Raw genomic sequence first — 56,359 nt, 5'->3', positions numbered from 1 at the left:
CAACCAGCCGGCCCAGGCGTGCCGCGCCGCTTCGCCGCCGAGAGCCTGGTCGCCGCTGGCGCGGATGGTCTCGGCGTCCGGCTGGGGGAAGCCCAGCAGCGCCGGCAAGGCGCCGAGGGCCTGGGTCAGGCCGATGAAGGTGTCGCTGTCGAGCAGGGTGGTTTCCCAGACGAAGCCGTAGCGCCGGGTGGCAAGCAGGCCCAGCAGCACGGCCAGGGCCGCCAGCAGCGCCAGGGACCACAGGCCGTGCACCAGCGACCCCAGCGCCCAGCGGGTCAGTCGCGCCCGCCCGAGCAGCACCAGCAGGGCCGGGGCCAGGTGGGCGGCGCGGGCGTCCCGCGCCAGGCGGCCGCTCAGCCACAGCCAAAGGCGGCCGAGGGCACCGGCGGCGTCGCCCCCGGCGACGAACGCCAGCGCCCAGCCCGACAGGCTCAACAGATGCAGGCCGAGCAGCCCGGCCAGGGCCCAGAACACGTTGACCGGGCGGCTGCCGTCGCCGAGCGCGGCGACGGCCAGGCCGGCGCCGCTGAACGCCGCCAGCAGGGCCAGCAGGATCAGCGCCAGGGTAGCGCCCTGGCGCCAGAGGCGTTGTGCGTCCAGCAGGCCCTCGCGGCGCCCGAGCCAGTGGGCGCGGGCGAGGATCCGGGTTTCCAGGTCGCCGCCGCCGGCGATGGCCTGGCGGCGGGCTTCGCTGTCTTCCAGGGGGCCGCCCTGCTCTTCGCGCAGGCGTACCGCTTCGGCCAGCCAGTAGGCATCCAGGCCGGGGTCGGTCGAACGTTTCACATCGCCTCCAGTGGGTCGGGCGGGCGGCGCACGGCCAGGGTCCGCAGCCGCCGGGTAGTCGGATTCCGCGCACCATAGCAAAACCCGCCGCGCGACGTTCGCCCGGCATAGCGGGTATCATCGCGCCTTTTTTTCGCCGGGGTAGCGGGCCCGCCTGTCTTCAGGCCCTCATCGGAGGGTGTGGCGGACAACGCGCCCGGCCAGTCTGGCCGGGCGTTCTTCCGCGGGGGGAACGTCGGCCACCCAGCAACAGGAGGAACGACATGAGCATCTATGGAACCTTGGGGCTTTGCGGCCTGCTGGCGAGCCTCGCCGGCTTCGCCGACGCCACGGAAAACCACGAAAGCATCCTGTCGCAGCGTTACGGCGTGAACGCCGAGCAGTTGCGTCCCGAACTGCCGGCGAGCGCGGCGGGGACCCAGACGAGGCGCGAGGTGCCTACGCCGAGCCGTTTCCCGGTGCAGCCGGAAGCGCCCTGGGTGCAGATCCGTTTCGCCGATGAAGAACACCCCGAGCCGACCGGCGATCCGAGCCTGGACCACGCCGCGGAGCGCGCGTCCCGGCATTGCAAGCGGATGAAGGCGGCGCTGACGGAGAAGGGCAGCGCAGCGGGCGCCAACCTGCGCTGCGACTGACGCCCGCCGGCGTCAGCGGTTTTCCCGCAGCCCCACCGCGATGTCCGGCTGATCGATGAACAGGCCATCGATACCGGTCGCGAGGAATGCCTGGAGTTCGGCGCGGATGTCGCCGCGCGCCTGCGGGTCGGCGCTGTTGCGCAGCTCCAGCGGCAGGAAGGCGTTCTCCGCGCGGAAGCTGTAGGGATGCACGCGCAGGCCGGCGGCATGGGCGTCGGCGACGAAGGTCGTCGGCACGCCGAGCCGGCCCGCGCTGTCGCGGGGGATCACGTAGCCCTTGTCCGGGCCCACCGCGCTGGCGTAGCGGGCGATGGCGGCCAGACCGGCCGGCGTGGCCATCTGCGCATAGGTCAGGGGCTTGCCGGCGCGGCGCTGGTCGTCGGGCTGGCCGCTGCCCAGCAGTTGCACCAGGCGGATCGAGGTGAGCCGCGACAGGCTCTTGAGGTTGTCCACCTCGAAGGACTGGATGTACACCGGCGCCTGCCGGCCGAGGTACCCGTTGCGTTGCAGGGTGCGCACCAGCGGGCGTTCCAGGTCCAGGCCGAGGGCCTGGAAATGGCTGGGATGCTTGGTCTCCAGGTAGAGGCCGATACGCCGTCCCTGGCTGATTTGCAGGGACTTCACCAGGTCGATGATTTCCTCCAGGGTCGGCACGGCGAAGGCGCCGTCCAGCCGTGCGTTGCCCGGGCGCAGCTGGGGAATCCGCTCGATGGCGCGCAGGCGCTTGATCTCGGCCAGGCTGAAGTCTTCGCTGAACCAGCCCTCGGTGACCACCCCATCCACCTTCTGGGTGCGTCGGCGCGCGGCGAATTCGGGATGCGCGGCGACGTCCGTGGTCAGCCCCCAGCTCGTTGTCGTGGCGGGCGATCAGGTGCCCGTCGCGGGTCATCACCAGGTCCGGCTCGACGTAGTCGGCGCCTTGCAGCACCGCCAGCGCGTAGGACGCCAGGGTGTGTTCCGGCACGTAGCCGCTGGCACCGCGATGGCCGATCACCAGGGGCCGCTGTTCGTACAAGGAGGTGCTGGCCGGCGCTGTCCCGACGGCTTCGGGCTGGGCAGCGAGGGCCAGGCCGTGCAAGGGCAGGAGCAGCAGGGCGGCACCGAGGCGGCGGAAAAACGGGCTGGGGCGACGCATGGAGGGCTTCCTTTCCGTGGGACAGTGCCCCCAGCATGCGCCTTGCGCGTGACGTTTCGGCGACAGGCCCTCAGCCCGCCGCCTGGGGCGCACCCTGGGCGATCTGCCGCAGGCGCCGGGCGAACACCGAATCGGCGCTGGCGGTCAGCAGCAGGTGGTCCATGGCCCGGGTCATGCCCACGTAGAGCAGGCGCGCCTCGTCCGCTTCGCTGTCGGCCTGGGCCAGCGGCAAACGGCCGATGCCGGGAATCGCGATCACCTTGAATTCGAGGCCTTTGCTGGCGTGCAGGGTGACGATCTTCACCGAGTCGGCGGCGGGGTCGAAGGCCCGTTTCGTATCCTTGCCGGCCAATTCCACGGGAATGCCCATGGTCTGCAGGCGACGGGCGACGTTTTCCCGTTCCTGGTTGGTCCGGCAGAGCACGGCCATTTCGTTCCAGGCGATCTCGCGGCGCTGGCGCTCCTCGAGGAATTCGCCGATCCGCCGGTACTCCTCGGCCTCGTCGAGGCAGTCCTGCCAGCGCGGCGCGGGGCCATGGCGTCCGGCGCTCTCCGGTGGAATCAGCGGGACGCCGTCGTCCTCCGCTTCCTGGGGCGACAGCCATTCGCGGGCGAAATCCAGAGCCACCTGCAGCACCTGCGCCGTATTGCGGTAGTTCAGGCGCAGGATGGTGGTACGCCCGCGGGCCTGGATGCCGACGCTGGAAAAGCTGAATTGCCGCCGGTTGCCGTAGATCGCCTGGGCGTCGTCATAGAGCACCAGCAGCGATTCGGTGGACGGATCGACCATCCGCACCACCAGGCGCAACCAGTCGGGTTCGAAGTCGTGGCCCTCGTCGATCAGGATGGCGCCGTACTGGCCGCTGGGAATCTGCCCGCTGTCCAGGCCGCCCAGCACGCGGTTGGCCAGGTCCTTCCAGTAATGCGGCCCGAAGCTCGGCGCGGCGACCTGGTACAGGCGCAATTGCTCGGCGCACCAGCCATGGAAGTGCTGCACGCTCACCTTTTCGGCCAGGCCGTGCAGGACGATCATGTGCGCCAGCTTGGCCGCCAGGGTCCGGTTGTAACACAGCGCCAGGATCGGCTTGTGCAGCGCCTGGGCCAGTTTCAGGCAGCGGTAGCCGAGGATCATGGTCTTACCCGACCCGGCCACGCCGTGGATGATCCGGTGACCGTCGCCGAGACTGCGCGCCAATTGCTCCTGCTGCAGGTCCATGACGCGGACCAGGTCGGGGAGGGCGGCGAGCAGGTCGGCGGGTGAATCGCTCTCGGCGAACAGCGAGGTCTGGGTCGGCTCCAGGCGCAGTTCCGGGAACAGGTGCCAGCGCACGCGCTCGACCTCCGGCATGCTCATCAAGCGGTCGAAACGCACGCTGAACATGTCCCACAGGCGTTGCTGGAATGCCTCCGCGTCGCTGTTCTCCTGCATCTCGTCTTTGCAGATCACCCGATTGGCGGGCAGCACCTGGGACAGGTCGGTACGCTCGAACTGCTGCCGGGTGATGTTGGCGAGCACCACGCCGTAGCCCCAGGCGAAACGCAGCTTGCCCTGGTAGGGACCGCTGTCCTGGAGGAGCGCCGGGTCCCGTTGCAGCAGCCCGACCAGCACATGGCAATACTGCCGCGCCTGCTCCAGCGGGTTGGGCACGCGGACCTGCCCCTGGGCGGTCAGGAGGGTGGCGCGGTCGGGGTCCAGGGACTGGATGGTGTCCAGTTTCCAGTCCTTGACCTCAAGGATCAGCAGGCCGCGGCGCGGGTGCAGGATGGCGAAGTCCGGATGCAGGCGCCGCGGGCCCAGGGGCACGTCGTACCAGCAGAGGTAATCCTCTTCCAGCTTGCTTTCCAGGCAGCGGGCGAAGCGGCGTTCGCCGGAGGTCATGCGGGGCAGGCAGGTGTTCAGCGTCGGCAGGAGCGTGGCCATGGTTCTTCCGTGAAGGCGGGCGCGATAGGCGGGGCAGCTTACCCGTTCGCCCGCTCCCCGGGCACCCCTGACTTCCGCCCAGTGGCGGTTTGCCGCTATCCTCGCCGCCATGAACAGTACTCGCCCCCTCTGCCTGATCGCCGCCTTCGCCGACAATCGCGTGATCGGCCGCGACAACCGCATGCCCTGGCACCTGCCGGCGGACCTCAAGCACTTCAAGGCGCTGACCCTCGGCAAGCCGATCGTCATGGGGCGCAAGACCTGGGATTCCCTCGGCAGGCCGCTGCCGGGCCGGCTCAACCTGGTGGTCAGCCGGCAGGCGGATCTGCGCCTGGAGGGCGCCGAGGTGTTCGCGTCCCTGGACGCCGCCCTGGCCCGCGCCGACGCCTGGGCCGACGCGGAGGGCGCCGAAGAGCTGATGCTGATCGGGGGCGCGCAACTCTATGGGCAGGCCCTGGCGCGGGCCGAGCGCCTGTACCTGACGCGGATCGCCCTGTCCCCCGAGGGCGACGCCTATTTCCCCCGCGTCGACGAGACCGAGTGGCGCCTCACGGCCCGCGAGGCCCACGCCGCGGCGCAGGACGCGCCCGCCCACGTGTTCGAAACCTGGGAGCGCCTGGTCCGCTGACCGGCGCCGTCGGCCGCGCCCTGCGCGAGCCGTGACGACGGCGGGTTCGAGTTCCGCGCCCGCCTCGGGCCTGGCGCGGCGACGGGCTCAGGACGCCGCCGTTTCCAGGCGGTTGCGCCGCAGCGCCAGCACGGCATCCAGGCTGTAGATCGCCAGGCCCGCCCAGATGCAGACGAAGGCCAGCAACCGCGCCGGATCGAAATGTTCGCCGAAGACGAAGATCGCCAGCAGCAACACCAGGGTCGGCGCCACGTATTGCAGGAAGCCCAGGGCGGTATAGGGCAGGTGGCGGGCGGCGGCGTTGAAACAGATCAGCGGGAACAGGGTGATCGGCCCGGCGGCGGCCAGCCACCAGGCGTCGGACGTGCTCCAGAAGCTCGCCTGCTCGGTGAGCGCGGCCGGGTTGAAGATCAGCCAGCCGAGGGCCAGCGGCACCAGCAACCAGGTTTCCACCACCAGCCCGGGCAGCGCCGCCACCGGCGCCTGCTTGCGGATCAGGCCGTAGAAGGCGAAGGTCAGCGCCAGCACCAGGGACACCCAGGGCAGGCTGCCGACCTGCCACACCTGCTGCGCCACGCCCAGGGCCGCCAGGGACACCGCCAGCCATTGCAGGCGGCGCAGGCGTTCGCCCAGCAGCAACATGCCGAGCAGGACGTTCACCAGGGGATTGATGTAGTAGCCGAGGCTGGCTTCGAGCATGCGGCCGTTGTTCACCGCCCAGACGTAGACCAGCCAGTTGCTGGCGATCAGCGCGCCGCTCAGGGTCAGGATGGCGAAGCGCCGGGGATGGGCGCAGAGGTCGCGCCACCAGCCCGGGTGCTTCCACGCCAGCAGCAGCAACAGGCCGAACAGGGCCGACCAGAGCACCCGGTGGACCACGATCTCCAGCGGCGGCACCGCTTCGATGGCTTTGAAGTAGAGCGGGAACAGACCCCACATGATGTAGGCGGCGAGGCCGAGGATGTAGCCGCGGCGAGGGTTGGCGGTGCCCATTGCAGGTCCTTGTTCAGACAGCGGATGAGCGCGCCATTCTAGGGGGTCGTTCGCGCGCTTGTCTGCGCGGCCAGGTTTTTTCCTGCAGGAAAAGCCACTTCGCCGCTCAGAACAGCCGCAGCGGCGGTTCGTCGAGGGCGGCGCACTGCTCGCGCAGGGCCAGCACCTGTTCGCCCCAATAGCGCTCGCTGCCGAACCAGGGAAAGCTGTGGGGGAAGGCGGGGTCGTCCCAGCGCCGCGCCAGCCAGGCGCTGTAGTGCATCAGCCGGAGGGCGCGGAGGCCTTCCACCAGGGGCAGTTCGCGGGTGTCGAAGTCGTGGAATTCCTGGTAGCCGTCCACCAGCTCGGAGAGTTGCCCGAGGCGTTCGTGGCGATCGCCGGCGAGCATCATCCAGACGTCCTGCAACGCCGGGCCCATGCGGCAATCGTCGAGGTCGACGATGTGGAAGGCGTCGTCGCGGCAGAGCAGGTTGCCGGGGTGGCAGTCGCCGTGCAGGCGGATCGGCGTGTAGCGGGTCTCGGCGAACAGCCGGTCGAGGCGCCCGAGCAGGTCGCGCGCCACCGACTCGTAGGCCGGCAGCAGGGCACGGGGAATGAAGCCGCCCTCCAGCAGGGTGGCCAGGGAGTCGTGGCCGAAGTTGCGCACTTCCAGGCTCTCGCGGTGGGCGAAGGGATGCATCGCCCCCACGCCGTGCAGGCGCCCGAGCAATTGGCCAAGGCGGTACAACTGGTCCAGGTTGCCGGGCTCCGGGGCGCGGCCGCCCCGCCGGGGAAACAGGGCGAAACGGAAGCCGGCATGCTCGAACAGGGTCTCGCCGTCGCGCTCCAGCGGCGCCACCACCGGTACGTCGCGCTCCGCCAGCTCGGCGCTGAACGCGTGCTCCTCGCGGATCGCCGCGTCGCTCCAGCGAGCCGGCCGGTAGAACTTGGCGATCAGCGGCTGTTCGTCCTCGATGCCCACCTGATAGACGCGGTTTTCGTAGCTGTTCAGCGCCAGCACGCGGGCGTCGCTGAGATACCCGAGGCTTTCCACAGCGTCGAGGACCAGATCGGGGGTGAGGGTGGCGAAGGGGTGAGACATGCTGCGCATCCGGTGTCGGGAGGCTCAGTGTAGCGCCTGTGCGTCGCTCGCGTGGCGCTACAGCGGCGTGCCCAGCAATACCTGGGCGGCGGCGAAGGTCACGCGCACCGGCGAACCCTCGTCCAGCGCCTGCTCGCGCAGGCGTCGCGCCTCGCACAGTGCGCAGAGAGTTTGCCCGCCGGGCAGGCCGATGCGCACTTCCCAGGGGCCCTCGTCGGCCGCCAGCAGGCGTTCGATGCGACCGTCGAGGGCGTTGCCGTCCGGCGCCACCGGGCTGGCCGGCGGCTGCACCTCGAGCCCGCCGGCCTTCATCAGGGCGATCACCCTGCTGCCGTTTTCCAGCCCGAGGTTTTCCGTGCTGGCGCGGGTGATCCGGGCACGGATGCGCGCACCGCCGTTGAGCTCGATCTCGATCAGGTCGTTGCGGCCCTGGGGATGGATGGCCCGCACGCGGCCGCCCAATTGGTTGCGGGCGCTGGTGCGCAGCAGCAGGCGGCCGAGCAATTCGAGGTCGCGTTCCTGGCCGGCGCTCTCCAGCATGCGCGCCTGCACCTGTTCGAGGCGCTGGTACAGCGCCAGTACCCGTTCGCCTTCCGCGGTCAGCCGGGCGCCGCCCCCGCCGCGGCCGCCGACGCTGCGCTCCACCAGCGGCGCGTCGGCCAGGTTGTTCAATTCGTCGATGGCGTCCCAGGCGGCCTTGTAGCTCAGCCCCACCGCTTTCGCCGCGCGGGTGATCGAGCCCTGCGCGGCGACCTGCGCCAGCAGTGCGAGGCGTTGCGGGCGGCGGGCGAGGCGGTCGGCGAGCGGACTGGACGGATTCATCGAGGGCGACGCGGGTGGTTCGGAGAGGGCCCACCATGCGCGATCCCCAGGGACGGGTCAACGGTGCGGCCAGGCCTCAGTCGCCGGGTTTCGGTGTGCGCGCCAGGCAGTAGACGTCCACCCGCGCGGCGCCGGCGCGGCGCAACAGGCGGGCCAGGGCCTCGGCGGTGGCGCCGGTGGTGAGTACGTCGTCCACCAGGGCCAGGTGGCGCCCCGCCGCGGCCGCCCGGGCGGACAGGGCGAAGGCCTGGCGCAGGTTGCGCCGCCGCGCCGCGCCGTCGAGTCCCTGTTGCGCGGGCGTCTCCCGCTCGCGGTGCAGCCACTGGCGTTCCACCGGCAGCGCCAGCTCGCGGGCGAGCCAGCCGGCCAGCATCTCCGCCTGGTTGAAGCCGCGCTGGCGCAGCCGGCCGGCCGCCAGCGGCACCGGCAGCAGCAGATCCGGGCGCGGCAGGTGTTCGTCGAAGGCGTGGCGCAGGTGCTCCGCCAGCAGCTCGCCGAGCAGGCGCCCGTGGGGCCAGTCGGCCTGGTGCTTGAACCGGGTGATCAGGCTGTCCAGGGGGAAACCGTAGCGCCAGGGCGCCTCGACCCGGGCGAACGCCGGCGGTCGCTTCAGGCAGGCGCCACAGGTCTGCCCGGCCACGGGCAGGGGTAGCGCGCAGACTTGGCAGGACGCGCGAAGCCAGGGCAGGTCGGCCTGGCAGCCGTTGCAGATCGGCGCTCGAGGATGATCGGCCTGGGCGCCGCAGAGCTGGCAGGCGAGGCGCGGGCGGGTCCAGGACGGGCGCCAGCGGTCGAGCGAGGCGAAGGATAGGGCCATGTACGGCCCCTCCCTGGGCCGGTGGAGCGGGGTGTCAGTGGATCAGCCAGCTCATCACGATGAGCCCGAGGAAGATCCAGATCACTCCGCCGATGATCGAGCGGCGCATCAGCGCGCGGACGCCGCTGTACAGCAACAACAGCCCGACGATCAGCAGGATGAAGCTGAAGATCGACACGTCCATGCCGATGGCGCGCGCCATGCCGTGGAGGAAATCGTCCATCGCCCCCCAGACCGCGCCGAGCACGCCGGACAGCAGGTCGACGATGAAGCGGATCGCCTTGCCCATGGCATGGCCCAGCCAGTCGAAGAAGTTTTCTACGCGCATCGTATGGTCTCGCAAGGGGATGCAGCTTGGAGTGGGGAAGCCCGGCTCGGGTTCGCTCATCCGTGTAGGTTGATAAATGACCAGGTGTAAACCTGTGTCTCGGGCGCGGTTGACAGCATCCTATGGGCTCTTATCATGCCTTGAGCCTGAGCCCCGCCGCCACGCCGGTGGGCATCTACCGTCCATGCCCCGACCAAGACGCCGCCTGAGCGCCGCGAGGAGTCCCATGAGTGCCACCGCCCACCTGAACACCCGTCACGACTGGACCCTCGCCGAAGTCAGGGCGTTGTTCGAGCAGCCGTTCAACGACCTGCTGTTCCAGGCCCAGACCCTGCACCGGACGCACTTCGACCCCAATCGCGTACAGGTCTCCACGCTGCTCTCGATCAAGACCGGCGCCTGCCCGGAAGACTGCAAATATTGCCCGCAATCCGGCCATTACAACACCGGCCTGGACAAGCAGAAGCTGATGGAGGTGCAGAAGGTGCTGGAGGCTGCCGCCGAAGCCAAGGCCATCGGCTCGACGCGTTTCTGCATGGGCGCCGCCTGGAAACACCCCTCGGCCAAGGACATGCCCTACGTGCTGAAGATGGTCGAAGGCGTCAAGGCCCTCGGCCTGGAAACCTGCATGACCCTCGGCAAGCTCGACCGCGAGCAGACCCAGGCCCTGGCCGATGCCGGCCTCGACTACTACAACCACAACCTGGACACCTCGCCGGAGTTCTACGGCAACATCATCACCACCCGCACCTATTCCGAGCGTCTGCAGACCCTGGCCTACGTGCGCGAGGCGGGGATGAAGATCTGCTCCGGCGGCATCCTCGGCATGGGCGAGTCCCTGGACGACCGCGCCGGGTTGCTGATCCAGCTGGCGAACCTGCCCGAGCACCCCGAGTCGGTGCCGATCAACATGCTGGTGAAGGTCAAGGGCACGCCCCTGGCGGAGGAAAAGGACGTCGACCCGTTCGACTTCATCCGTACCCTGGCGGTGGCGCGGATCATGATGCCGAAGTCCCACGTGCGCCTGTCCGCCGGTCGCGAGCAGATGAACGACCAGATGCAGGCCTTGGCGTTCTTCGCCGGCGCCAACTCGATCTTCTACGGCGAGAAACTGCTGACCACCGCCAACCCGCAGGCGGGCAAGGACATGCAGCTGTTCGCCCGCCTCGGCATTCAGCCGGAGGCACGCCACGAGCACCCCGACGAGGTGCACCAGGCCGCCATCGAGCAAGCCCTGGTGGAGCAACGCGATTCCAAGCTGTTCTACAACGCCGCCTCGGCCTGACCTTGTGCGCGGTGGCTGAGCTTCGCGTCAGCCACCCTACGCAGAACCTGACGTGCTGGTGGGTGGATGACCCGCTTGCGGTCATCCACCGGCTACTGGTGTCGTCCATGACCTTCGACCTTTCCGCCCGCCTCGCCGAGCGCCGCGCCGCGCACCTCCATCGCCAGCGGCCGCTGCTGGAAAGTCCCCAGGCGCCGCTCGCCCGTGTCGACGGCGAGGAGCTGCTGGCGTTCTGCTCCAACGATTACCTCGGCTTGGCCAATCATCCCGAGGTGATCCGCGCGCTGCGCGACGGCGCCGCGCGCTGGGGCGTCGGCGGTGGCGCCTCGCACCTGGTGATCGGCCACAGCGGCCCGCACCACGAACTGGAGCTGGCCCTCGCCGACTTCACCGGGCGACCGCGCGCGCTGCTGTTCTCCACCGGCTACATGGCCAACCTGGCGGCGGTCACCGCGCTGGTCGGCCAGGGCGACACGGTGCTGGAAGACCGCCTCAACCACGCTTCCCTACTCGATGCCGGTCTGCTTTCCGGCGCGCGCTTCTCGCGCTACCTGCATAACGACGCCGATAGCCTCGCCAAGCGCCTTGAGAAGGCCAGCGGCAATACCCTGGTGGTCAGCGACGGCGTGTTCAGCATGGACGGCGACCTCGCCGACCTGCCGGCCCTGTGCGCCCGGGCACGCCGTCAAGGCGCCTGGATGATGGTCGACGACGCCCATGGCGTCGGCCCGCTGGGTGCCACCGGCGGCGGCATCGTCGAGCATTTCGGCCTGGGCCTCGAGGACGTCCCGGTGCTGGTCGGCACCCTCGGCAAGGCCTTTGGCACCGCCGGCGCCTTCGTCGCCGGCAGCGAGGAACTGATCGAGACGCTGATCCAGTTCGCCCGCCCCTACATCTACACCACCAGCCAGCCGCCGGCGGTGGCCTGCGCGACGCTGAAGAGCCTGGAGTTGGTGCGTCGCGAACACTGGCGCCGCGAGCACCTGAACCGCCTGGTCGCGCGTTTCCGCCAGGGTGCCGAAGCCATGGGCCTGACGTTGATGGACAGCCCGACGCCGATCCAGCCGATCCTGGTGGGCGACAGCGCCCGCGCGCTGCGCCTGTCGAGCCTGTTGCGCCGACGCGGCCTGTTGGTCGGTGCGATCCGCCCGCCCACGGTGCCGGCCGGCAGTGCGCGGCTGCGGGTGACCTTCAGCGCCGCCCACAGCGAGGCCCAGGTCGAGCGCCTGCTGGAAGCCCTCGCCGACGGCTGGGAAGAATTGAACCGGGAGCCTGGCGAAGATGCGTGATCGCCTGGTTCTGCTGCCCGGCTGGAGCTTCGGCGCCGCCGCCCTGCAACCGCTGCAAGAGGCGCTCCTGTCGCGCGCGCGGCACCTGCGAGTGGACCTCGCCGAACTGCCGCAACGCAGCGATGCCGACGCCTGGCTCGACGAGCTCGACGCCCGCCTGCCGACAGGCGCCTGGCTCGCCGGCTGGTCCCTCGGCGGCATGCTGGCGACCCAGCTCGCCGCGCGTCGTGGCGATGCCTGCCCGGGGCTGATCACCTTCGCCAGCAACGCTTGCTTTGCCCGCCGCGCGGACTGGCCGACGGCAATGCCGGCGCCGGTCTTCGAAACCTTCTGCGAAGCCTTCGCCCTGGACGCCGAGCAGACCCTGAAGCGTTTCAGCCTGCTGGCCAGCCGCGGCGCCTTCGATCCGCGCACGCTCGCCCGGCAGTTGCAGGTGACCCAGCCGCGCATCGCCGTCGACGCCCTGGCGGCCGGCCTGCGCCTGCTCGCCGACCTCGACGGGCGCCTCGCCCTGCGCGGCTATGCCGGACCGCAACTGCACCTGTTCGGTCGCCAGGATGCCCTGGTGCCGGCGGCGGCCGCCGAGGCATTGCTGGCCTGGCTGCCCGACCTGGAGGTGGAGACGTTCGACGCCAGCCACGGCCTGCCCCTTGAGTATCCGGACCGCGTCGCCGAGGCGCTGCTGCGATTCATCGACGGAGGCGAGCATGACTGAGCGCCGTTTTCCCATCGATTCGCCGTTGCCGGACAAGCGCCAGGTAGCGGCGTCCTTCTCCCGCGCCGCGGGCAGCTATGACAGTGTCGCCGGCTTGCAGCGACGGGTGGGCGAAACGCTGCTCGAATGCCTGCCGGACGAAGGCGCGCCGCAGCGCTGGCTCGACCTGGGCTGCGGTACCGGCTATTTCACCCGGGCCCTGGGGGCACGCTTCCCCCGCGCCGAAGGGCTGGCGCTGGATATCGCCGAGGGCATGCTGCGGCATGCCCGCCCGCTGGGTGGCGCGGCGCATTTCGTCGCCGGCGATGCGGAATGCCTGCCCCTGCGCGAGGCCAGCGTCGACCTGCTGTTCAGCAGTTTGGCGCTGCAGTGGTGCGCCGATTTCGCCACCGTGCTCGACGAGGCGCGCCGCGTGCTACGGCCCGGCGGCCGACTGGCGTTTTCCAGCCTCTGCGTCGGCACCCTGCAGGAGTTGCGCGACAGCTGGGAGGCGGTGGACGGTTTCGTCCACGTCAACCGCTTCCGCCGTTTCGAGGCGTACCAGCGACACTGCGCCGCCAGCGGTTTGCAGGTGCTGCACCTGCAACGCCGCGCCGAACGCCTGCACGTCGCCGATCTGCGCCAACTGACCCATGAACTCAAGGCCCTCGGCGCGCACAACCTCAATCCCGGTCGCCCCGGCGGCCTGACCGGGCCGGCGCGGATACGCGCGCTCAACGATGCCTACGAGCGCCAACGCGAGGCCGCGGGATTGCCGGTCACCTACCAGGTGGTCTATGGCGTGCTGCGGCGGCCTTGATTCTTTCCTTCATTCCTTTCGCGGCTGAAGCCGCTCCCACGAGCTGAATGGGAGTGACTTCGACCGCAAACAACCGGAACGCCTTCGCCATGACCCACGCCTACTTCGTCAGCGGAACCGATACCGAAATCGGCAAGACCACCATCGCCGCCGGCCTGCTGCATGCCGCGCGGCGCGCGGGCTTGTCCACCGCCGCAGCCAAGCCGGTGGCGTCCGGGTGCCGGCCCGGCGCCGACGGCTTGCGCAACGACGACGCCCTGGCGTTGCTCGGCGAATGCAGCCTGGCGCTGCGCTACGAGGAAGTGAATCCACTGGCCTTCGCCCCGGCGATCGCGCCTCATCTGGCGGCGCGCGAGGCCGGGCTGGAGTTGAGCGTGGCGCGGTTGCTCGAACCGGTGCGGACTGTCCTGGCCAAGGGCGCGGACTTCACCCTGGTGGAAGGCGCGGGGGGCTGGCGTGTGCCGCTGTCCGGCGCGGAGAACCTGTCGGACCTGGCGGTCGCCCTCGACCTGCCGGTGATTCTCGTGGTGGGCGTGCGCCTGGGCTGCATCAACCACGCCATGCTCAGCGCCGAGGCCATCGCTCGCGACGGCCTGCGCCTGGCGGGCTGGGTCGCCAACTTGATCGACCCGACCGTTTCGAGGCTGGAGGACAACCTCGCGACCCTGGTCGAGCGCCTGCCCGCGCCTTGCCTGGGGCGGGTACCGCACCTGATCCCGCCGTCGCCCGCGGCCGTCGCGGATTGCCTCGACATGGCGGCATTGCTGGGATCGCTATAAGCAATTGCTCGGCGATAGCCTTTCGTTTGTACATTTTTCGAGCATTATCTGCTTCAATGTGGGCATTCGTCTCTTTCGAGATGTAGGAGTCCGTATGCAAATCTCCGGAAGCGCCTTCAACGTCGGCCTTGGCGGCATTCAGTCCGGGCAGCGACGCATCGACCAGGCGGCCTCGAATATCGCCGGTGCCGGCGTGGACCGTACCGCGCAGGCCTTGGGCAACAGCCAGGCGCGGACGGACAGCGCCGACGTGGCCAGCGACATGGTGGAGCTGAACAGCGGGAAGTACGAGGCCCAAGCCGGTGCCCGCGTGGTGGAAACCGCCGACGAAGTGCTCGGCACCCTGATCGACATTCGCGCCTGAGTGTTTCGCCACGCCCGGCGGTCATGATGACGAGGGGGCAAGGATTCTTTCATGCAGATCGGCAGCGCCATGATTCATGTCGCGTCCCTGCCGTATTCCTTGCCGGCGCGCCCCGTCTCGCCCGATAGCTCCGCCGATCTGGCTCGCGCCAACCCATCCCCCGTACCGCCCGTGCAGCCTTCGTCCGGCCCAGGCTTCGCCGACAGCGACGCTTCGGCGGACAGCGCCAAGGCGCAGCGCGACGACGCCGAACGCGTGCGTCTCGAACAGCAGCAGATCGCCGAACTGGCGAATCGCGACCGCGACGTACGCAATCACGAGCAGGCCCACGCGGCCGTCGGCGGCGCTTACGCGGGCGCACCTTCCTATACCTACGAGCGCGGGCCCGATGGCCGCACCTACGCCGTCGGCGGCGAAGTGAGCATTAATGTCGGCGCCAGCGCCGACGATCCTGAGACGACGCTGCGCAAGATGATCTCGGTCCAGGCGGCCGCCCTGGCGCCGGCCGATCCGTCCAGCCAGGACCTGAGTGTCGCCGCGCGGGCCAGTGCCCAGGCCGCCCGTGCCCGGATGGAGCTGGCCTCGCAGCAATCCGAAGCTGCCGGCCGAACCGCCGGGGGCGACGGCGTCGAAACCTACCGGCGGGTTTCGCGTGTGGAAGACGCTTCTTCCGCCTTGGACCTCAGCGCCTGAGCCCGATGGGCGGGCGCTTGACAAGGCCGGCGTGTAAACGTAAGTTTCAAACACCTGTTTGACCGCTGGGGCGTACGCTTGCGCCGCGCGGTGACAACGTAAGCCGTAAGAGACCGGCGCACCGGTCACCCTACTCAGGAACCCACCGCAGAGGTTTACCGCTATGCCTGATTACAAGGCCCCCTTGCGCGATATCCGTTTCGTACGCGACGAACTGCTCGGCTACGACGCGCATTACCAGAGCCTTCCGGGTTGTGAAGACGCCACCCCGGACATGGTCAACGCCATCCTCGAGGAAGGTGCCAAGTTCTGCGAGCAGGTGATCGCGCCGCTGAATCGCGTGGGCGACATCGAAGGCTGTACCTGGAGCGAAACCGGGGTGAAGACTCCGAGCGGCTTCAAGGAGGCCTACCAGCAGTTCGTCGAGGGCGGCTGGCCCAGCCTGGCCCACGACGTGGAGCACGGCGGCCAAGGCCTGCCGGAATCCCTCGGCCTCGCGGTCAGCGAGATGGTCGGCCAGGCCAACTGGTCCTGGGGCATGTACCCCGGCCTCTCCCATGGCGCGATGAATACCCTGCACGCCCACGGCACTCCCGAGCAGCAGGCCACCTACCTGACCAAGCTGGTCTCGGGCGAATGGACCGGCACCATGTGCCTGACCGAGTCCCACTGCGGCACCGACCTGGGCATGCTGCGCACCAAGGCCGAGCCCCGCGCCGACGGCACCTACGGCATTTCCGGCACGAAGATCTTCATCTCCGCCGGCGAGCACGACATGGCCGACAACATCGTCCACATCGTGCTGGCTCGCCTGCCGGATGCCCCGGCCGGCACCAAGGGCATTTCCCTGTTCATCGTGCCGAAGTTCTTGCCCAGCGCAGAGGGCGGCGTCGGCGAGCGCAACGCGGTCAGCTGCGGTTCCATCGAGCACAAGATGGGCATCCACGGCAACGCCACCTGCGTGATGAACTTCGACGGCGCCACGGGCTTCCTGATCGGTCCGCCGAACAAAGGCCTGAACTGCATGTTCACCTTCATGAACACCGCCCGCCTGGGGACCGCGCTGCAAGGCCTGGCCCACGCCGAAGTCGGCTTCCAGGGCGGGCTTCAGTACGCCCGCGATCGCCTGCAGATGCGTTCGCTGACCGGTCCCAAGGCGCCCGACAAGGCGGCCGACCCGATCATCGTGCACCCTGACGTGCGCCGCATGCTGCTGACCATGAAAGCCTTCGCCGAAGGCAACCGGGCCATGCTGTACTACGCGGCGAAGCAAGTGGACATCGTCCAGCGCAGCCAGGACGAGGACCAGAAGAAGCAGGCCGACGCCATGCTCGCGTTCCTCACCCCGATCGCCAAGGCATTCATGACCGAAGTCGGTTTCGAGTCGGCCAACCATGGCGTGCAGATCTACGGCGGCCACGGCTTCATCGCCGAGTGGGGCATGGAGCAGAACGTGCGCGATAGCCGCATTTCCTGCCTCTACGAAGGCACCACCGGCATCCAGGCCCTCGACCTGCTCGGCCGCAAGGTGCTGATGACCCAGGGCGAGGCGCTCAAGGGCTTCACCAAGATCGTCCACAAGTTCTGCCAGGCCAACGAAGGCAACGAAGCGGTGAAGGAATTCGCCGAGCCGCTGGCGCAGTTGAACAAGGAGTGGGGCGAGCTGACCATGAAGGTCGGCATGGCCGCGATGAAGGACCGTGAAGAGGTGGGCGCCGCGTCGGTGGATTACCTGATGTACTCCGGCTATGTCTGCCTGGCGTACTTCTGGGCCGACATGGCGCGTGTCGCCGCGGAGAAGCTGGCCGCCGGCGGTGGCGACGAAGCCTTCTACAAGGCCAAGCTGCAGACCGCGCGCTTCTACTACGCGCGCATCCTGCCGCGTACCCGTACCCACGTCGCCACCATGCTCTCGGGTGCTTCCAACCTGATGGACATGGCCGTGGAAGACTTCGCCCTCGGTTACTGAGTCGAAGCCTTGAAAAGCCCGCCCTCCGGCGGGCTTTTTCATGCCTGGCGCTCAGGTTCCGGGCGGAGGGCAGATGCCGGACGGCTGATGCCAAGCCCCGGTTGGGGTGACATGATGGCCTCCCGCTTCTTCACCGCCTTGCTCAGGAATCACTGTGCGGACTCTGCCGCCCTATCGAATCGGTCATTTTCTGCCTCCGGCCCTGCTTCTGCTGGGCGGTGGGGTGGCCGGCTCGGTTACGGAGATGAGCAGTTTCTTCGTGTCCCTGTTCAACGTCATGCCGACCCTGGTGCTGCTCCTGGGCGGCGCCTTCTGCGCGACGTACGGGCGGCTGCGCCAGGTGTTCCTGCTGCTGGTGGTCTACCTGGCCTATTACCAGTTGGATACCCAGGTCGATCACTACCTGACCGAGGGGGTGCCCCGCGACGACGCGGCCCTGGTATTTCATCTGTGCAGCCTGTTGTTGCCGCTGCTCTACGGGCTGTACGGCTGCTGGCAGGAGCGTACCCATCTGTTGCGCGACCTGCTGGCACGTAGCGGCGTGCTGCTGGCGGTGCTGGGCATCGGCGTCGGCCTGGCGCAACGCTTTCCCGAGGCGCTGCTCGCCGGCCTCTCGCGGGTCTACTGGCCGACCTGGCAAAGCAGCCTGATCCAGCTGGCCTACCCGGTTTTCCTGCTGGCCGGGCTGGCGCTGCTGACCTACTACCTGCGCCGGCCCCGGCCGCAGCATGCCGCCCAGTTGCTCGGCCTGCTGGGCGCGCTGTGGATGCTGCCCAAGGTGTTCGTCCTGCCCCATGCGCTGCACGCCATGAGCAGCCTGGTGATGCTCGCGTTGACCGCCTCGGTGGTGCACGAGGCCTATCAGATGGCCTACCGTGACGAACTCACCGGCCTGCCCGGACGGCGTGCGCTTAACGAGCGACTGCAACGCCTGGGCCGCAACTATGTTCTGGCGATGGTGGACGTCGACCACTTCAAACGCTTCAACGATCGCCACGGTCACGACGTCGGCGACCAGGTATTGCGCATGGTCGCCGGGCGCCTGCGCAGGGTGGGCGGGGGCGGCAAGGCCTATCGTTACGGCGGCGAGGAATTCACCCTGGTGTTCGCCGGCGCCAGCCTCGACGACTGCCGCCCTCATCTGGAGGCGGTGCGCCTGTCGGTGGAGCGCTACAGCCTGCAATTGCGCGACAAGCACAGCCGTCCGAAGGACGACCAGCAGGGCCGCCACCTGCGCGCCGGCACCGCCGGCCTGGGGGTGTCGGTCACCGTGAGCATCGGCGCCGCCGAGCGCGATGCCGGCCAGCGCAGCCCGGACGAGGTGATCAAGGCGGCCGACAGAGCGCTGTACGCGGCGAAGAACGCCGGCCGCAATCGCCTGTCGGCCCACGGCCAGCACGCTCGGGGCGCAGTGCGCTTGAGGAGCCCGGCGGGCTGAGCCCCGGCCGGTGCTTCAGCCGGTGATCGGCTCGCAGGGGGAGCGACTGGCGCCGTGAGGCAGCGATCCAGTCGACTTTCTCTGTTGCAATTCGTGACCGTAATTCCCATTTAGTCACAACGCGACCCTATGTGTCTTAAAAGTTGTTCGGGTAAACTCCAAGCCTAAGTGAGACAGGCCTTCGGGCCCTTCCAAACGATTCGCACGAGGAATCCACATGGCCGACTACAAAGCACCCCTGCGCGACATGCGCTTCGTCCTCAATGAAGTCTTCGACGCGCCTGCCATGTGGGCCGGCCTGCCACGCCTCGCCGAGGTGGTCGACGTCGATACCGCCGACGCCATCCTGGAAGAAGCCGGCAAGGTCACCGGCCGGACCGTGGCCCCGCTGAACCGCAGCGGCGATGAGGAAGGCTGTCGCTGGCACGACAGCGTGGTCAACACGCCCAGCGGCTTCCCTGAGGCCTACAAGACCTATTCCGAGGGTGGCTGGGTGGGTGTCGGCGGCGATCCTGTCTACGGCGGCATGGGCATGCCCAAGGCGATCTCGGCCCAGGTGGAGGAGATGGTCAACTCGGCCAACCTGTCCTTCGGCCTCTATCCCATGCTCACCGCTGGCGCCTGCTTGGCGCTCAACGCCCACGCCAGCGAAGAACTCAAGCAGCGTTACCTGCCGAACATGTACAGCGGGGTCTGGGCGGGCTCCATGTGCCTGACCGAAGCCCACGCCGGCACCGACCTGGGGATCATCCGCACCAAGGCCGAGCCCCAGGCCGACGGCAGCTACAAGGTCAGCGGCAGCAAGATCTTCATCACCGGCGGCGAACACGACCTGACCGAGAACATCATCCATCTGGTGCTGGCCAAGCTGCCGGACGCGCCTCCCGGGCCCAAGGGCATTTCCCTGTTCCTGGTGCCGAAGTTCCTGCCGCAGGCCGATGGCTCCCTGGGCGCGCGCAACGCCCTGGCCTGCGGTTCCATCGAGCACAAGATGGGGATCAAGGCCTCGGCCACCTGCGTGATGAACTTCGACGGCGCTACCGGGTGGCTGGTGGGCGAAGTCAACAAAGGCCTGGCGGCTATGTTCACCATGATGAATTACGAACGCCTGGGCGTCGGCATTCAGGGCCTGTCCACCGGCGAGCGTTCCTACCAGAGCGCGGTGGAATACGCCCGCGAGCGCTTGCAGAGCCGCGCGCCCACCGGCCCGCAAGCCAAGGAAAAGAGCGCCGACCCGATCATCGTGCATCCGGACGTGCGCCGCATGCTGCTGACCATGAAGTCGCTCAACGAGGGCGGTCGTGCCTTTTCCAGCTACGTCGCGCTGCAACTGGATAACGCCAAGTTCAGCGAGGATGCCGAGGTGCGTGTCGCGGCCGAGGAGAAGGTCGCCCTGCTGACGCCCGTGGCCAAGGCCTTCCTCACCGACATGGGGCTGGAAGCCACCCTTCATGGCCAGCAGATTTTCGGCGGCCATGGTTACATCCGCGAGTGGGGTCAGGAACAACTGGTGCGTGATTGCCGGATTACCCAGATCTACGAAGGCACCAACGGCATCCAGGCCCTGGACTTGGTGGGCCGCAAGATCGTCGGCAGCGCGGGCAAGTTCTACGGGCGTTTCTCCAGCGAAGTGAAGGCCTTCATCGAAGGCGCCGCCCCCGAACTGGCCGAATTCGTCGAACCGCTGAAGGTCGCCCTGGAAAACCTGGACGCGCTCACCGCCGGTGTACTCGAGCGGGCCAAGAGCAATCCCAACGAGATCGGCTCGGCCTCGGTGGAGTACCTGCACGTGTTCGGTTACACCGCCTACGCCTACATGTGGGCGCTGATGGCGCGTACCGCACTGGGCAAGGAGGGTGAGGACGATTTCTACGCGGCCAAGCTGGGTACCGCGCGCTTCTACTTCGCCCGCATTCTGCCGCGCATTCATTCGCTGACCGCGTCGGTGAAGGCCGGCAGCGAGCCGCTCTATCTGCTGGATGCCGCGCAGTTTTGAGGAAAGGCCGGCGCCGGCATCCGTCCCGCCGGGCCCGACTGCGTGGCCCGGCGACGCGAGCTGCACCTCATCGAAACCACGACTGCGCCTCATTTTTCGCTATGTAAGTTTATGCTTACAAAACCTGCTGCCAATCGCCGCTATCGCCCCTAAGGGGGCACGCGTACTCTCTCTTCCCATAAGGACGTCGCGCAGGAAGCGCACTGTAGAAAAGGGATACGTTGGATATCCGCTAGGATGGCGGATCGATCATGGATGGTCAGGACACAGTCTGCAAAACCCCGCCTCGGCGGGGTTTTCTTTTTTCTGCCGCTTGCAGGCCCGATGGCGGAAACCGGACCAGCCTCCACGCTGCCGGCAGCCTCAATACGCCGGCGCCCAGCCCGTATCCCGCGGAGCGGCATTCACGCCTTCCAGCAGGGAACGCAGTAATTCGAGGGTCGCTTGCTGGCGCTGCGCATCGCGAAATACCAGGCCGACCTTCAACGGAATTCGCGGCTCGCTCAACGGTTTCCACAGGAGCCCCTGGTTGGCGTGCAACTGGCGCGCGCGCCCCGGCAGGACGGTCGCCAGTTCGCTGTGGGGCAGGCTGTCGAGAATCCCCGCCATGTGATTGAGCTCGGCGCGTACCTGCGGCCTGCGCCCCAGCAATGCCAACTGCTCCTGCCAGATCTGCCGCACGCGGAACTCCTCCCCGAGCAGCAGCATCGGCAATTCGGCGGCCTGGGCGAGGGAGACTTTCTTGAAGTCCTTCAGCGGGTGTTCCGGGGCGATCACCAGTTGCAGTTCGTCCTCGTAGAGGACCTGGCTGTGCAGGCCCGGCTGGCGAGGCGGCAGGAAGCCGATGCCGACATCCAGGTCGCCGGTGAGCAGGCGCCGTTCGATTTCGATACCCGACAGCTCATAGATGCGCACGATCAACTGCGGCAGCGCCTCGCGCAGGCGCTCCAGCAGCAACGGCACGATGCTCGCATTGACGGTTTGCAGGACGCCGATGGCGAGGTGCCGCGGTGTTTGCCCACGAAAGCTACGCATGGCGTCCTGGGCGCGCTCCAGGCCGTCCAGCAGCGGCAGCGCGTGGTTGTACAGGGTTTGGGCCGCCAGGGTCGGCAACAGGCGCTTGCCGGTACGCTGGAACAGGCTGACGTCGAGCTTCTGCTCCAACTGGCGAATCTGCTGCGACAGCGCGGGTTGCGACAGGGACAGGCGCTCGGCCGCGCGGCCCACGTGACCTTCTTCGTAGAGCGCGACGAAATAGCGCAGCTGGCGGAAATCCATGGCGACCTTTTACGTTATGGCGGGAATCACGTGGCAATCCATAAGTCAGCCTTATCGAAAAAACTGGAAAATCGAAATGGCCGGGCTCACGAAGCGCCCCTAGTCTAGCGCTCATCGGCGTGGCTTTCAGCGAGGAAAGCGAAATGGGCGGGGTGCAAGTGCAGGGCGTATTCATAGGAAAAGCCGAAGAACTCGGCGGAGGCCTGTGCAGCGCCATGGATAAGCGGCGGGTCGAGCATCGCCTATGGTTGTGGCCTCAGGGCCTGGGGGGTGACGAGCAAGGCGATCCACGCTTCCACGGCGGCCCCGAGCGGGCCTTGCATCATTATCCGGCCGAGCACTATGCCTACTGGCGCCGGCGCTACCCGCAGGTGGCCTGGGACGCACCGGCCTTCGGCGAGAACCTGTCGACCCTTGGCCTCACCGAGGACCACGTTTGTATCGGCGATCTGTTCCGTTGGGGCGGCGCCCTGCTTCAGGTCAGCCAGCCGCGTTCGCCCTGTTACCGCTTGAACCGTCACTGGACCCTGCTCGATTTGCCGCGGGAGGTGCAGGACGCCGGGCGTTGCGGCTGGTTCTACCGGGTCATCAAGCCCGGCTTCGTCAGCTATGCGGAGCCGTTCGAGCTGGTCCAGCGCAGCTACCCCGGCCTCAGCGTGGCCCAGGCGCTGCGCCACTATTATCACTACCCGCTGGAGCGCGTCGGGCTGCAACAATTGCGCGACTGCGCGGCACTGTCCACGCGCTGGCGTGAAACCGCGAAGCGCCGCCTGGCCAGCCACCAAGTGGAGGACTGGAGCGCGCGGCTCGGCGGTCTGCCACTGGAAGGCAAGCGAGCATGAGCGACTACCGGATCGTCCTCGATCGCAATGGCCAGGTGTTCGCCGAGTTGAGCGTGAGCAGCGCGCGCTACGTGGAAGTCTGCCGGGAAATGCGCCAGCGTTTCCCGCTGGAAGACGGCTTCGACCTGCACATCGAACGGCGCCGCGAGCTGCGCCGCATCCTCGAACAGGGACCCGACGGCTTGCGCTTGCTGGGCATCGAGTATCGCCACGAACAGGTGCCGGACCATGCGTGATCCCCTCGCCAATCGGCGCCTGATGCATACCCTGGAACGTCCATCGCAGCTGTTCGTCCGCGGCCAGGGCTCCTGGCTGTGGGATGTCGAAGGTCGTGCCTACCTGGATTTCAGCCAGGGGTGGGCGGTCAACAGCCTGGGTCACAGCCCTTCGGTGTTGGTCGATGCGCTGAAGCATCAGGCCGAGTATCTGATCGATCCCGGCCCCGCGTTCTATAACCGCTGCGTGCTGGACCTGGCCGCCCGGCTGTGCCAGGCCACGGGCAGCCAGCAGGTGCATTTCCTCAACAGCGGTGCCGAGGCCAACCAGGCGGCGATCCGCCTGGCGCGCAAATGGGGTCGCCTGCACCGGGGCGGGGCCTGGCGTATAGTCACCGCCCGGCGCAGCGACCACGAACACCTGCCGACGGCGTTCGACGCCCAGGTTCCACCATCGCCCCCGATGCCCGTGGCCACCGGGATGGACAGCGTGCCCTACAACGACCTCGAGGCCCTGCGGGCGGCCATCGGCCCGGAGACCGTGGCGGTGATGCTGGAACCGGTCCAGGGCGATGCCGGGGTGATCCCGGCGACCCTGGAGTACCTGCAAGGCGCCGCGCGGGCGTGCCGCGAGCGCGGCGTGCTGTTCATCCTCGACGAAATGCAGACGGGCATCGGCCGTTGCGGCGCGCTGCTCGCCGAGGACCTCTACGGGGTGCGTGCCGACATCCTCAGCCTCGGCAAGGGCCTGGGCGGCGGCGTACCGCTTGCGGCGCTGCTGGCCCGCGGCAACGCCTGCTGCCTGGAGCCAGGCGAGCAGGGCGGGGCCCACCATGGCGGCAACGCCCTGATGAGCGCCGCCGGCCTGGCGGTGCTCGACACCGTGCTGGAGCCTGGGTTTCTCGACCACGTCCGCGAGGTCAGCGAACATTTGCGCGAAGGCCTGGCCCGCATCGCCCGCCGCGAGGGTCATGGTCCCTTGCGTGGACATGGCCTGCTGTTGGGCTTGCCACTGATCCGCCTATCCGCCGCGGCGGTGGTCCGCACCGCGCTCGAGGAAGGGCTGTTGATCGATGCTCCGCAGGCGGGCTGCCTGCGCTTCACGCCGGCGCTGACCATCAGCCACGGCAATATCGACGAAATGCTCAAGCGCCTCGCCCGCGCATTTGCCCGCTGCCGACGACTGGCCGCGGAGGAGGACTGAACATGCGTGTCGCCATTCTCCAGCACGTCCCGTTCGAGGGGCCCGGGCGCATCGCCCAATGGCTGGAACTGCGTCCGGTACAGGCGCGGCTCTACCCGCTGTACGCCGACCCGGAACTGCCCGCCCTCGACGAGTTCGACCTGCTGATCGTTCTGGGTGGGCCCATGAGCGTCCACGACGAAGTGGAGTGGCCCTGGATGTCGGCGGAAAAACGCCTGATCCACCAGGCGTTGATGGCTCGCAAGCGCCTGCTCGGGATCTGCCTCGGCGGCCAGTTGCTCGCCGAGGCGCTGGGCGCGCAGGTGCAAGTCGCCGAACAGGCGGAAATCGGCTGGTGGCCGCTGGAGAAACGCCCCGAGGCCGCAGGTTCGCCGCTTGGGCGCATGCTGCCGCAGCGCTTGATGGCCCTGCACTGGCACGGCGAAACCTTCGACCTGCCGGCCCACGCGATTCCCTTGTTCGGCTCGGAGGCCTGCGTTAACCAGGGGTTCGTCTGGAGCGAGCGGGCGGTGGGCTTGCAGTGCCATCTGGAAAGCACGCCCGAAAGCCTGGAGCAACTGCTCGACGCTTGTCCCGAGGACATGCAGCGCCAGGGTGCGGTACAGGATCGCGCCAGCATCCGCGATGGCATGCCCCATTGCGGCTCGATGGCGCCCACGCTGTTCCGCCTGCTCGACTACCTCACCGGGCCCCACGCCAGCCTGACCTAACCCCGCAAGTTGTCCTCGACCGCCCTCCGGGGCGGTTTTTTGCGTTCTTTTTTAGCTAAGGATTGCCGAGAAGGTCGGGCAGTCTCCCGCCGGTCGCCCTGCGACAATGGGTCCGTTGACGCTCGGGCGCGACGGGGGGAGAGTGAACGCCTGCCGTGCGGACCCGCATCCGCACGCTTCACAACAATATCGTTACGACCTTTGGTCCTTGCTACGCACTGTTTGCGCACCTGCTACCGTTCTATACCGGTCACCGACCGGCAAGGAGAAATGCCATGGGCACTTTCAAGGCGATCTATCTGGACGTATACGATCCCCATCTGCAACTCGAGGCCGAAGACAGCGAACTCCGCGCCCGCGCCGATAAACGCGCGCCGCGCGGCGAAGTCTTGGCGACCCTGCACGTGATCGACCGGCTGGCTAGCTGCTTCCATACCCGCACCACGACGCCAGGCCGTCACGACCGCAACGCCCGCCGTTGATCGAAGCGGCAGCCAATCCCGGTTGGCTGCCGCTTCTTGGTTTCGCCTGCCAGTCAATCAAGCCATGGGGGCCGAGTGCCGGGGTTCTCTTCACCCAGTACGTGGAGTCCGTTCACGGCTGGGCCTAATGGGTTTCTTCGTCGAAGTAATCGCTGTCCAGCTTCGGAAGCTTGACGATGCGCCACGACACACCCACTTCGTGATCCATCATCAGATGTACCAGCCTGGAACCGTCGACCAGCACGATACCTTCCACCGATCTGGCGAAGTCGATGGCTTGGGCGGTGAATCCCGATGTGGTCATGAACACGCCCCGCTTGGCTTTCTGGCCCGCCAGGGCGCCATAGAAGGCTTGCAGTTCGGGCCTGCCAACGGTGCCCTGCCAGCGTTTGGCCTGCACGTACACCTTCTCCAGACCGAGCTTATCGATATCACACCGTCGATCCCGGCATCGCCCGAACCCCCCACGCGCTGTAGGTCGTTGCGGCTGGCGCCGTATCCGAGACGATGGAGGACATCCAGTACGATGACTTCGAAGCGACCCGGGGATACTTGCAGCAGGCTGTCCAGCAGATCGGCAGCGATAGCCTCGCGGATCTCTTTGAGCGCTTGCTCCAGGCGATCGTCAGGACTGGCCGTGGCGAAGCGGCGGAAATGACCGGGGTTTCATCATCCAGTGGAATGGCGTCGCTGGAAGTCTTCAGTTTCACGTCCATGAAGCCGATGGCCAGGCGCTCCACTTCAGCGGCCGGCAAAGGGGCTGGGTGCGCGAGGGCGTACTGCATGCCCTTATCGGTGAGTTTCCAATAACCCCGTTTCGCGCTGCTGGACAACCCCGCGCGTTTTAGCCGGTCGTGAGCCCAGCCCGCGCGATTCTTATAGGTCGACTGCCCGCTGTTGATGACTTCCTGCCGCTGTTCTTCGCTCAACGCCAAGGCCGAGGCAGCTGCCTCCTGAGCTTAGCGAGTGATTGCGCCCTCGGGGCGTTTCGCGAGAAAGCGGAGGATGGGTTCAATGAACTGGTCGTAGGTGGGTACCGCCATGATGCCTGTTCCTATTGGCGAATGACTGCGTCGGGTCGGTATCCACGATACCGGTGAAGTCGCTGACCCGGACGGTCGGGAGGCCAAGCGAATCCACAACGCCGTCCTTTCCGGCGAGTTTAAGCCGCTTAGCTTTCGCGAATCCATTCTGGAAATCTGTGGCGGAGCGAAGCGCAAGCATTGCGGATTCAAGGTTGCATGGAACACGGAAGGCCAGCGACCCATGCGGACACCGTCGATACCGGACGCGCTCAGCACATCGCGCCTAGGGTGTCAGGGCACCGGAGTTTCCTGGGCTTTGGCGGGGATTCTCGTGTGTCTCGGGCTCAACAGGTTGCCGATCAGTCGCTTGCTGCTCATATAGAGCGGATGTTCTAGGCAGCGATACCACAAGGCGCCGAACAGCCAGGCATAGGCCGGGACGAGCAACGAGTTGAGCAGGAACATCCAAGAGTCGGCCGGCAGTAGGAGCCTGCCCAGCGTTGCCGCGATATCCAGTACCACGATATGGGTCAGGTAGATGGAATAGGAACAGTCGCCGGTGAAGGTCAGCCACTTCGCGGGCTTGTAGGGCGAATGCTCCATGCAGAGCGCCATGGCGATTATCGCGGCTGCCGAGAGGCCGAACGTACCGACCCTGAGCAGTTCGATCTTGTCGAACCAATGGCTGAAGGTTCCGATGGCGAACGTCACCATCGCCAGGCTGGCGAGGTTCGCCACCTTGCCGAACGAATAGGAAAACAGGCTACGCATTTCGTACAACAGGCAGCCAAGCAGGAATTCCAGGATAAGACCTGAAAGAAGGGTCCTGCGGGGTTGCAAGCCCGCCATCACCTCATCGGCTGCCGTGATGAGCCAACCGGCGTTCCAACTCGCTATCAACGCCATGAACAAGGTGATCCAGCGCTTGCGTTGCTTCATCGGCACGACCGCTATGACCAGGGCGGCGAGGCCATAGAAATAGAGCTCGAAGAATAAACTCCAGCTAATGGCGAGCCAATGATCCGGAATCTTGCCAGACAGTAGGAAAATGCTGGTCAGCGCATTGCCCGTGGGTAATGAAACGCCCTGTAGATAGGCGACGAAACAGAAGAGCGCCAGGGCCGGCCAGTAACCCAGATAGATACGCGCGAAGCGCAGGCAGATGAAGTGCAGGGCATGATTGCCGCCGCTTTTCCTTTCGATCGAAGCGGAAATCACGAAACCGCTCAATACGAAGAAAAGATCGACTCCGAGGAATCCCCAATGAAAGGGGCCGGTGATGCGGCGCGCTATATCCATGTCTTCCCAATAGGACGAAACATGGAACAGCAAAACACCGATGACCGCAATTCCCCGAGCTGCCTGGAGCCATTGGTATTTCACGATTGGATATCCTATCGAATCCAGCATCCCTGACCGCGGGCCATGCACATGGCCATGGGCGAGTAGCCGCCGGATCATCGGATTTCGTCACGGCGATTCGTGCATGCGTTCGGATGAAGATTGGTGGTGGGCCCACACGGACTCGAACCGTGGACCAAAGGATTATGAGTCCTCTGCTCTAACCAACTGAGCTATAGGCCCCCAGAAGGCCGGCGGATTATACCGGCGCCTTCAGGGAAGCGCCAATCGCCTCGAGGGGCGAGAGGAAGCGGCTGGCGAAGGCTTCGGCGGGGATCGGGCGGCTGATGACGTAACCCTGGATGTGCTGGCAGCCCAGCTGGGCGAGGAAGCGTTCTTGGGCCTCGGTCTCGACGCCTTCGGCGATGACGGTCAGTTGCAGGCTGTGGGCGAGGGCGATGATCGCGCGGGTGATGGCGATGTCGTGGGGGTCGTCCGGCAGGCCGCGGACGAAGGACTGGTCGACCTTCAGGGTGTCCAGGGGCAGGCGCTTGAGGTAGCTCAGCGAGGAATAGCCGGTGCCGAAATCGTCGATGGCCAGTTGCACGCCCAGAGCCTTGAGGGCGTACAGCGTCGCCAGGGCGTCTTCCGCCTGGGTCATGATGAAGCCCTCGGTGATCTCCAGTTGCAGGCGCTGGGCTTCCAACCCATAGGCCTTCAGCAGGTGATCGACGCGCTCGACGATGTGCGCCTGGCCCAGTTGCGCGCCAGCCAGGTTGACCGACAGGGGGCCGAAGGGCGCATGGCGATCCTGCCAGGCGCGCATTTGCTTGCAGGCTTCCTGCAAGACCCAGTCGCCCAGGGCGAGGATCAACCCGCTGTCTTCGGCGATGGGAATGAAGCGATCCGGCGGAATGTCCCCGAGCACCGGATGGCGCCAGCGCACCAGCGCTTCCGCGCCCACCAGGCAGCCCCGGGTCAGGCAGCGCTTGGGCTGGTAGTAGAGGCAGAGTTCGTCGCGTTCCAGCGCCCGGCGCAATTCGTTTTCCAGGGCCATGCGTTCGGTGGCGATGAAGGTCAGCTCGCGCGTGTAGAACTCCGCCCGATTGCGACCCTTGGCCTTGGCCCGATACATCGCGGCATCGGCATTCTTCACGAGGGTGGCGACGTCCCGGCCATGTTCGGGAAACAGGCTGATGCCGATGCTGGCGCTGATGAAGAAGTCGTGCTGTTCCACCTCGAACGGGGCGCCGAAGCATGCCAGCAGGGAATTCGTCACCTGCTGCACCTTGGACGGCTGGTGCACGCCCGGCAACAGGATGATGAATTCATCGCCGCCGAGCCGTGCCAGGGTATCCGCTTCCTGTAATTGCGTGGAGAGGCGGGTGGCGATGCTGCGTAGCAAGGCGTCGCCCACCGGGTGGCCCAGGCTGTCGTTGATGTGCTTGAAGCGATCCAGGTCGAGGAACAGAACCGCGCCCTTGCTCATCGGCAGGGCGGGTTGCAGCGCGGCTTTCAGGCGTTCCTCGAAGAGCAGGCGGTTCGGCAGGCCAGTGAGCGGATCGTGGTGGGCCTGGTGGTCGAGCCGGGCTTCCGCCTGCTTCAGGGGCGATATGTCGGCGAAGACAGCGACGTAGTGGGTGATCAGCCCGGAGTCATCGCGCACCGAGTTGATCGTCAGCCATTCGGGATAGATCTCGCCGTTCTTGCGGCGGTTCCAGAGCTCGCCCTGCCAGTGTCCGGTTTCGGCGAGCTGGCTCCACATGGCCCGATAGAATTCCGGATCGTGACGACCCGAGGCCAGCAGCGCGGGGGACTGGCCCAGGACTTCGGCCTCGGCATAGCCGGTGATCTCGCTGAACGCCGGGTTCACCGCGCTGATGCGTTGGAGCGTGTCGGTGATCATCACGCCTTCCGCGGTGCTCTGGAACACCGTCGCGGCCTGCTTCAGGCGTTCCTGCATCTGGTGGCGCTCGGTGACGTCGCGGGCGATGGTCAGGAGGAACGGCTCTTCGCCGATCAGCAGGGACTGCGCGGACAGTTCGCACAGGCGGATGTGCCCTTCGCGATGGCGGATGGGCACGGTGAAGTGTTCCACTCTGCCCTGTTCCTGGATCAGGCGTACCAGGCGTGCGCGATCCGCCGGGTTGACCCAGAGGTCCAGGTCGAGGGTCGAGCGGCTGGAGAGCTGGGCCAGGCCGATCCCGGTGATGCGCTGGAAGCCTTCGTTGGCTTCGATGAGCTGGCCATCCCGCAGGCGCGTCATGAGCAGGCCGTCCGGCGAGGCGTGGAAGGCCTTGGCGAACTTCTCGTCCGAGACTTGCAAGCGCCGCTGGGCTTCTTTCAAGGCGCTGATATCCCGGACCGCCACCACGATGGCGGACACCTCGCCGAGTTCGATCCGGCGTGCCGAGACCAGCCCGGTGAAGGCCTCGACCTGGCGGCTGCGGAATTGAATCTCCAGGTTTTGCAGGTCTTCGTGTCGCAACCGTTGCAGCAGATCCGGCGCGATGTCCGCGTCACCCCAGAGGCCCAGTTCGGAAGGCGTCTTGCCGAGCGCTTCGGCGCAGAGGAAACCGGTCTGCCGTTCGAAGGCGTGGTTCACCGCCAGCAGGCGGCCATCCTCGCGGCGCGCGATGACCAGGATGTCCGGACCGTGCTGGAACACCGAGGCGAACTTCTGCTCGGACAGGCAGAGCGCCTGCTCGGTGTTCTTCGCCAGGCTGACGTCGATCATCAGGCCGCGAATCGGAGCGTCCTTGCCCAGGGGGTTCAAGGTCGCGATGTCGCGAATCCACAGGACACGGCCGTCCGCGGCGAGCATGCGGTATTCCAAGTCCTGATCGCCGCCGCCGGGAGGCGTTTTCTGCGGCTGGCCCAGAACCCTTTCCCGGTCGTCGGGATGCAGCACGCGCTCGCGGAAGCCCGGCTTCAGCCAATCCTCCAGCGGGTACCCGAGGAGCGCTTCGGCCTGGGGCGATACGTAGGTGAAACCGCGGTCCGACGGGCGCATTTCCCAGGCGATCGCATTGAGGTTTTCCACCAGGCCCCGGTAGTGCCGCTCGCTATGCCGGAGGGCTATTTCCAGCGCGACACGGCTGGCCATTTCCCTGTGCAGGCGCCGGTTGATGCGCAACATGGCCGCGAGCACCGCCAGGAGCGCCAGCAGCGCGGGCAGACCATACAGCAGCACCGGGCGCCAGGCCGAGCGATGGTCGATCACGCCGCCGACCCACCGCTCGCGAACGGCTTCCACCCGGGCGGGGTCCAGTTCGGCGAGCAGCCGGTCGAGCAGCCCGATGAGCGGCGCGTGGTCCGGGTCCTTCGGGGCGGCCATCGCCAACTGGTAGCGATAGGGCGTATCGCCGCTGATGTATACCCCTTCCAGCTTGAGGCTGCGCAGGCTCCAGACGCTGGAGGCGAGATCGCCCACGAAGGCGTCGGCTTGCCCGGTGGCCAGCGCCTGGAGCGCCGCCGCCACGCTCGGCAACGGCATGAGGCTGAGGTCGGGGTGGCTGTTGCGAAGCAGTTCGTGCGGCGCGTAGTCGGTCACCACTGCGACTTTCAAGCCATAGAGGTCGCCGAGGTCATGCGGCTGAGGCCCGTTCGAGCGGGCCATGATGACGATGGGAAAGTCGAGGTAAGGACGGGTGAAGGCCAGGTAACGCTGCCGCTCGGGGGTCGACATGATTCCGGCGAGCAGGTCCAGCTTGCCCTGGCCGGCCTGCTCGAGGGCCGCGCTCCAGGTGCCAGGCTGATGCAGGTGCAACTTGACGTCGAGTTCCTGTTCGATCAGCGCGATGTAGTCGGCGGCGAGGCCCCGGTAGGCGCCCTGTTCGTCGCGGAATTCGAAGGGTGGCCAGGACGGATCGATACCGAGGCGCAAACCCGGGTGCGAATCGAGCCAATCACGCTCCGCCTGGGTCAGCTCCAGCCCGAGCGCGGGCAGGGTCCAGGCGGCCAGACACAACAGGAGAATGGCCGGAAAGCGCACCATGACGATCTCGTCATATTCAAGGGCGGTGAGGGGAGTGTAGCGGTGAAACCGAGTCGTCGACAGCACACAGCAAAACCCCCGGCAGGACCGGGGGTTTCGTTCGTCACTCGTCGAGGAAGGAGCGCAGGTGCTCGCTTCTCGAAGGGTGCCGGAGTTTGCGCAGGGCCTTGGCTTCGATCTGGCGAATCCGCTCGCGCGTCACGTCGAACTGCTTACCGACTTCCTCGAGGGTGTGGTCGGTATTCATGTCGATGCCGAAGCGCATGCGCAGCACCTTGGCTTCCCGGGCGGTGAGGCCGGCCAGCACTTCGCGGGTGGCTTCCTTGAGGCTTTCCACGGTCGCCACGTCGATCGGCGATTGCATGGTCGAGTCCTCGATGAAATCGCCCAGGTGCGAGTCTTCGTCGTCGCCGATCGGGGTTTCCATGGAGATCGGCTCTTTGGCGATCTTCAACACCTTGCGGATCTTGTCCTCGGGCATCTCCATGCGCTCGCCCAGCTCTTCCGGCGTGGGTTCGCGACCCATTTCCTGCAGCATCTGCCGGGAGATACGGTTGAGCTTGTTGATCGTCTCGATCATGTGCACCGGAATACGGATGGTGCGTGCCTGGTCCGCGATGGAGCGGGTGATCGCCTGGCGAATCCACCAGGTGGCGTAGGTCGAGAACTTGTAGCCGCGGCGGTATTCGAACTTGTCCACCGCCTTCATCAGGCCGATGTTGCCTTCCTGGATCAGGTCGAGGAATTGCAGGCCGCGGTTGGTGTACTTCTTGGCGATGGAGATCACCAGGCGCAGGTTCGCCTCGACCATCTCTTTCTTCGCCCGGCGCGCCTTGGCTTCGCCAATGGACATGCGGCGGTTGATGTCCTTGATCTCACTGATGGTGAGGTCGACTTCCTGCTGCAGGTCGATCAGTTTCTGCTGGTTGCGCTTGATGTCGTCCTGCAGCTTGCCGATGGCTTCGGCGTATTTAGCCTTGCCCTTGGCCAGGCCGTCGCTCCAGCCGAGGTCGATCTCATTGCCCGGGAACAGGCGGAGGAAATCAGCGCGGGGCATGCGGGCGTCGCGGACGCACAGCTGCATGATGGCGCGTTCCTGGCCACGGACACGCTCCAGGGCACCGCGAACGCGCTCGACCAGGGCTTCGAATTGCTTCGGCACCAGCTTGATCGGCATGAACAACTCGGCCAGCGCTTGCAGCTCGGCGATCGCCTGCTTGCTCGCGCGTCCGTGTTTCTTCAGCGCTTTCTTGGCTTTTTCCAGGTGCTCGGCCACCGCGGTGAAGCGGCGTAGGGCTTCCTCGGGGTCGGGACCGCCGTCGCCTTCCTCCTCGTCGTCGCTGTCGCTTTCCTCTTCCTCTTCTTCGTCCTTGTCGGCGGCTGCGGCGTTATCCACCTTCAGCTCGACTGGCTCGACCTCGGCGGGTACCGAGCCGTCGTCCGGATCGATGTAGCCGCTGAGCACGTCGGAGAGGCGACCGCCCTCGGTGGTGACGCGCTGGTACTCGGAGAGAATGCTGTCGACCGTGCCCGGGAAATGGGCGATGGCGCCCATGACCTCGCGAATGCCTTCCTCGATGCGTTTGGCGATTTCGATCTCGCCTTCGCGGGTCAGCAATTCGACCGTACCCATTTCGCGCATGTACATGCGCACCGGGTCGGTGGTCCGGCCAATGTCGGTTTCGACCGCGGCGAGCGCGGCAGCGGCTTCCTCGGCGGCGGCCTCGTCGGTGTCCGCTTCGGCCAGGAGCAGGGCGTCCGCATCCGGGGCGCTCTCGAATACGTTGATCCCCATGTCGTTGATCATGCGGATGATGTCTTCCACCTGTTCCGGATCGGAAATATCCTCCGGCAGGTGGTCGTTGACCTCAGCGTAAGTCAGGTAACCCTGCTCACGCCCACGGCTGATCAACTCTTTGAGGCGAGACTGCTGTTGCGCTTTTCCGGACATAACACCCTATCCACTGAAGGTCTTGGCGGGCTGAAAACAAGCTGAGCATTATAGCCGAGCATTGACCTCACGCGCCAGTTGAGGTCGGGACGATGCGGGGAGTATCACGACTGAGCAGATCGCGCAGTCGGTCTTTTTCTTCGGCGCTCAGCTCGCTTTGACGGGCCTTGCGAAGGAGATGTTCAAGGCTGCGCTCGCGTTGGCGGGCCGCTAACGTAGTTATAGTGTCGAAAAACTGTTGTTCAAGGTTGTCGCTGGAAATCAGCCATTCCTTTTCCGCCAAGGCCCGCAGCAGCCGGCCCTGGTCGGTGCCGTGCCAGCGGGCGATCAGTTGCAGCGAGCGCAGCTTGGGGTTTTTCTGCAGGGCTTCCAGCAGCGCCACCATCAACTGGGCGTAGGTGTCGTTTTCTGCCGCGAAATGGCTGGCATCTTCGACTTTCTGAGCAAGCTCGGGGTGGTGCAGCAAGGTTCTCAACGCGCTGAGATTGGGCGATTCGACATGCACCACCGTGCGTGGACCGCGCGGCGCGAAGTCCTCGCCTTTCTTGCCATTCCATTTCTTGCCGTCCTTGCGCTTGCCGCCGCTGGGCTTCCATTCCTCCTGCCGGGCGAATTGCGCGGCCGGGTGCTCGTCGTGGAAGCCCTGGCTCGGCGCGGCATCGTAATAGCCATATTCCGCCGCATCCGGTGCTTCCGCCGGGCTGCTGCGCTGCGGCGTGGAGAATTGGGTGAGCGCCTCGCCGGACAATCCGGTGATTTCCTGCAAGTGCTGGCGCATCAGGGCGCGCAGGTTGGCACCGGGAATGCGGTCGATCAGCGGGTTGGCCAGCATCGCCAGGTGGGCCTTGCCTTCCAGCGAGGCGGGATCGGCTTCCAAGGTGAGTTGCTGGAAGAAATAATCCGCCAGGGGTTGCGCCTGTTGGCTGATGCGCGCGCGGAACGCGTCGGTGCCCTCGGCGCGGACCAGGCTGTCCGGATCCTCGCCTTCGGGTAGGAACAGAAAGCGGGCGCGGCGCCCGTCCTGCAAGCTCGGCAGCGCCGACTCCAGGGCTCGCCAAGCGGCCTTACGCCCGGCCTGGTCGCCGTCGAAGCAGAACAGGATGCTCGGCACGATGCGGAACAGGCGCTTGATGTGTTCTTCGCTGGTGGCGGTGCCTAGAGTGGCGACGGCGTTGCGCAGGCCTTGCTGGGCCAGGGCGATGACGTCCATGTAGCCCTCGACCACCATGATCTCGTCGAGGTCGCGGTTGTGCTTGCGCGCCTCGAACAGGCCGTAGAGCTCCTGTCCCTTGTGGAAGACCGGGGTTTCCGGGGAGTTCAGGTACTTGGGCTTGTCGTCGCCCAGAACCCGGCCACCAAAGGCGATCACCCGGCCGCGACTGTCGCGGATGGGAAACATCACGCGGTCGCGAAAGCGATCATAGCGCTTGCCGGTCTCGGCGTTCTCGATCAGCAGGCCGGCGTCGATCAGGCTCTTCTGCTGCAGCGTATCCCCGCCCAGGTGTTTGAGCAGGTGATCCCAGCCGGGCGGGGCGAAGCCGAGGCCGAAGTCGCGGGCGATCTCGCCTGAAAGGCCGCGGCCTTTCAGGTAGTCCACCGCCGCCTTGCGGCTGGGATGGCTCTTCAGCGACTGGCGATAGTAATCGGCAGCCGCCCCCAGCAATGGGTAGAGCGGCGAATCGGTCGGTTGGCGCGGCTTCCCGCCGCGTCCGCCCTCTTCCCGTGGCACGTCCAGCCCGGCGCGCTTGGCCAGCTCCTCGACCGCCTGGGGGAAATCCAGGTGGTCGTGGTCCATCACGAAGCCGAGGGCGTTGCCGCCGGCGCCGCAGCCAAAGCAGTAGTAGAACTGTTTGTCCGCGCTGACGCTGAAGGAGGGCGATTTTTCCTTGTGGAACGGGCAGAGCGCGGTGTAGTTCTTGCCGGCCCGCTTCAGTTGGATGCGCGAACTCACCACTTCGACGATGTCGGTGCGGTTCAACAGGTCGTCGATGAAGGATTGCGGGATCAGTCCAGCCATAAGGGCGTCAGGATACTGCCGTGGTACGCGCGGGAAAACAGAAAACTCCGGCCATTCGCCGTGCGGCGAAGCGGAGTGGAGGTGATGCCCGAAAAGCGACGCCCGGCCGAGGCCGGGCGTTAGCGTGTCAGCGAAGCGACGTGTAACTCAGTACATGCGCTCGCGGCGACGCTGTTCGCGCTGGACTTTCTTGGCGTGGCGCTTGACTGCGGCGGCTGCCTTGCGCTTGCGCTCGGTGGTGGGTTTCTCGTAGAACTCGCGGCTGCGGACTTCGGCAAGTACACCGGCTTTTTCGCAGGAGCGCTTGAAGCGACGCAGGGCTACGTCGAAGGGTTCGTTCTCTTTAACTTTGACGGCTGGCATCCAGGTCGTACCTTCACTAATTACCGGGGGTGAACGTCTCCAGGCAATCGGTGCGGGAGAACGTCGCTTTTTAAGGGTTGCGGATGTTAACGCCTTGAGCCTTGGAATGCAAAGCCTTCAATCGAAAAGCGCTGGCCCGGGCGAGGGGTGGCGATTATGATGCGCGCCTTCTCAATTGGCTAGGCCGAAAAGGCTCGACCCATGCTAGTGCTGGGCTTGGAAACTTCCTGCGACGAGACCGGTGTCGCACTCTACGACAGCGCGCGCGGCCTGCTGGCCGATGCGCTGTTCAGTCAGATCGATCTGCATCGCATCTACGGCGGCGTGGTGCCCGAACTGGCCTCACGCGATCACGTCAAGCGCATGCTGCCGTTGATTCGCCAGGTCATGGGCGATGCCGGGGTGACGTCCGCGCAGATCGAGGCGGTCGCCTATACCGCCGGCCCCGGCCTGGTCGGCGCGCTGCTGGTGGGCGCTTCCTGTGCCCAGGCGCTGGCGTTCGCCTGGGGCGTGCCGGCGCTTGGCGTGCACCATATGGAAGGCCATCTACTGGCGCCGATGCTGGAGGCACAGCCGCCGGCATTTCCCTTCGTCGCCCTGCTGGTGTCCGGTGGACATACCCAGTTGGTGCGGGTGGATGGCATTGGCCGTTACCACCTGCTGGGCGAGTCACTCGACGACGCGGCCGGCGAAGCCTTCGACAAGACCGCCAAGCTGCTCGGGCTGGACTACCCGGGCGGCCCGGAAATCGCCCGGCTGGCGCAAACCGGCACGCCGGGGCGCTTCGTCTTCCCACGGCCGATGACCGACCGGCCCGGCCTGGATTTCAGCTTCAGCGGGCTCAAGACCTTCACCTTGAACACCTGGCAACAGTGCCGCGAGGCGGGCGACGACGGCGAGCAGACCCGTTGCGACATCGCCCTGGCCTTTGAGCGGGCGGTGGTCGAGACGCTCACCCTTAAATGCCGGCGCGCGCTGAAACAGACCGGGTTGAACCGCCTGGTGATCGCCGGCGGCGTGAGCGCCAACCGGTCGCTGCGCGAAGCCCTCGGCAAGATGCTCGGGGAGTTCCAGGGCCAGGTGTTCTACGCCCGGCCGCGCTTCTGCACCGACAACGGCGCGATGATCGCCTATGCCGGCTGCCAGCGCCTGCTGGCCGGCCAGCACGAGGGCCCGGCGATCAGCGTGCAGGCCCGCTGGCCAATGGAGCGCCTGCCCCCCGTCTGAGGCGGTATGGCATGAGCGCGATTCACGCGGGCGATTCAGAAATGCCGTTCGCGTCCGGCGAACAGGTCGCGTAGATTGCCGCGGTGCCGCCAGACGATCAGGGCGGTCAGCACGCTCATCGGCAGCAGCGCTTCCGGGCGCTGCCAAGCCAGCAGCGGCAGGGTCAGCGGCGTCGCGATCAGCGATGCCAGCGAACTGGTCCGGGTGAGCAGGAAGGTCAGCGCCCAGGCGCACGCCGCCAGCAGGGCGGCCGGCGGATAGAGGCCCAGCAGCATCCCGGCGGCGGTGGCCACGCCCTTGCCGCCGCGGAAGCGGAAATACAGCGGATACAGATGGCCGAGCACCGCGGCGAGGCCCACCCAGGCTTGGCGTTGCAGGTCCATGCCCAGCAGGTAGGCGATCAGCACCGGCAGCAGGCCCTTGAGCAGATCGCCGAGCAAGGTGAGGATCGCCAGCTTCCGGCCGGCGAGGCGCAGCATGTTGGTGGCGCCGGGGTTGCCGGACCCCTGGGCGCGCGGATCGGCGGTGCCGAACAGATGGCTGAGCAGGATGGCGAAGGACAGAGAGCCGAGCAAATAGGCGAGAATCGCCAGCAGCCAGAACATGGCATCCATTTCCGGGGCGAGGGAGCCCCGATTTTAGGCTTGGTCGGCGTGCCCGTGTAAACCGTTGCTTGCGGTTGCGCGGGTCGTGCCGCGAGCCGGGGGACGAGATCGACGTGGACATGGTTTTCATCGAGGGACTGGAGGTCGACACCCTCATCGGTGCCTATGACTGGGAGCGCGGCATCCGCCAGTGCCTGAGCCTGGACCTGCGGATGGCGTGGGACAACCGCGCGGCGGCGGAACAGGACGACCTGGAGCGGGCCCTGGATTACGCGAAGCTGAGCGCGCGTATCCAGACCTTCGCCGCCGAGGCGCGCTTCCTGCTGGTGGAGACGTTCGCCGAGCGCCTGGCCGCGGTGCTGATGGCCGAGCAGGGGATTACCTGGCTGCGCCTGAGGGTCACCAAGCCAGGCGCCGTGCCGGCTGCCCATGGCGTCGGCGTGGAGATCGAGCGCGGATGCCGTTGATCAGGATTTACCTCGGCCTCGGCAGCAATACCGAGCGCGACGCGCACCTGTGCGCCGGGCTCGATGCGCTGGACGATTTCCTTCTGGAGATGCGCTGCTCGCCGGTGTTCGAGAGCGAGCCGGTGGGGATCAAGAGCGGACCCTTCTACAATCTGGTGGTGACCGCCCTGACCGACTTGCCGCTGGCGGCGCTGGATCGCCGGCTGAAGGGTATCGAGGCGGACAACGGCCGCTATGCGCCGCAGCGCAAGGGGCTGCCGCTGGACATCGACGTCCTCCTGTACGGCGATCAGGTGGGCAATTTCGACGGTCTGATCCTGCCGCGCGCGGAAATTCTGCGTAATGCCTTCGTGCTCTGGCCCTTGTCGCTGCTGGCGCCGACCCTCGACCATCCCCTCGAAGGCCGACCGTTCGAGGCGCTGTGGCGCGAAGCCCGGATCGAACAGCGCCTGTGGCCGGTTTCCTTCCACTGGCAAGACCGCGACCTCACCCCGGAGGCCTTGCGCCAGGGCTTGCCTAGCCCGTAGTCGCCTCTTCCCGATAGCGTTCGAGCGCCTTCAGCCGCTCCAGGCGCAACGCCTCGCCCAACTGCGCGCCGGTATGGCCCTGTTCCACCAGGGGTTTCACCGCCACCGCGCGCGCCGCCGCGGCGGCACCCAGCAAGTAGGCTGCCTGCGGATAGGCAGGTTGCCCATCACCGCCGGGCTGAGCGTGGGCGGTCATCTCGCAGGCGGCGGCGAATTCGGCGAAACGCTGCGGTCGTCGGTACACATCGAACCGCTGCAGCATGTCCAGCAGCGTGCTGGCCTCCAGTTCGAAGGCCCGATGGGCGCGGGCGTGATATTCGGCCATCAGCGTGGAGAGTTCCTGGCATTCCCTCGGCACCTTGCAGCGGGCGTTGACCGCCCGCACCAGGGCGACTCCCGTCGCCTCGCGCTCTTGATGCCGCGCGGAGGCTTCCCCGGGGTTCGAGCCCTGGCCGAGGTCGTGCAGCAAGCAGGCCCAGCGCACGTTCAGCGGCTGCTCCCGTTCGGCGCACCGACGCAGCACCGCCAACAGGGACTCGCCGGCGTCCCCCTCGGCAGCGGGCGATCGCGAAGCGCCGAACAGGGCGTCCACTTCAGGCAGCCAGGCGGCCAATGCGCCGCAGTCGCGCAGGGTCCGGATGAAGACATCCGGGCGGGGCTCCATCAGGGCGCGGGAGACCTCCTTCCAACTGCGCTCCGGGGTCAGGGCGTCCAGTTCGCCGGATTCGGCGATCTGCCGCATCAGCGCCCGGGTTTCGTCGGCGACCCGAAACCCCAGGGGCGCATAGCGCGCCGCGAAGCGCGCCACCCGCAACACCCGTAGCGGATCCTCGGCGAAGGCGGGGGAGACGTGGCGCAGCCAGCGCCCGCGCAAGTCCTCCCGGCCGCCATAGGGGTCGATCAACTGGCCGTCTTCGGCTTCGGCGATGGCATTGATGGTCAGGTCGCGGCGGATCAGGTCTTCTTCCAGGGTGACCTCGGGCGAGGCATGGAAGACGAAGCCGCCGTAACCGCGCCCGCTCTTGCGTTCGGTGCGGGCCAGGGCGTATTCCTCGCCCGTTTCGGGGTGCAGGAAGACCGGGAAGTCGGCCCCCACCGGACGGAAACCCAGCGCGAGCATCTGCTCCGCGGTGCTCCCGACCACCACCCAATCGGTTTCGCTGACCGGACGACCCAGCAGGCGATCACGCACGGCGCCGCCGACCTTGTAGACATGCAGATGGTTTTTCATGGGGCGGAGCATAACGTCGGGATCGGCTCCAGGCGAGCCGGCCTTGGCGGTGCTGCTGGACCGGCTGCCCCCGGCCAATCACCGCCGGGCCACCGCTCGCCGACCGGATCGAGAGGTATCCGCTGCGGGCTTGCCGCGCCCGCTGGCCATCCGAATCAGCGGAAAGCGCCTGGGTTCTTCCCTCATGGGGCATGGATACGAATGGTGGAGGTCGTCTTGGGCCGATCGCCAGGCCGTGCAAAGCGTGGCGGCTGTGCCAGGGCGCGGCCCATCCAACCCGTGCGGTCGCGACCCGGAAGCGTCCAGGCCGGCGACCGGCTCGTCAGATGGGCGGGATCACCAGGTCCAGGCGGGGGTACTCGCCGTCTTCGCCGCGCTCGCCCCGAGGCGGGACATGATGCGCGCCGATGAGGGTGTCGCCCTGCACCACCTCCAGGTGGATGTCGAACCCCCATAGCCGATGCAGATGTTTCAGCACCTCCTCGGTGGATTCGCCCAGCGGCTTGCGGTCGTGCTGCTGGTGACGCAGGGTCAGCGAGCGGTCGCCGCGACGATCCACGTTCCAGATCTGCACGTTGGGCTCGCGATTGCCGAGGTTGTATTGCGCCGCGAGCAGCTCGCGGATGACCCGGTAACCCTCTTCGTCGTGGATGGCCGGTACCAGCAGGTTATCCTTCTGGTCGTCGTCGAGGATGCTGAACAACTTGAGGTCGCGGATCACCTTGGGCGAGAGGAATTGCAGGATGAAACTCTCATCCTTGAAGCTGCTCATGGCGAATTTCAGGGTGGACAACCAATCGCTGCCGGCGATGTCCGGGAACCAGCGCCTGTCTTCCTCGGTGGGCTTCTCGCAGATGCGGCGGATGTCGCCGTACATGGCGAACCCCAGGGTATAGGGGTTGATGCCGCTGTAGTACGGGCTGTCGAAGCCCGGCTGGTAGATCACGCTGGTGTGGGACTGGAGGAATTCGAGCATGAAGCCGTCGGTGACCAGGCCCTCGTCGTACAGGTCGTTCATCAGGGTGTAGTGCCAGAAGGTCGCCCAGCCCTCGTTCATCACCTGGGTCTGGCGTTGCGGATAGAAGTACTGCGCGATCTTGCGCACGATGCGCACCACCTCGCGCTGCCAGGGCTCCAGCAGCGGCGCGTGCTTCTCGATGAAGTAGAGGATGTTCTCCTGGGGTTCGGCGGGGAAGCGCTTGGCGTTCCTCTCGTCGCGGCGGTCGGCGCTCTTCGGGATGGTGCGCCAGAGGTCGTTGATCTGCCGTTGCAGGTGTTCCTCTCGATCCTTCTGCCGCTGCCGTTCTTCCTCCGCCGAAATCGGGTAGGGCCGCTTGTAGCGGTCCACCCCGTAGTTCATCAGGGCATGGCAGGAGTCCAGCAGGTTCTCCACCGCGTCGATGCCGTGGCGCTCCTCGCATTGCATGATGTACTGCTTGGCGAACACCAGGTAGTCGATGATCGAGCTGGCGTCGGTCCAGGTGCGGAACAGGTAGTTACCCTTGAAGAAGCTGTTGTGCCCGTAGCTGGCATGGGCCACCACCAGCGCCTGCATGCACATGGTGTTCTCTTCCATGAGGTAGGCGATGCAGGGATCGGAATTGATCACGATCTCGTAGGCCAGGCCCATCTGCCCGCGGGTGTAGGACTTTTCCGTGCTGAGGAAATGCTTGCCGTAGGACCAGTGGTGGTAGCCCAGCGGCATGCCCACGGACGCGTAGGCGTCCATCATCTGCTCGGCGGTGATCACCTCGATCTGGTTGGGGTAGGTATCCAGCGCGTAGCGTTCGGCGATCCGGCCGATCTCGCGGTCGTAGGCCTGGATCAGCTCGAAGGTCCACTCCGAGCCGGTGGAAAGCGGCTGGCGCTTCGTGTCACGGGGCGTCGCGGTCTGGGAAGTCATGTTACGAGCCTGCGCTGGAAGAGTTCGCGGAATACCGGGTAGATGTCTCCCGCCGAGACCAGTTGCTGCTGGGCGAAGGTCTCGGAGAAGGCTTCGCTCACCTGCTCGTACTCGAACCAGAGCGCCTGGTGTTCCCGCGGGGTGATTTCGACATAGGTGTAGTACTGCACGAACGGCATGATCTGCTTGATCAGGATGTCCCGGCAGATGGGCGAGTCGTCGTTCCAGTTGTCGCCGTCGGAGGCCTGGGCCGCGTAGATGTTCCACTCGTTGAGCGGATAGCGCTCGGCCATGATCTCCTGCATCAGCTTGAGCGCGCTGGACACGATAGTGCCCCCGGTTTCGCGGGAGTAGAAGAATTCTTCCTCGTCCACTTCGCGGGCGCTGGTGTGGTGGCGGATGAACACCACTTCGATCTTGTCGTAGTTCCGCTTGAGGAACAGGTAGAGCAGGATGAAGAAGCGCTTGGCGATGTCCTTGGTCGCCTGGGTCATGGAGCCGGAGACGTCCATCAGGCAGAACATCACCGCCTTGGAACTGGGGTTGGGTTGTTTCACCAGCAGGTTGTACTTCAGGTCGAAGGTGTCGAGGAACGGCACCCGCTTGATGCGTCCGCGCAACTTGACGATATCCGCCTCGATCGCCTGGATATCGCCGAAATTGTCCGGCTCCTCGCGCCGCAGTCGCTCCAGTTCGGCTTCGGCGGCGCGCAGTTTGGCGCGGCTGCTGCCGGACAGCGCGATGCGCCGCGCATGGGCCGAGCGCAGGGTGCGGATGATGTTGATCCGTGAGGGATTGCCTTCGTTGCTGATCCCGGCGCGTACCGTCTTGAAGGTGTCGCTGCCGGTCAGGTGACGCTTCACCAGGTTGGGCAGTTCCAAATCCTCGAACATGAAGTCGAGGAATTCCTCCTGGGTGATCTGGAAGACGAATTCATCCATCCCCTCGCCGGAGTTGCTCGCCTTGCCGCTGCCCTTGCCGCCGCCCCCGCCCTGGGGACGGGGAATGCTTTCCCCCGCGGTGAACTCCTTGTTGCCGGGGTGGACCACGGTCTGTTTGCCGCCGCGGCCGTGGTGCAGGACCGGCTCGTCGATATCGCGGCCGGGAATGCTGATCTGTTCGCCATGCTCCATGTCGGTGATGGAGCGCCGGCTGACGGCTTCCTCCACCGCCTTCTTGATGTGATCGCGGTACCGCCGCAGGAAGCGCTGGCGGTTCACCGTGCTCTTGTTCTTGCCGTTCAAACGCCGGTCGATGACATAACTCATACGCGCCCTCCGGGCAGGCTTCAGGCTGCAGTCGCGGCCAGCCGGCGGACGTGACGCGAGGTCACGCCCGGGCCGGAACCCTGACCCGCTTTATTGCGATTTGCGCACCCGCAGGTACCACTCGGACAGCAGGCGGACCTGCTTCTCGGTGTAGCCGCGCTCGACCATGCGCCGGACGAAGTCGTTGTGTTTCTGTTGCTCGTCCTTGCTGCCCTTGGCGTTGAAGCTGATGACCGGCAGCAGGTCTTCCGTGTTGGAGAACATTTTCTTTTCGATCACGACGCGCAGCTTCTCGTAGCTGAGCCAGGTGGGGTTCTTGCCGTTGTTGTTGGCGCGGGCGCGCAACACGAAGTTGACGATCTCGTTGCGGAAATCCTTCGGATTGCTGATGCCGGCCGGTTTCTCGATCTTCTCCAGTTCCTCGTTGAGGGCCACGCGGTTGAGGATCTCGCCGGTTTCCGGGTCGCGGTATTCCTGATCCTGGATCCAGAAGTCGGCGTACAACACGTAGCGATCGAAGATGTTCTGCCCGTACTCGCTGTAGGACTCGAGGTAGGCGGTCTGGATTTCCTTGCCGATGAACTCGATGTAGCGCGGCGCCAGGTATTCCTTGATGTAGCGCAGGTAGCGCTCGCGCACCTCGGCGGGGAACTGCTCCTGCTCGATCTGTTGCTCGAGCACGTAGAGCAGGTGCACGGGGTTGGCGGCCACTTCGTGGGGATCGAAGTTGAACACCTTGGAGAGGATCTTGAACGCGAAGCGGGTGGAGAGGCCGTTCATGCCTTCGTCCACGCCGGCGGTGTCCCGGTATTCCTGGATCGACTTGGCCTTGGGGTCGGTATCCTTGAGGTTCTCGCCATCGTAGACGCGCATTTTCGAGTAGATGTTGGAGTTCTCCGGCTCCTTCAGACGGGACAGTGCGGAGAACTGCGCCAGCATCTTCAGGGTATCGGGCGCGCAGTGGGCGTTGGCCAGGGAGCTGTTGATCAGCAACTTGTCGTAGATGCGGATTTCGTCGGACACGCGCAGGCAGTAAGGCACCTTGACGATGTAGATCCGGTCGATGAACGCCTCGTTGTTCTTGTTGTTGCGGAAGGTGTGCCATTCCGATTCGTTGGAGTGGGCGAGCAGGATGCCGTTGAACGGGATCGCGCCCAGGCCTTCGGTGCTGTTGTAGTTGCCTTCCTGGGTGGCCGTGAGCAAGGGGTGGAGTACCTTGATCGGCGCCTTGAACATCTCGACGAATTCCATCAGGCCCTGGTTGGCCCGACACAGCGCGCCGGAATAGCTGTAGGCGTCGGCGTCGTTCTGCGGGAATTCCTCGAGCTTGCGGATATCCACCTTGCCCACCAGGGCGGAGATGTCCTGGTTGTTCTCGTCGCCCGGCTCGGTCTTGGCCACGGCGATCTGGTTGAGGATCGAGGGGTACAGCTTCACCACGCGGAACTGGCTGATGTCGCCGCCGAACTCCGCCAGGCGCTTGGTCGCCCAGGGCGACATGATGGTGGAGAGGTAGCGACGCGGGATGCCGTAGTCCTCCTCGAGAATCTCGCCGTCTTCGGTCGGGTTGAACAGTCCCAGGGGGGATTCGAAGACCGGGGAGCCCTTGATCGCGTAGAAGGGGACCTTCTCGATCAGTTGCTTGAGTTTTTCCGCCAGGGAGGACTTACCGCCGCCCACCGGGCCGAGCAGGTAAAGAATCTGTTTCTTTTCCTCCAGGCCTTGGGCGGCGTGACGGAAGTAGGACACGATCTGGTCGATGCACTCTTCCATGCCGTGGAAGTCGGCGAACGCCGGGTAGCGACGGATCACCTTGTTGGAAAAGATGCGTGACAACCGCGAGTTGACGGACGTGTCCAGCAGCTCGGGTTCGCCGATGGCCATCAGCATGCGCTCGGGCGCAGTGGCATAGGCGCTACGGTCCTGTTTGCACAGGTCCAGGTATTCCTGAAGGGACAGTTCCTCCTGGCGGGTCGCTTCGAAGCGTTGTTGGAAGTGGCTGAAAATACTCATGACGTCACCTCGCTCGATACTCGGAGTCGGCTAGGCCCGGTCAGCGGGTGCGGGTCGACCGACCTGTCGGTCGATGTGAATCCCCCAGGAACGCATACCCCGAACAAGTCAGGTCGCCGCCGCCGTTGGCCGGGAACCGGTGTGCCGGCTCTCCGCAGTTGTGGATGGCCTAGGGGTAAGAGTAGTTGGTAATCGCCGAGGTCAAGGAACGAGGCACCCTATGGATATAACCCGGTTGCCTCGTGCGGGGCGCGAAGCCAGACGGGGCGCGGTCTGGCGGCGAGCAAAAAATTTTATTCGGCGGGGTCTTGCTCGATCTCGCCGGGGAACAACCCGCGCCAGGCTTCGAAGCCGCCGTCCAGGCTGTACACCTCGCTGAAACCTTGCCCCACCAGGTAGGCCGCGGCGCCCTGGCTGGAGTTGCCGTGGTAGCAGGTGACGACCAGGGGCTTGTCCAGGTCCGCCTGGGCGATGAAATCGGCCAGGGAGTGGTTGTCCAGGTGCCGCGAGCCGCTGATGTGCCCGGCGGAAAAGCTCTGCGGGTCGCGGATGTCCACCACCACGGCGCCTTGCTCGCGCAACCGGTGCGCGGTTTCGGGGGGAATGCGTTTGAAGTCGGTCATGGGAATGCTCGGTCCAGGTGGAACGTTGAGGGCGTGGCTACCGGCCGACGGCCAGTGTCTCCGCCCGGCGTGCTTCAGGGCGACCCCGGTCGTTGCAGTCGCAGCGGTGGCGCTCGCCGCTGTCGAGGTTCAGCAGGGTCATCGCGTTGCCCCAGACGCAGCCGGTATCCAGTGCGTAGACCCCGGGCTCGTCGCAGCGTCCTTCCAGCGCCGCCCAGTGGCCGAAGACGATCTTCTGCCCGCGGGTCTTGCGTTGCGGGTGGGCGAACCAGGGCGCATAGCCCTGCGGCGCGCTGTCGATGCCCTCGGAGCTCTTGAGGTCGAGAAGGCCTTCGGCGGTGCAGAAACGCATGCGGGTGAAATAGTTGGTGATCACCCGCAGGCGGGCGACGCCGCTCAGTGACTTGTCCCACTTCGCCGGTTCGTTGCCGTACATGCCGTCGAGGAAGAACGGCAGGCGCGCGTCGTCGCGCAGCACCTCTTCCACTTCCGCCGCGCGCTGCAACGCCTTGCGCAGGGTCCACTGGGGCGGGATGCCCGCGTGCACCATGGCGATGTCGCGCTGCTCGTCGTAATGCAGCAGTTTCTGCGCGCGCAGCCAGTCGAGCAGGACCTGGCGGTCCGGGGCGTCGAGGATGTCGCGCAGGGTGTCGTTCTTCTTCAGGCGCTCGGCGTTGTGCGCCACCGCCAGCAGGTGCAGGTCGTGGTTGCCCAGCACGCAGGTCAGGGCATCGCGCATGCCGTAGAGAAACCGCAGGGTTTCCAGGGACTGCGGTCCGCGGTTGACCAGGTCGCCGACCAGCCACAGACGGTCGCGCGCCGGATCGAAGGCGACGTGCTGTAGCAGGCATCTGAGGGGATCGAGGCAACCTTGCAGGTCGCCCACCGCGTAGACCGTCATGGCAGCTCCTTCAATGCAGCGCGCCCGGCACGACCAGGCGGAAAGGCTCGATGGGCGCGTCGAAACGGTGGCCGTCGCCCGCTTCCATCTGGTAGCTGCCCTGCATGAAACCCACCCGCGTGGCGAGAACCGTGCCGCTGGTGTAGGTATGGCTGGCGCCCGGCTCCAGCAACGGCTGCTGGCCGACCACCCCGGCGCCGCGGACTTCCTGCACCTGCCCGTCGCCGTCGGTGATCAGCCAGTGGCGGGTCAGCAGCTTCGCCGGCAGCTGGCCGGCGTTGTGCAGGGTCACGGTGTAGGAAAAGGCGAAACGTTGCTGCTCCGGCTGCGACTGCTCCGGGAGGAAACGGGTGGCGACGCTGACGTCGACCTGATAGCGAGGATCGGGCACGCGTTGTCTCTCTGGCTGGGCAAAGAGCCAGTCTAGGGTTTCAGGCGTCGCTTGTCTGCCCGGCCGTCCGTTCGGCGAGGCGGTCGGCCAGGCGGACGAAGGCGGCCAGGTCCAGTTGCTCCGGGCGCAGGCTGCCATCCACCCCGGCCGCCTCGATGTCCTGGGCGTCGAGCAACCCCTTGAGGGTGTTGCGCAAGGTCTTGCGACGTTGGTTGAAGGCTTCGCGCACGACCCGCTCCAGTTGGCGCGGATCCTTGGCCGGGTGGGGCGGTTGCGCGTGGGGCACCAGGCGGACGATGGCCGAGTCGACCTTGGGCGCTGGGTTGAACGCCCCCGGGCCGACGTTGAACAGGTGCTCCACGGCGCAGTGGTATTGCACCATGATCGACAGGCGTCCCCAATCACCGCCGCCGGGCTCGGCCGCGAGGCGTTCCACCACTTCCTTCTGCAACATGAAGTGCATGTCGCGGATCAGCCCGGCATTGTTCAGCAGGTGGAAGATCAGCGGCGTCGAGATGTTATAGGGCAGGTTGCCCACCACCCGCAGGCTGCGAGGCTCGGCCTGGAGCCGGGCGAAGTCGAATTTCAACGCGTCGCCCTGGTTGAGGCGGAAGCGCGGCTCCTGGCCGAAGCGTTGTTGCAGGATCGGGATCAGGTCCAGGTCCAGCTCGATGACGTCCAGTTGCGCGCCGCTGGCCAGCAACCCCTCGGTGAGCGCGCCCTGGCCCGGGCCGATCTCCAGCAGGCGCTCGCCTTCGCGCGCGTGGATCGCCCGCAGGATGCGATGGATCACGCCGGCGTCGTGCAGGAAGTTCTGGCCGAAGCGCTTGCGCGCGCGGTGCTGGTACGGATCGGACATCGGTGGGCAACTCCAGGCCCGGCGCGCGACGGCGTGGGCGGAAAACGGAAAAGCGGCGAGTTTACCAGCTTCGCCCGGGCGGACGGTGGCTAGGCGGGCCGCGACCGCACGCCGGCGGTCATCTGGTAGGCGGTGTCTAGGGCGACGCGCAGGCTGCCGCAGTCGATGCGCCCGGTGCCGGCGAGGTCCAGGGCCGTGCCGTGGTCCACCGAGGTGCGCACGATCGGCATGCCCAGGGTCACATTGACCGCGGCGCCGAAGCCTTTGTATTTCAGCACCGGCAAGCCCTGGTCGTGGTACATGGCGAGGACCGCGTCGCAATGCTCCAGGTGCTTGGGGGTGAACAGGGTATCGGCGGGCAAGGGACCGACCAGGTCCAGGCCATCCTGGCGCAAGCGTGCCAGCGTCGGCTCGATCACCTCGATTTCCTCGCGTCCCAGGTGGCCGCCTTCGCCGGCATGGGGGTTGAGGCCGCAAACCAGGATGCGCGGGCGGGCGATGCCGAACTTCTCCAGCAGATCGCGGTGCAGGATCCGCGCGACCCGTTCCAGGCGCTCGGGAGTGATGGCCGCGGCCACCTCCTTGAGCGGCAGGTGGGTGGTCACCAGGGCGACGCGCAAGCCGGGGGTCGCCAGCATCATGACCACTTGCGGGGTGCCCGTCAGGTCGGCGAGGAATTCGGTGTGGCCGGAGAAGGCGATGCCGGCTTCGTTGATCACGCCCTTGTGCACCGGGGCGGTGATCATGCCGGCGAAATCGCCGCGCAGGCAGCCCTGTCCGGCACGGGTAAGGGTCTCCAGCACGTAAGCGGCATTGCGTCGATCGAGTTGGCCGGGCGCGACCGCGGTCCGCAGCGGCGTATCCCAGACATACAGGCTGCCGGCGGGGCAGGGCGCGTCCGGCCAGGCGGCGGGGGATACGCAGAGCAATTGCACGGACAGGCCGAGCTGGGCGGCGCGCTCGGCGAGCAGGTCGCGGCTGGCGATGACGACGAGGAGGTGCGGCTGGCTGCCGCCGGCGAGCAGCAGGCACAGGTCGGGACCTATGCCGGCGGGCTCGCCGGGCGTCAGCGCGAAGCGCCGCGGACTCACAGCTTGATTTCTACGTAGGCCTCGTCGCGGATCTGACGCAGCCAGGATTGCAGTTCTTCGTCGTACTTGCGGTTACGCAGCAGGTTCGCCGCCTGTTGCTCGCGAAGCTTCTCGCTGCTGTCGGTGGCGCGCCGGCCGAGCACTTCCAGCACGTGCCAGCCATATTGGCTCTTGAACGGCTTGGACAGTTCGCCGGTGGGCGTATTGGCCATCACCTCGCGGAATTCCGGGACCAGCGCATTCGGGTCGATCCAGTTGAGATCGCCGCCGTTGAGCGCCGAACCGGGGTCCTCGGAGAAGCTTTTCGCCAGCTCGGCGAAATCCTCGCCGGCGGAAATGCGTTCGTAAAGGCGTTGCGCGAGGCGTTCGGTATCGGCTTCGCTGCGGATCTCGCTGGGCTTGATCAGGATATGGCGGACATGAACCTCGTCGCGCACCTGGGCTTCGCCACCGCGCTTTTCCAGCAGCTTGATGATGATGAAGCCGCTGGGTGTGCGAACCGGTTCAGTGATCTGCCCGGGGGACAGCGCGCCGACCATGCTATCGAAGGGCGAGGGCAGTTGAGCGGCCTTGCGCCAGCCGATCTCGCCGCCTTCCAGCGCGCTTTCGCCGGCGGAGCGGGAGATCGCCATCTGCGCGAAGTCGGCGCCCTGGCGCAGTTGCTGGTGGACGTCCTGCACCTGGCGTTCGGCCGCCTGGATGGCCGAAGGCGAAGCGCCGTCGGCCACCGGGATCAGGATGTTGGCCAGGTGGAATTCTTCCGATAGTTGCAGCTTGCCCAGGTCGGAGGCGAGGAAGTTGCGCACCTCCTGTTCGCTGACCTGGATGCGTTCGGCGACCCGGCGCTGGCGAACCCGGCTGATGACCATCTCGCGACGGACCTGCTCGCGCGCATCGTCGAACGACAAGCCGTCCTGGCCGAGGGCGGCGCGGAACTGCTCGAGGCTCATGCCGTTGCGCTGGGCGATGGTCTGCACCGCCTGGTTCAGTTCTTCGTCGCCGATGCGGATGCCGGAGCGCTCGCCGATCTGCAACTGCAGGTTCTCGGTGATCAGGCGTTCCAGTACCTGTTGGCTCAGCACATGCTCCGGCGGCGCCGCGGCGCCACGCTTGGCGATGGTCTGCTCGACCTCGTGCAGGCGCTGGTCGAGCTGGCTGCGCATGATCACGTCGTTATCGACGATGGCCACCACGCGGTCCAGCGGACGTACTTCGGCGTGAGCCAGCGTACCGAGGAAAAACGCGCCCACCAGCAGGGGGCGCAGACGATCAGAAAGCTTGGTCTTCACGTTCACGATAACCTTGAATGCCTTGGTCGAGGAAGCCGTCTACCTTGCCGCCGACGAGGCCGCCCAGGCCTTTCAGCACGATCTGCAGGAAGATGCCACGGTCGGCCTTGTCGCTCGGGTTCAGATCGAACTCGTCGTAGTCGACCCAGTAGCGGTTGATCAGACGCAGCTTCCAGCAGCAGCTGTCGTATTCGAAACCACCGAACGCTTCCAGCGTACGGCTGCGGTTGTAGTCGTATTGCCAGCGCGCGATGGCGCTCCACTGCGGCACGATCGGCCAGATGGTCGAGAAGTCGTGCTGCTGGATCTTGTAGTAGTCCTTGATCACCTTGCCGGTGCGCGGGTCCACGTAGTCGCCACCGCCGAACTCCCAGCGCCCGGTGGACGGGTTGAAGCGGTTGGTGTCGTTGCGGTAGCGGTAACCCAGGTTGAGGACCTTGTTCGGGTTGTCTTCCGGCTGGTAGTGGAACATGGTGCTGCCGGACCGGGTGCTGTGGGTCTCGGGGTCCCAGTTGAAGTCGGCGTTCACGCGCCAGTCGCGGTTGAAGCGGTACATGTACTCCAGCGCGTAGGGCGAGGTGTCGGCCTGGGCGGAATCGCTTTCGCGCCAGTCGATACCCGGCAACTGCACCCGGCGATCCTCGAAATAGAACGCCTGGCCGATGCTGAAGCGCTGACGCTCGAAGCCGTTGCTCTCGATCCAGCGATTGGTCACGCCCAGGGAAATCTGGTTGGCGTCGCCGATGCGATCCTTGCCGGAGAAGCGGTTCTCGCGGAACAGCGAGGAATAGTTGAAGGTGCTCTCGGTGGTGTCGAACACCGGGATGTCGTCCTGGTCCTTCTCCGGCACGTAGAGATAGAACAGGCGCGGTTCGAGGGTCTGCCGGTAGTTCTTGCCGAACCATTGGGTGTCGCGGTCGAAGTACAGGCCGCTGTCGACGCTGACCACCGGGACGCTGCGGTCCTGTTCGCTGTCGAAGCTCTGGCCCGGGTCGAGGGTGCGCTTGCCGCGGCCGTCGAGGGTCAGGTCGTAGCGGGTGTACATGTACTTGGCGCTGGGCTTGAGGTAGCCCCAGGTCCAGTTCAGCGGCAGGCTGACGCCCGGCTCCACGTGCACGCGGTCACCGTTGGAGCGGGCCAGGCCGGTGATGTTGTTGTCGTACCAGGCGGTGGGGATGCCGTCTTCGTTGATGAAGTCGCCGGTGCGCAGGTCGCGGTCGAAACGCACGTACTCGGTGCCGTAGGTGAAGTTCACCCCGCCCGGCTGGAACGGCAGCGTGCCGTCCAGGGTGACCTGGGGCAGGCGGTCGTACGGCGTCACGTCGGAGATGGTGGCCATCTCGTAGGCGTGGGCGTTGAGCTGGGCGACGTAGGAGTCGCCACGGTAGGTCAGGGTGCCACGCTGGTTGACGTAGCTGGGCGTGTCGATGCCCAGGTCGGTGTCCAGATCCTGGAAGTAATAGGGGTCGCTGATCCGGGTGTAGTCGACCTCGGTCATCAGACGCGAGTCCAGTCCACCCTTGTGTTGCCAGCTGTACATCCAGCGCTGTTCCTCGTACTCCGACTGCTGCTTGCGCTTGTCGTCATCGTCGTTGAGGTAGGCCGCGCCGAACTGGCCTTCGCTGCTCCGGGTCAGGTAGCGGAATTCGCCTTCCATCATCAACCCGCGCTTGCTCATGTAGCGCGGATAGAGGGTGGCGTCGAAGTTGGGAGCCAGGTTGAAGTAGTAGGGCGTGACCAGCATGACGCCGGTATCGCTGCTGGAACCCAGGGTGGGCACCAGGAAGCCGGACTGGCGACGGTCGTCGATGGGGAAATAGATGTACGGGGTGTAGAACACCGGTACGTCCTTGACCCGCAGCGTGACGTTGGTCGCAGTACCGAACCCGGTGGCCGGGTTCAGGTTGATGTTGTTGCCTTTCAGGCTCCAGGCGTTGCTGCCCGGTTCGCAGCGGGTGTAGGTGCCGTCCTTCAGGCGGATGATGGCATCCTCCTGGCGGCGTGCGTACAGCGCGCTCCCGCGCACCTGGCTCTGGTGCAACACGTACTCGGCGTTGTCGATCTTCGCCTCGCCGTTGTCCAGTTGCAGCTCGGCGCGGTCGCCGACCACCAGGGCACCGTTGTCGCGCAAGCGCACGTTGCCGACCAGGTCACCCTTGTTCTCGCTCTGCCGCAGGTTCGCCTCGTTGGCTTCCACCTGCATGCTGCCCTGGCGCAATACCACGTCGCCGGCCAGGGTCGCGACCTGTTCTTCCTGCTCGTAGCGCGAGGCCTTGGCGGAAACGTAAAGCGGCGCCTGGTTCTTCGGGGTCTTGTCGTCCATGCCGGGACGCCAGGGTTCGACGTAGGTACCGGCGCAGTAGGGGCCAATTTCCGCCAGTTGCGCGGGGTTGAGCTTGCCGCGCGGCACCCAGTCGAGGTGACTGTAGTCCGCGCTGCGGGATTTCAATGCCTTGCCACCGCTCTCGGTGACCAGCACCGGGCCGGCCTGGGCGCTCTCGCCCGGCACGCTGCCGGTACCGCTGGAGCTGACGGCGCTTTCGCTGTGCTGCGGACGCGGCGGCAACGGCTTGGCGTTATCCTTGGGCGCGCACGCCCAGCCGCCGGTAGCGGCGGCCTGGCAGTCGAACTGGTCGGCCGCGAGAGCGAACGGAGTAGCGAACGGTTGCAGGGCCAACAGGCTGCCGGTGACCAGCAGGGGGAATTTTCTACGAAACGCGGGAGATTTCACTGCCATCTTGTTAGTCCGGGCTTCCTGCGCGCCATCGCCCCGCAGGGGCCGCACGCCTCTCGATGGGCTGAAAAAGATGCTGGATAATAAAGCATGACCCGCGCAACGGCTAGCGCCGTCGGAGACCCATGTAATGCCCGAGCACGATGTACGTCTGCAGCACCTGAGCCACTGGCTGGCGCAAGCCCTGCCCGAGTTGTATGCCCGCGAGGGCTGGGGTTCGCCGCCGACCGGGCGGATGACGCCGGCCAGCAGCGACGCCAGCTTCCGCCGTTATTTTCGCTGGGAGGGCGAGGGCCGCAGCCTGATCCTGATGGACGCGCCGCCGCCCCGGGAGGATTGCCGCCCCTTCGTCAAGGTGGCCGGACTGCTCGCCGAGGCGGGCGTGCACGTCCCGAGGATTCTTGCCGCAGACGTGGAGCGCGGCTTCCTGCTGCTGGACGACCTGGGCCGGCAGACCTACCTGGAGGTGCTCGATACGGACAACGCCGACGCGCTGTTCGAGCAGGCCTTCCAGGCTTTGCTGGCGATCCAATGCATGCCCCTGGAGGCGCCGCTGCCGGCTTACGACGACGTCTTGTTGCGGCGCGAGCTGCACCTGTTCGCCGAGTGGTACCTGCAATGCCACCTGGGCCTCGAGCTGGAGGGCGAGCGCCTCGCCGCCTGGAACGAGACCTGCGACCTGCTGGTGGACAGCGCCCTGGCCCAGCCGAAGGTATTCGTGCACCGCGATTTCATGCCCCGCAACCTGATGCACAGCACGCCCAATCCCGGCGTGCTGGATTTCCAGGACGCGGTCTACGGCCCCGTCACCTACGACGTCACCTGCCTGTTCAAGGACGCCTTCGTCAGTTGGCCTGAACCGCGGGTGCGCGACTGGCTCGAAACCTACTGGAGCCTGGCGCGGGAAAAGGGGATTGCGGTGCAGGAGGATTTCGAGGAGTTTCTGCGGGCCAGTGACCTGATGGGCGTGCAACGCCACCTGAAGGTCATCGGGATCTTCGCGCGCATCTGCCATCGCGACGGCAAGCCTCGCTACCTGGCGGACGTGCCGCGTTTCTTCACCTATATAGACGCGGTGCTCGCGCGGCGGCCGGAACTGCGTGCCCTGGCGGGCCTGCTCCGGGGCCTGCCGCAGGCGGAGCCGGAGCGACCATGAAGGCCATGATCCTGGCGGCGGGGAAGGGCGAGCGCATGCGCCCGCTCACCCTGCACACGCCCAAGCCGCTGATCCGCGCCGGCGGCGTGCCGCTGATCGAATACCACCTGCGGGCGCTGTCCAGCGCCGGCTTTCGCGAGGTGGTGATCAACCACGCCTGGCTCGGCGAACAAATCGAGGCCTACCTCGGCGCCGGCGAGCGCTTCGGCCTGAGCATTCGCTATTCCGCGGAGGGCGAGGCGCTGGAAACCGGCGGCGGCCTGTTCCGCGCCTTGCCCCTGCTCGGCGCCGCGCCTTTCCTGGTGATCAACGGCGACATTTGGACCGACTATCCCTTCGCCGCCCTGCGCCGACCGTTGCAGGGCTTGGCGCACCTGGTGATGGTGGACAACCCGGCGCACCATCCCGGCGGGGATTTCCACCTGGACGACGGACGACTCGCCGCGCCCGGCTCGGCGGGCGAGCGCCTCACTTACAGCGGCATCTCGGTACTCGACCCGCGGCTGTTCGCCGGCTGCCGGCCGCAAGCGTTCAAGCTGGCGCCCCTGTTGCTGCGCGCGATGGCCGACGGGCAGGTGAGCGGCGAGCGCTTCGCAGGCCGCTGGATCGACGTAGGCACCCTAGAGCGCCTGGCCGAAGTCGAGCGCCTGTTGCAGGCGGGAGCCTGAGGTGTACTGGCCGGTGACCTTGCTCGGCGCCCTGGCGGGGCTGGCCTTGGCGAGCATTCCCGGCGCACTGCTCGGCGGTGTGCTGGGGCAGGTGCTGGATCGCCGGTTGAAGCTGGATTCCTGGGCGAGCCTGCGCGCGCTGATGACCGGCCAGGGCTTGCCGGCCCGCGACGAGCTGCTCTTCGTCCTGCTCGGGCGGCTGGCGAAAAGCGAGGGCCGGGTGCTGGACGTGCACATCCGCCAGGCGCGCAGCGAGATGCAGCGCCTGCACCTCGACGAGGCGGAGCAGCGCCGCGCCATCGAGGCCTTCGGTCGCGGCAAGGAGGACAGCGTCGGCGTGCGCATCCCCCTGCGCCGTCTGCGCCATGACGCCACTCAGGCCCAGGCGATCCTGCGCAGTTGCTGGCGGATGGCGGCGGTGGACGGCTACATCGGCTTGCGCGAGCGCGAACTGATCCTGCTCTGGGGCAAGTGGCTCGGGCAGACGCCGGCCGACGTCGAGGCGTTGGGCGAGAGCGTCGAGCCGCGCAAGGCCCCGGCCATGCCGAGCAGCGGCGCCTATCAAGCCGCCCTGAAGCTGCTGAACGTCGCCGCCGACAGCGAGCCGGCGGCCATCAAGCAGGCCTATCGACGCCTGCTCAGCCAGCACCATCCAGATAAGTTGGCCGGCAGCGGCGCCAGCCCAGCGCGGGTGCGCGAGGCCACCGACAAGACCCGCGAGCTGCAATCCGCCTACGACCTGGTCCGCCAACGGCGCGGCTTCCGCTGAGCCCGGGTCGAGTACCCGTCGCGGCGATTCTACGAAGTCCTCGAGTGAGACAAGGATCGAGGGGCACGCGTGGCGCATCCGCGAGCGGGGAGTCCGCATGCCTCGGGGACAGACAACCTCCGAATCGGAATCCAAGGCCTGTGCGAACAGTCACCGGGGCGGGCCAAGCCAGGCAGCGAAGAAGCGGCGTTTACCTGCTGTCAATGAGCAGGCCGAGCCTGTTCTTGACGCGCCATCGCCATCGCCAGCACAGGCCCGTCCGCACAAAGCCTAGGGCTGTCCGGGGGCCTGGGGCGTGGGGTTCAACCAGCCCTTGATGCGTCTAAACAGTTGCTCCTGCTCGATGTCCCGGTTTCCTGGCAGCGCCTTCAGCGCCACCTGTACATAGACCGGGTGCTTTTCCCGCTTGCTGGTCTGCATGCGCTTGAGCGCGCTGTCCCGGTCCGTGGGCACGTCCTTGTAGTAGAAGTCGCCGATGGCCAGCTTGGGGTCTACCACGAAGTCTTCCAGCACCGGGGCGAAGCCGGGTGGCGTCGCCGCGGCGACCAGCAGGAGGTCCGTGAGCCCCGCCGGCTTGCGCTCGCCGAGGTAGCGGGCAGCCCAGTAGGCGCCGCTGCCGTGGCCGAGCAGCACGGTGCGGGTGGCCTGGCGGGACTTGGCGAAGGCGACCGCGGCATCCAGGCGCGCCAGCACGCGCTCGGCGTGGGCCTTGCGTAACGCGTCGAGGTCGATCGGTGGCGTT

At 66.5% G+C, this 56,359-nt stretch carries 49 protein-coding genes, 1 tRNA gene and 3 pseudogenes (1 of these 53 cut by a window edge); 23 read left to right on the top strand and 30 right to left on the bottom strand.

Features of this window, described 5'->3' with window-relative positions; all coding sequences use genetic code 11:
- A protein-coding gene (locus OGL92_RS14295; protein WP_263144495.1) for a DUF2868 domain-containing protein crosses the window boundary here: on the bottom strand, positions 1 to 783 show its 5' portion. The gene continues 603 nt to the left of window position 1, outside the view; 783 of the gene's 1,386 nt are visible here — the first part of the coding sequence; it begins with the start codon at positions 781 to 783; the stop codon falls past the left edge of the window.
- 263 nt (positions 784 to 1,046) lie between these two features.
- On the opposite strand from OGL92_RS14295, the gene OGL92_RS14290 reads away from it, so the two are divergent.
- Positions 1,047 to 1,418, top strand: coding sequence for a hypothetical protein (locus OGL92_RS14290; protein WP_263144492.1), 372 nt, complete (start codon positions 1,047 to 1,049; stop codon positions 1,416 to 1,418).
- 12 nt (positions 1,419 to 1,430) lie between these two features.
- On the opposite strand, the pseudogene OGL92_RS14285 reads toward OGL92_RS14290, so the two are convergent.
- Both OGL92_RS14285 and OGL92_RS14280 read right to left on the bottom strand, forming a co-directional pair.
- Positions 1,431 to 2,553 (bottom strand): annotated as a pseudogene (locus tag OGL92_RS14285) (glycerophosphodiester phosphodiesterase).
- A 70-nt stretch (positions 2,554 to 2,623) separates the two neighbouring features.
- Positions 2,624 to 4,474 carry a 3'-5' exonuclease gene (locus OGL92_RS14280; RefSeq protein ID WP_263144490.1) on the bottom strand — a complete coding sequence of 617 codons (1,851 nt, stop codon included), beginning with the start codon at positions 4,472 to 4,474 and terminating at the stop codon, positions 2,624 to 2,626.
- Positions 4,475 to 4,583: 109 nt separating this feature from the next.
- Between OGL92_RS14280 and OGL92_RS14275 the strand changes: the two genes are divergently transcribed.
- Complete coding sequence (locus tag OGL92_RS14275; RefSeq protein ID WP_263144487.1) at positions 4,584 to 5,102, top strand: dihydrofolate reductase; 519 nt, start codon at positions 4,584 to 4,586, stop codon at positions 5,100 to 5,102.
- Between the two features lie 87 nt (positions 5,103 to 5,189).
- On the opposite strand, the gene rarD is transcribed toward OGL92_RS14275, so the two are convergent.
- The 5 genes from rarD to OGL92_RS14250 form a co-directional block, all read right to left on the bottom strand.
- Positions 5,190 to 6,095: an EamA family transporter RarD gene (rarD, locus tag OGL92_RS14270; protein ID WP_263144484.1), complete on the bottom strand. Its 906-nt coding sequence runs from the start codon at positions 6,093 to 6,095 to the stop codon at positions 5,190 to 5,192.
- Positions 6,096 to 6,201: 106 nt separating this feature from the next.
- Entirely contained in the window at positions 6,202 to 7,176 is a 975-nt protein-coding gene (locus OGL92_RS14265; RefSeq protein WP_263144482.1) for a serine/threonine protein kinase, read from the bottom strand.
- Between the two features lie 57 nt (positions 7,177 to 7,233).
- A complete protein-coding gene (locus OGL92_RS14260; RefSeq protein ID WP_263144479.1) occupies positions 7,234 to 7,998 on the bottom strand; it encodes a TOBE domain-containing protein in 765 nt (254 codons plus the stop codon).
- 76 nt (positions 7,999 to 8,074) lie between these two features.
- Positions 8,075 to 8,815, bottom strand: a complete 741-nt coding sequence (locus OGL92_RS14255; RefSeq protein WP_263144476.1) for a ComF family protein — start codon at positions 8,813 to 8,815, stop codon at positions 8,075 to 8,077.
- A 34-nt stretch (positions 8,816 to 8,849) separates the two neighbouring features.
- Positions 8,850 to 9,143 (bottom strand): hypothetical protein, encoded by a 294-nt coding sequence (locus OGL92_RS14250; RefSeq protein WP_263144474.1) that lies wholly within the window; start codon positions 9,141 to 9,143, stop codon positions 8,850 to 8,852.
- A 226-nt stretch (positions 9,144 to 9,369) separates the two neighbouring features.
- Between OGL92_RS14250 and bioB the strand changes: the two genes are divergently transcribed.
- The 10 genes from bioB to OGL92_RS14200 all read left to right on the top strand — a co-directional run bounded on the left by bioB (position 9,370) and on the right by OGL92_RS14200 (position 20,470).
- Positions 9,370 to 10,428, top strand: coding sequence for a biotin synthase BioB (gene bioB / locus OGL92_RS14245; RefSeq protein ID WP_263144471.1), 1,059 nt, complete (start codon positions 9,370 to 9,372; stop codon positions 10,426 to 10,428).
- A 107-nt stretch (positions 10,429 to 10,535) separates the two neighbouring features.
- The gene (gene bioF, locus OGL92_RS14240; RefSeq protein WP_263144469.1) at positions 10,536 to 11,717 is read left to right on the top strand and encodes an 8-amino-7-oxononanoate synthase; all 1,182 of its coding nucleotides are present in this window, start codon (positions 10,536 to 10,538) and stop codon (positions 11,715 to 11,717) included.
- A complete protein-coding gene (locus tag OGL92_RS14235) occupies positions 11,710 to 12,432 on the top strand; it encodes an alpha/beta fold hydrolase (RefSeq protein ID WP_263144467.1) in 723 nt (240 codons plus the stop codon). Before bioF ends, OGL92_RS14235 begins: the two co-directional genes overlap by 8 nt.
- Positions 12,425 to 13,231, top strand: coding sequence for a malonyl-ACP O-methyltransferase BioC (gene bioC / locus OGL92_RS14230; protein ID WP_263144464.1), 807 nt, complete (start codon positions 12,425 to 12,427; stop codon positions 13,229 to 13,231). Before OGL92_RS14235 ends, bioC begins: the two co-directional genes overlap by 8 nt.
- An 89-nt stretch (positions 13,232 to 13,320) precedes the next feature.
- Positions 13,321 to 14,010: a dethiobiotin synthase gene (bioD, locus tag OGL92_RS14225; protein ID WP_263144603.1), complete on the top strand. Its 690-nt coding sequence runs from the start codon at positions 13,321 to 13,323 to the stop codon at positions 14,008 to 14,010.
- A 94-nt stretch (positions 14,011 to 14,104) separates the two neighbouring features.
- Positions 14,105 to 14,374: a hypothetical protein gene (locus OGL92_RS14220; RefSeq protein WP_263144463.1), complete on the top strand. Its 270-nt coding sequence runs from the start codon at positions 14,105 to 14,107 to the stop codon at positions 14,372 to 14,374.
- Between the two features lie 51 nt (positions 14,375 to 14,425).
- Positions 14,426 to 15,067: a putative metalloprotease CJM1_0395 family protein gene (locus OGL92_RS14215; protein WP_263144461.1), complete on the top strand. Its 642-nt coding sequence runs from the start codon at positions 14,426 to 14,428 to the stop codon at positions 15,065 to 15,067.
- A gap of 163 nt (positions 15,068 to 15,230) precedes the next feature.
- Complete coding sequence (locus OGL92_RS14210) at positions 15,231 to 17,036, top strand: phenylacyl-CoA dehydrogenase (protein WP_263144460.1); 1,806 nt, start codon at positions 15,231 to 15,233, stop codon at positions 17,034 to 17,036.
- Positions 17,037 to 17,280: 244 nt separating this feature from the next.
- Positions 17,281 to 18,474 (top strand): GGDEF domain-containing protein, encoded by a 1,194-nt coding sequence (locus OGL92_RS14205; RefSeq protein ID WP_346659500.1) that lies wholly within the window; start codon positions 17,281 to 17,283, stop codon positions 18,472 to 18,474.
- Positions 18,475 to 18,691: 217 nt separating this feature from the next.
- Positions 18,692 to 20,470, top strand: coding sequence for an acyl-CoA dehydrogenase C-terminal domain-containing protein (locus OGL92_RS14200; protein ID WP_263144456.1), 1,779 nt, complete (start codon positions 18,692 to 18,694; stop codon positions 20,468 to 20,470).
- A 363-nt stretch (positions 20,471 to 20,833) separates the two neighbouring features.
- On the opposite strand, the gene OGL92_RS14195 is transcribed toward OGL92_RS14200, so the two are convergent.
- Entirely contained in the window at positions 20,834 to 21,748 is a 915-nt protein-coding gene (locus tag OGL92_RS14195) for a LysR family transcriptional regulator (protein WP_263144453.1), read from the bottom strand.
- Between the two features lie 143 nt (positions 21,749 to 21,891).
- Here OGL92_RS14195 and OGL92_RS14190 point away from each other — a divergent pair, with 143 nt between their 5' ends.
- From OGL92_RS14190 to OGL92_RS14170, 5 genes are all read left to right on the top strand, one after another.
- On the top strand, positions 21,892 to 22,590 hold the full coding sequence (locus tag OGL92_RS14190; protein ID WP_263144451.1) for an MOSC domain-containing protein: 699 nt from the start codon (positions 21,892 to 21,894) through the stop codon (positions 22,588 to 22,590).
- Positions 22,587 to 22,826 (top strand): hypothetical protein, encoded by a 240-nt coding sequence (locus OGL92_RS14185; RefSeq protein ID WP_263144447.1) that lies wholly within the window; start codon positions 22,587 to 22,589, stop codon positions 22,824 to 22,826. The genes OGL92_RS14190 and OGL92_RS14185 overlap by 4 nt, the downstream gene beginning before the upstream one ends.
- Positions 22,819 to 24,009, top strand: coding sequence for an aminotransferase class III-fold pyridoxal phosphate-dependent enzyme (locus OGL92_RS14180; protein ID WP_263144446.1), 1,191 nt, complete (start codon positions 22,819 to 22,821; stop codon positions 24,007 to 24,009). The genes OGL92_RS14185 and OGL92_RS14180 overlap by 8 nt, the downstream gene beginning before the upstream one ends.
- 2 nt (positions 24,010 to 24,011) lie before the next feature.
- Positions 24,012 to 24,719 carry a type 1 glutamine amidotransferase gene (locus OGL92_RS14175; protein WP_263144444.1) on the top strand — a complete coding sequence of 236 codons (708 nt, stop codon included), beginning with the start codon at positions 24,012 to 24,014 and terminating at the stop codon, positions 24,717 to 24,719.
- A gap of 275 nt (positions 24,720 to 24,994) precedes the next feature.
- Positions 24,995 to 25,201: a hypothetical protein gene (locus OGL92_RS14170; RefSeq protein ID WP_263144441.1), complete on the top strand. Its 207-nt coding sequence runs from the start codon at positions 24,995 to 24,997 to the stop codon at positions 25,199 to 25,201.
- Positions 25,202 to 25,325: 124 nt separating this feature from the next.
- Here OGL92_RS14170 and OGL92_RS14165 read toward each other — a convergent pair.
- The 8 genes and pseudogenes from OGL92_RS14165 to rpsU form a co-directional block, all read right to left on the bottom strand.
- Positions 25,326 to 25,723, bottom strand: a pseudogene (locus OGL92_RS14165) (restriction endonuclease).
- A gap of 317 nt (positions 25,724 to 26,040) precedes the next feature.
- Positions 26,041 to 26,130: pseudogene (locus tag OGL92_RS14160) on the bottom strand (hypothetical protein); the annotation flags it as partial.
- Positions 26,131 to 26,517: 387 nt separating this feature from the next.
- The gene (locus OGL92_RS14155) at positions 26,518 to 27,609 is read right to left on the bottom strand and encodes an acyltransferase (RefSeq protein ID WP_263144439.1); all 1,092 of its coding nucleotides are present in this window, start codon (positions 27,607 to 27,609) and stop codon (positions 26,518 to 26,520) included.
- 124 nt (positions 27,610 to 27,733) lie between these two features.
- Positions 27,734 to 27,810, bottom strand: a tRNA-Ile gene (locus OGL92_RS14150).
- Positions 27,811 to 27,826: 16 nt separating this feature from the next.
- Positions 27,827 to 31,564: an EAL domain-containing protein gene (locus OGL92_RS14145; RefSeq protein WP_263144437.1), complete on the bottom strand. Its 3,738-nt coding sequence runs from the start codon at positions 31,562 to 31,564 to the stop codon at positions 27,827 to 27,829.
- Positions 31,565 to 31,667: 103 nt separating this feature from the next.
- Positions 31,668 to 33,515 carry an RNA polymerase sigma factor RpoD gene (rpoD, locus tag OGL92_RS14140; RefSeq protein ID WP_263144436.1) on the bottom strand — a complete coding sequence of 616 codons (1,848 nt, stop codon included), beginning with the start codon at positions 33,513 to 33,515 and terminating at the stop codon, positions 31,668 to 31,670.
- Between the two features lie 67 nt (positions 33,516 to 33,582).
- On the bottom strand, positions 33,583 to 35,532 hold the full coding sequence (gene dnaG / locus OGL92_RS14135; RefSeq protein WP_263144433.1) for a DNA primase: 1,950 nt from the start codon (positions 35,530 to 35,532) through the stop codon (positions 33,583 to 33,585).
- A 147-nt stretch (positions 35,533 to 35,679) separates the two neighbouring features.
- Positions 35,680 to 35,895 carry a 30S ribosomal protein S21 gene (gene rpsU / locus OGL92_RS14130; protein ID WP_263144431.1) on the bottom strand — a complete coding sequence of 72 codons (216 nt, stop codon included), beginning with the start codon at positions 35,893 to 35,895 and terminating at the stop codon, positions 35,680 to 35,682.
- Between the two features lie 201 nt (positions 35,896 to 36,096).
- Between rpsU and tsaD the strand changes: the two genes are divergently transcribed.
- The gene (tsaD, locus tag OGL92_RS14125; RefSeq protein ID WP_263144429.1) at positions 36,097 to 37,122 is read left to right on the top strand and encodes a tRNA (adenosine(37)-N6)-threonylcarbamoyltransferase complex transferase subunit TsaD; all 1,026 of its coding nucleotides are present in this window, start codon (positions 36,097 to 36,099) and stop codon (positions 37,120 to 37,122) included.
- Between the two features lie 35 nt (positions 37,123 to 37,157).
- Here the strand turns inward: tsaD and plsY are convergent, their stop codons facing one another.
- Entirely contained in the window at positions 37,158 to 37,727 is a 570-nt protein-coding gene (gene plsY / locus OGL92_RS14120) for a glycerol-3-phosphate 1-O-acyltransferase PlsY (protein ID WP_263144426.1), read from the bottom strand.
- Between the two features lie 113 nt (positions 37,728 to 37,840).
- On the opposite strand from plsY, the gene folB reads away from it, so the two are divergent.
- Positions 37,841 to 38,194, top strand: coding sequence for a dihydroneopterin aldolase (gene folB, locus OGL92_RS14115; RefSeq protein WP_263144425.1), 354 nt, complete (start codon positions 37,841 to 37,843; stop codon positions 38,192 to 38,194).
- The gene (gene folK, locus OGL92_RS14110) at positions 38,185 to 38,721 is read left to right on the top strand and encodes a 2-amino-4-hydroxy-6-hydroxymethyldihydropteridine diphosphokinase (RefSeq protein ID WP_263144423.1); all 537 of its coding nucleotides are present in this window, start codon (positions 38,185 to 38,187) and stop codon (positions 38,719 to 38,721) included. The genes folB and folK overlap by 10 nt, the downstream gene beginning before the upstream one ends.
- On the opposite strand, the gene OGL92_RS14105 is transcribed toward folK, so the two are convergent.
- The 11 genes from OGL92_RS14105 to OGL92_RS14055 form a co-directional block, all read right to left on the bottom strand.
- Positions 38,711 to 39,940 carry a multifunctional CCA addition/repair protein gene (locus OGL92_RS14105; protein ID WP_263144600.1) on the bottom strand — a complete coding sequence of 410 codons (1,230 nt, stop codon included), beginning with the start codon at positions 39,938 to 39,940 and terminating at the stop codon, positions 38,711 to 38,713. The two genes, folK and OGL92_RS14105, sit on opposite strands and share 11 nt — an antisense overlap.
- A 334-nt stretch (positions 39,941 to 40,274) precedes the next feature.
- Positions 40,275 to 41,855, bottom strand: coding sequence for a SpoVR family protein (locus tag OGL92_RS14100; protein ID WP_263144421.1), 1,581 nt, complete (start codon positions 41,853 to 41,855; stop codon positions 40,275 to 40,277).
- Positions 41,852 to 43,123: a YeaH/YhbH family protein gene (locus tag OGL92_RS14095; protein ID WP_263144418.1), complete on the bottom strand. Its 1,272-nt coding sequence runs from the start codon at positions 43,121 to 43,123 to the stop codon at positions 41,852 to 41,854. The genes OGL92_RS14100 and OGL92_RS14095 overlap by 4 nt, the downstream gene beginning before the upstream one ends.
- Before the next feature lie 90 nt (positions 43,124 to 43,213).
- Positions 43,214 to 45,136 (bottom strand): PrkA family serine protein kinase, encoded by a 1,923-nt coding sequence (locus OGL92_RS14090; RefSeq protein WP_263144415.1) that lies wholly within the window; start codon positions 45,134 to 45,136, stop codon positions 43,214 to 43,216.
- A 293-nt stretch (positions 45,137 to 45,429) separates the two neighbouring features.
- Complete coding sequence (glpE, locus tag OGL92_RS14085) at positions 45,430 to 45,759, bottom strand: thiosulfate sulfurtransferase GlpE (protein WP_263144413.1); 330 nt, start codon at positions 45,757 to 45,759, stop codon at positions 45,430 to 45,432.
- Positions 45,760 to 45,796: 37 nt separating this feature from the next.
- Positions 45,797 to 46,660, bottom strand: a complete 864-nt coding sequence (locus OGL92_RS14080) for a symmetrical bis(5'-nucleosyl)-tetraphosphatase (protein ID WP_263144411.1) — start codon at positions 46,658 to 46,660, stop codon at positions 45,797 to 45,799.
- A gap of 10 nt (positions 46,661 to 46,670) precedes the next feature.
- On the bottom strand, positions 46,671 to 47,051 hold the full coding sequence (gene apaG, locus OGL92_RS14075) for a Co2+/Mg2+ efflux protein ApaG (protein WP_263144408.1): 381 nt from the start codon (positions 47,049 to 47,051) through the stop codon (positions 46,671 to 46,673).
- A gap of 40 nt (positions 47,052 to 47,091) precedes the next feature.
- Positions 47,092 to 47,910, bottom strand: a complete 819-nt coding sequence (rsmA, locus tag OGL92_RS14070; protein WP_263144405.1) for a 16S rRNA (adenine(1518)-N(6)/adenine(1519)-N(6))-dimethyltransferase RsmA — start codon at positions 47,908 to 47,910, stop codon at positions 47,092 to 47,094.
- Positions 47,911 to 47,999: 89 nt separating this feature from the next.
- Complete coding sequence (pdxA, locus tag OGL92_RS14065) at positions 48,000 to 49,001, bottom strand: 4-hydroxythreonine-4-phosphate dehydrogenase PdxA (protein WP_263144402.1); 1,002 nt, start codon at positions 48,999 to 49,001, stop codon at positions 48,000 to 48,002.
- A complete protein-coding gene (locus OGL92_RS14060) occupies positions 48,998 to 50,290 on the bottom strand; it encodes a peptidylprolyl isomerase (protein WP_263144399.1) in 1,293 nt (430 codons plus the stop codon). The genes pdxA and OGL92_RS14060 overlap by 4 nt, the downstream gene beginning before the upstream one ends.
- Complete coding sequence (locus tag OGL92_RS14055) at positions 50,271 to 53,027, bottom strand: LPS-assembly protein LptD (RefSeq protein ID WP_263144396.1); 2,757 nt, start codon at positions 53,025 to 53,027, stop codon at positions 50,271 to 50,273. The genes OGL92_RS14060 and OGL92_RS14055 overlap by 20 nt, the downstream gene beginning before the upstream one ends.
- Positions 53,028 to 53,154: 127 nt before the next feature.
- Here OGL92_RS14055 and OGL92_RS14050 point away from each other — a divergent pair, with 127 nt between their 5' ends.
- The 3 genes from OGL92_RS14050 to OGL92_RS14040 are packed head-to-tail and all read left to right on the top strand — an operon-like array spanning position 53,155 to position 55,617.
- Positions 53,155 to 54,180, top strand: a complete 1,026-nt coding sequence (locus OGL92_RS14050) for a phosphotransferase (protein WP_263144394.1) — start codon at positions 53,155 to 53,157, stop codon at positions 54,178 to 54,180.
- Complete coding sequence (gene murU, locus OGL92_RS14045) at positions 54,177 to 54,848, top strand: N-acetylmuramate alpha-1-phosphate uridylyltransferase MurU (protein WP_263144392.1); 672 nt, start codon at positions 54,177 to 54,179, stop codon at positions 54,846 to 54,848. The genes OGL92_RS14050 and murU overlap by 4 nt, the downstream gene beginning before the upstream one ends.
- Position 54,849: 1 nt before the next feature.
- Complete coding sequence (locus OGL92_RS14040) at positions 54,850 to 55,617, top strand: TerB family tellurite resistance protein (RefSeq protein WP_263144390.1); 768 nt, start codon at positions 54,850 to 54,852, stop codon at positions 55,615 to 55,617.
- Between the two features lie 270 nt (positions 55,618 to 55,887).
- On the opposite strand, the gene OGL92_RS14035 is transcribed toward OGL92_RS14040, so the two are convergent.
- Positions 55,888 to 56,359, bottom strand: a 472-nt coding sequence (locus OGL92_RS14035; protein WP_263144388.1) for an alpha/beta hydrolase family protein, incomplete at its 5' end; no start/stop codon positions are given.

It is taken from the genome of Pseudomonas sp. RIT-PI-AD, from assembly GCF_025642785.1.
Classification (GTDB): domain Bacteria; phylum Pseudomonadota; class Gammaproteobacteria; order Pseudomonadales; family Pseudomonadaceae; genus Pseudomonas_T.
This window is presented reverse-complemented; position numbering and strand designations above follow the sequence as displayed.

Bases quoted from the DNA above. Each gene is read 5' to 3' on its own strand.
- plsY (WP_263144426.1), bottom strand. From the start codon at position 37,727: ATGTTCTGGCTGCTGGCGATTCTCGCCTATTTGCTCGGCTCTCTGTCC.
- OGL92_RS14210 (WP_263144460.1), top strand. From the start codon at position 15,231: ATGCCTGATTACAAGGCCCCCTTGCGCGATATCCGTTTCGTACGCGAC.
- rsmA (WP_263144405.1), bottom strand. From the start codon at position 47,910: ATGTCCGATCCGTACCAGCACCGCGCGCGCAAGCGCTTCGGCCAGAAC.
- rpsU (WP_263144431.1), bottom strand. From the start codon at position 35,895: ATGCCAGCCGTCAAAGTTAAAGAGAACGAACCCTTCGACGTAGCCCTG.
- OGL92_RS14255 (WP_263144476.1), bottom strand. From the start codon at position 8,815: ATGGCCCTATCCTTCGCCTCGCTCGACCGCTGGCGCCCGTCCTGGACC.
- folK (WP_263144423.1), top strand. From the start codon at position 38,185: ATGCCGTTGATCAGGATTTACCTCGGCCTCGGCAGCAATACCGAGCGC.
- bioD (WP_263144603.1), top strand. From the start codon at position 13,321: ATGACCCACGCCTACTTCGTCAGCGGAACCGATACCGAAATCGGCAAG.
- rarD (WP_263144484.1), bottom strand. From the start codon at position 6,095: ATGGGCACCGCCAACCCTCGCCGCGGCTACATCCTCGGCCTCGCCGCC.
- OGL92_RS14100 (WP_263144421.1), bottom strand. From the start codon at position 41,855: ATGACTTCCCAGACCGCGACGCCCCGTGACACGAAGCGCCAGCCGCTT.
- glpE (WP_263144413.1), bottom strand. From the start codon at position 45,759: ATGACCGACTTCAAACGCATTCCCCCCGAAACCGCGCACCGGTTGCGC.
- OGL92_RS14185 (WP_263144447.1), top strand. From the start codon at position 22,587: ATGAGCGACTACCGGATCGTCCTCGATCGCAATGGCCAGGTGTTCGCC.
- OGL92_RS14215 (WP_263144461.1), top strand. From the start codon at position 14,426: ATGCAGATCGGCAGCGCCATGATTCATGTCGCGTCCCTGCCGTATTCC.
- OGL92_RS14265 (WP_263144482.1), bottom strand. From the start codon at position 7,176: ATGTCTCACCCCTTCGCCACCCTCACCCCCGATCTGGTCCTCGACGCT.
- OGL92_RS14235 (WP_263144467.1), top strand. From the start codon at position 11,710: ATGCGTGATCGCCTGGTTCTGCTGCCCGGCTGGAGCTTCGGCGCCGCC.
- OGL92_RS14205 (WP_346659500.1), top strand. From the start codon at position 17,281: ATGAGCAGTTTCTTCGTGTCCCTGTTCAACGTCATGCCGACCCTGGTG.
- rpoD (WP_263144436.1), bottom strand. From the start codon at position 33,515: ATGTCCGGAAAAGCGCAACAGCAGTCTCGCCTCAAAGAGTTGATCAGC.
- OGL92_RS14175 (WP_263144444.1), top strand. From the start codon at position 24,012: ATGCGTGTCGCCATTCTCCAGCACGTCCCGTTCGAGGGGCCCGGGCGC.
- OGL92_RS14180 (WP_263144446.1), top strand. From the start codon at position 22,819: ATGCGTGATCCCCTCGCCAATCGGCGCCTGATGCATACCCTGGAACGT.
- OGL92_RS14220 (WP_263144463.1), top strand. From the start codon at position 14,105: ATGCAAATCTCCGGAAGCGCCTTCAACGTCGGCCTTGGCGGCATTCAG.
- OGL92_RS14170 (WP_263144441.1), top strand. From the start codon at position 24,995: ATGGGCACTTTCAAGGCGATCTATCTGGACGTATACGATCCCCATCTG.
- OGL92_RS14090 (WP_263144415.1), bottom strand. From the start codon at position 45,136: ATGAGTATTTTCAGCCACTTCCAACAACGCTTCGAAGCGACCCGCCAG.
- OGL92_RS14275 (WP_263144487.1), top strand. From the start codon at position 4,584: ATGAACAGTACTCGCCCCCTCTGCCTGATCGCCGCCTTCGCCGACAAT.
- OGL92_RS14145 (WP_263144437.1), bottom strand. From the start codon at position 31,564: ATGGTGCGCTTTCCGGCCATTCTCCTGTTGTGTCTGGCCGCCTGGACC.
- OGL92_RS14095 (WP_263144418.1), bottom strand. From the start codon at position 43,123: ATGAGTTATGTCATCGACCGGCGTTTGAACGGCAAGAACAAGAGCACG.
- bioC (WP_263144464.1), top strand. From the start codon at position 12,425: ATGACTGAGCGCCGTTTTCCCATCGATTCGCCGTTGCCGGACAAGCGC.
- OGL92_RS14260 (WP_263144479.1), bottom strand. From the start codon at position 7,998: ATGAATCCGTCCAGTCCGCTCGCCGACCGCCTCGCCCGCCGCCCGCAA.
- OGL92_RS14280 (WP_263144490.1), bottom strand. From the start codon at position 4,474: ATGGCCACGCTCCTGCCGACGCTGAACACCTGCCTGCCCCGCATGACC.
- bioB (WP_263144471.1), top strand. From the start codon at position 9,370: ATGAGTGCCACCGCCCACCTGAACACCCGTCACGACTGGACCCTCGCC.
- tsaD (WP_263144429.1), top strand. From the start codon at position 36,097: ATGCTAGTGCTGGGCTTGGAAACTTCCTGCGACGAGACCGGTGTCGCA.
- bioF (WP_263144469.1), top strand. From the start codon at position 10,536: ATGACCTTCGACCTTTCCGCCCGCCTCGCCGAGCGCCGCGCCGCGCAC.
- OGL92_RS14080 (WP_263144411.1), bottom strand. From the start codon at position 46,660: ATGACGGTCTACGCGGTGGGCGACCTGCAAGGTTGCCTCGATCCCCTC.
- OGL92_RS14250 (WP_263144474.1), bottom strand. From the start codon at position 9,143: ATGCGCGTAGAAAACTTCTTCGACTGGCTGGGCCATGCCATGGGCAAG.
- OGL92_RS14195 (WP_263144453.1), bottom strand. From the start codon at position 21,748: ATGGATTTCCGCCAGCTGCGCTATTTCGTCGCGCTCTACGAAGAAGGT.
- murU (WP_263144392.1), top strand. From the start codon at position 54,177: ATGAAGGCCATGATCCTGGCGGCGGGGAAGGGCGAGCGCATGCGCCCG.
- OGL92_RS14050 (WP_263144394.1), top strand. From the start codon at position 53,155: ATGCCCGAGCACGATGTACGTCTGCAGCACCTGAGCCACTGGCTGGCG.
- OGL92_RS14290 (WP_263144492.1), top strand. From the start codon at position 1,047: ATGAGCATCTATGGAACCTTGGGGCTTTGCGGCCTGCTGGCGAGCCTC.
- OGL92_RS14055 (WP_263144396.1), bottom strand. From the start codon at position 53,027: ATGGCAGTGAAATCTCCCGCGTTTCGTAGAAAATTCCCCCTGCTGGTC.
- dnaG (WP_263144433.1), bottom strand. From the start codon at position 35,532: ATGGCTGGACTGATCCCGCAATCCTTCATCGACGACCTGTTGAACCGC.
- OGL92_RS14190 (WP_263144451.1), top strand. From the start codon at position 21,892: ATGGGCGGGGTGCAAGTGCAGGGCGTATTCATAGGAAAAGCCGAAGAA.
- OGL92_RS14200 (WP_263144456.1), top strand. From the start codon at position 18,692: ATGGCCGACTACAAAGCACCCCTGCGCGACATGCGCTTCGTCCTCAAT.